56 protein-coding genes and 1 rRNA gene (1 of these 57 cut by a window edge) are annotated in these 57,385 nt (G+C 65.8%); 9 read left to right on the top strand and 48 right to left on the bottom strand.

Annotation, left to right across the window (positions count from 1 at the left end; translation table 11 throughout):
- From IWX81_RS00280 to IWX81_RS00270, 3 genes are all read left to right on the top strand, one after another.
- Positions 1-1,112 carry the 3' portion of a sensor histidine kinase gene (locus IWX81_RS00280; protein ID WP_199279306.1) on the top strand. Its footprint begins 238 nt before the window's first position, so only the last 1,112 of its 1,350 coding nucleotides appear in the window; its start codon lies beyond the left edge, outside the window; its stop codon occupies positions 1,110-1,112.
- Positions 1,113-1,121: 9 nt separating this feature from the next.
- A complete protein-coding gene (locus IWX81_RS00275; protein WP_199279305.1) occupies positions 1,122-1,610 on the top strand; it encodes a DUF4279 domain-containing protein in 489 nt (162 codons plus the stop codon).
- 140 nt (positions 1,611-1,750) lie between these two features.
- Positions 1,751-2,479, top strand: coding sequence for a hypothetical protein (locus IWX81_RS00270; protein ID WP_199279304.1), 729 nt, complete (start codon positions 1,751-1,753; stop codon positions 2,477-2,479).
- Between the two features lie 35 nt (positions 2,480-2,514).
- Here IWX81_RS00270 and mutM read toward each other — a convergent pair whose 3' ends face one another.
- The 20 genes from mutM to IWX81_RS00175 form a co-directional block, all read right to left on the bottom strand.
- Positions 2,515-3,381 carry a bifunctional DNA-formamidopyrimidine glycosylase/DNA-(apurinic or apyrimidinic site) lyase gene (gene mutM / locus IWX81_RS00265; RefSeq protein ID WP_199280350.1) on the bottom strand — a complete coding sequence of 289 codons (867 nt, stop codon included), beginning with the start codon at positions 3,379-3,381 and terminating at the stop codon, positions 2,515-2,517.
- Between the two features lie 2 nt (positions 3,382-3,383).
- A complete protein-coding gene (gene rnc, locus IWX81_RS00260; protein WP_199279303.1) occupies positions 3,384-4,073 on the bottom strand; it encodes a ribonuclease III in 690 nt (229 codons plus the stop codon).
- Between the two features lie 42 nt (positions 4,074-4,115).
- Entirely contained in the window at positions 4,116-4,319 is a 204-nt protein-coding gene (gene rpmF / locus IWX81_RS00255; protein ID WP_097061410.1) for a 50S ribosomal protein L32, read from the bottom strand.
- A gap of 2 nt (positions 4,320-4,321) precedes the next feature.
- Positions 4,322-4,891, bottom strand: a complete 570-nt coding sequence (locus IWX81_RS00250; protein ID WP_334592432.1) for a YceD family protein — start codon at positions 4,889-4,891, stop codon at positions 4,322-4,324.
- A gap of 67 nt (positions 4,892-4,958) precedes the next feature.
- Positions 4,959-6,326: an aspartate aminotransferase family protein gene (locus IWX81_RS00245; protein WP_199279302.1), complete on the bottom strand. Its 1,368-nt coding sequence runs from the start codon at positions 6,324-6,326 to the stop codon at positions 4,959-4,961.
- 27 nt (positions 6,327-6,353) lie between these two features.
- Positions 6,354-7,583 (bottom strand): FAD-binding domain-containing protein, encoded by a 1,230-nt coding sequence (locus IWX81_RS00240; protein WP_199279301.1) that lies wholly within the window; start codon positions 7,581-7,583, stop codon positions 6,354-6,356.
- A 122-nt stretch (positions 7,584-7,705) separates the two neighbouring features.
- Complete coding sequence (locus IWX81_RS00235; protein WP_199279300.1) at positions 7,706-8,872, bottom strand: ABC transporter substrate-binding protein; 1,167 nt, start codon at positions 8,870-8,872, stop codon at positions 7,706-7,708.
- Positions 8,873-8,925: 53 nt separating this feature from the next.
- Positions 8,926-9,711 (bottom strand): ABC transporter permease, encoded by a 786-nt coding sequence (locus tag IWX81_RS00230; protein WP_199279299.1) that lies wholly within the window; start codon positions 9,709-9,711, stop codon positions 8,926-8,928.
- Positions 9,708-10,499: an ABC transporter ATP-binding protein gene (locus IWX81_RS00225; RefSeq protein WP_199279298.1), complete on the bottom strand. Its 792-nt coding sequence runs from the start codon at positions 10,497-10,499 to the stop codon at positions 9,708-9,710. The genes IWX81_RS00230 and IWX81_RS00225 overlap by 4 nt, the downstream gene beginning before the upstream one ends.
- Positions 10,496-11,392 carry an ABC transporter permease gene (locus IWX81_RS00220; RefSeq protein ID WP_199279297.1) on the bottom strand — a complete coding sequence of 299 codons (897 nt, stop codon included), beginning with the start codon at positions 11,390-11,392 and terminating at the stop codon, positions 10,496-10,498. The genes IWX81_RS00225 and IWX81_RS00220 overlap by 4 nt, the downstream gene beginning before the upstream one ends.
- Positions 11,389-12,405: a TIGR03842 family LLM class F420-dependent oxidoreductase gene (locus IWX81_RS00215; protein WP_199279296.1), complete on the bottom strand. Its 1,017-nt coding sequence runs from the start codon at positions 12,403-12,405 to the stop codon at positions 11,389-11,391. Before IWX81_RS00215 ends, IWX81_RS00220 begins: the two co-directional genes overlap by 4 nt.
- Before the next feature lie 30 nt (positions 12,406-12,435).
- Positions 12,436-13,854: a dihydropyrimidinase gene (hydA, locus tag IWX81_RS00210; RefSeq protein ID WP_199279295.1), complete on the bottom strand. Its 1,419-nt coding sequence runs from the start codon at positions 13,852-13,854 to the stop codon at positions 12,436-12,438.
- 21 nt (positions 13,855-13,875) lie between these two features.
- On the bottom strand, positions 13,876-14,724 hold the full coding sequence (locus tag IWX81_RS00205; RefSeq protein WP_199279294.1) for a nitrilase-related carbon-nitrogen hydrolase: 849 nt from the start codon (positions 14,722-14,724) through the stop codon (positions 13,876-13,878).
- A 131-nt stretch (positions 14,725-14,855) separates the two neighbouring features.
- Positions 14,856-16,367, bottom strand: a complete 1,512-nt coding sequence (locus tag IWX81_RS00200) for a flavin-containing monooxygenase (RefSeq protein WP_334592424.1) — start codon at positions 16,365-16,367, stop codon at positions 14,856-14,858.
- The gene (locus IWX81_RS14935) at positions 16,364-17,077 is read right to left on the bottom strand and encodes an alpha/beta fold hydrolase (protein ID WP_334592422.1); all 714 of its coding nucleotides are present in this window, start codon (positions 17,075-17,077) and stop codon (positions 16,364-16,366) included. Before IWX81_RS14935 ends, IWX81_RS00200 begins: the two co-directional genes overlap by 4 nt.
- Complete coding sequence (gene cofG / locus IWX81_RS00195) at positions 17,074-19,431, bottom strand: 7,8-didemethyl-8-hydroxy-5-deazariboflavin synthase CofG (RefSeq protein WP_334592420.1); 2,358 nt, start codon at positions 19,429-19,431, stop codon at positions 17,074-17,076. Before cofG ends, IWX81_RS14935 begins: the two co-directional genes overlap by 4 nt.
- A gap of 141 nt (positions 19,432-19,572) precedes the next feature.
- Complete coding sequence (locus tag IWX81_RS00190) at positions 19,573-21,801, bottom strand: transglutaminase family protein (RefSeq protein ID WP_199279293.1); 2,229 nt, start codon at positions 21,799-21,801, stop codon at positions 19,573-19,575.
- Positions 21,788-23,152, bottom strand: coding sequence for a DUF58 domain-containing protein (locus tag IWX81_RS00185; protein WP_199279292.1), 1,365 nt, complete (start codon positions 23,150-23,152; stop codon positions 21,788-21,790). Before IWX81_RS00185 ends, IWX81_RS00190 begins: the two co-directional genes overlap by 14 nt.
- A 16-nt stretch (positions 23,153-23,168) precedes the next feature.
- Positions 23,169-24,143 carry an AAA family ATPase gene (locus IWX81_RS00180; protein WP_199280346.1) on the bottom strand — a complete coding sequence of 325 codons (975 nt, stop codon included), beginning with the start codon at positions 24,141-24,143 and terminating at the stop codon, positions 23,169-23,171.
- 113 nt (positions 24,144-24,256) lie between these two features.
- Entirely contained in the window at positions 24,257-24,610 is a 354-nt protein-coding gene (locus tag IWX81_RS00175; RefSeq protein ID WP_199279291.1) for a PLD nuclease N-terminal domain-containing protein, read from the bottom strand.
- Positions 24,611-24,794: 184 nt separating this feature from the next.
- On the opposite strand from IWX81_RS00175, the gene cofD reads away from it, so the two are divergent.
- Positions 24,795-25,745 (top strand): 2-phospho-L-lactate transferase, encoded by a 951-nt coding sequence (gene cofD / locus IWX81_RS00170; protein ID WP_199279290.1) that lies wholly within the window; start codon positions 24,795-24,797, stop codon positions 25,743-25,745.
- Here the strand turns inward: cofD and cofC are convergent.
- The 3 genes from cofC to IWX81_RS00155 are packed head-to-tail and all read right to left on the bottom strand — an operon-like array spanning position 25,725 to position 27,646.
- Positions 25,725-26,303 carry a 2-phospho-L-lactate guanylyltransferase gene (gene cofC / locus IWX81_RS00165; protein ID WP_199279289.1) on the bottom strand — a complete coding sequence of 193 codons (579 nt, stop codon included), beginning with the start codon at positions 26,301-26,303 and terminating at the stop codon, positions 25,725-25,727. The genes cofD and cofC overlap by 21 nt on opposite strands.
- The gene (locus IWX81_RS00160) at positions 26,293-27,051 is read right to left on the bottom strand and encodes a coenzyme F420-0:L-glutamate ligase (protein WP_442977614.1); all 759 of its coding nucleotides are present in this window, start codon (positions 27,049-27,051) and stop codon (positions 26,293-26,295) included. The genes cofC and IWX81_RS00160 overlap by 11 nt, the downstream gene beginning before the upstream one ends.
- A 49-nt stretch (positions 27,052-27,100) precedes the next feature.
- Positions 27,101-27,646, bottom strand: coding sequence for a dihydrofolate reductase family protein (locus IWX81_RS00155; RefSeq protein WP_199279288.1), 546 nt, complete (start codon positions 27,644-27,646; stop codon positions 27,101-27,103).
- 22 nt (positions 27,647-27,668) lie between these two features.
- On the opposite strand from IWX81_RS00155, the gene IWX81_RS00150 reads away from it, so the two are divergent.
- Entirely contained in the window at positions 27,669-28,064 is a 396-nt protein-coding gene (locus IWX81_RS00150; protein WP_199279287.1) for a VOC family protein, read from the top strand.
- Between the two features lie 7 nt (positions 28,065-28,071).
- On the opposite strand, the gene IWX81_RS00145 is transcribed toward IWX81_RS00150, so the two are convergent.
- Positions 28,072-28,653, bottom strand: coding sequence for a DinB family protein (locus IWX81_RS00145; RefSeq protein WP_334592410.1), 582 nt, complete (start codon positions 28,651-28,653; stop codon positions 28,072-28,074).
- Positions 28,650-29,660, bottom strand: coding sequence for a glucose-6-phosphate dehydrogenase (coenzyme-F420) (fgd, locus tag IWX81_RS00140; RefSeq protein WP_199279286.1), 1,011 nt, complete (start codon positions 29,658-29,660; stop codon positions 28,650-28,652). Before fgd ends, IWX81_RS00145 begins: the two co-directional genes overlap by 4 nt.
- Positions 29,661-29,792: 132 nt before the next feature.
- Here fgd and IWX81_RS00135 point away from each other — a divergent pair, with 132 nt between their 5' ends.
- Positions 29,793-31,046: an HNH endonuclease signature motif containing protein gene (locus IWX81_RS00135; RefSeq protein WP_199279285.1), complete on the top strand. Its 1,254-nt coding sequence runs from the start codon at positions 29,793-29,795 to the stop codon at positions 31,044-31,046.
- Positions 31,047-32,249: 1,203 nt separating this feature from the next.
- Here IWX81_RS00135 and IWX81_RS00130 read toward each other — a convergent pair.
- The 3 genes from IWX81_RS00130 to IWX81_RS00120 form a co-directional block, all read right to left on the bottom strand.
- Positions 32,250-33,158: a toll/interleukin-1 receptor domain-containing protein gene (locus tag IWX81_RS00130; protein WP_199279284.1), complete on the bottom strand. Its 909-nt coding sequence runs from the start codon at positions 33,156-33,158 to the stop codon at positions 32,250-32,252.
- 656 nt (positions 33,159-33,814) lie between these two features.
- Entirely contained in the window at positions 33,815-34,297 is a 483-nt protein-coding gene (gene coaD / locus IWX81_RS00125; RefSeq protein WP_199279283.1) for a pantetheine-phosphate adenylyltransferase, read from the bottom strand.
- A 75-nt stretch (positions 34,298-34,372) separates the two neighbouring features.
- Positions 34,373-36,547, bottom strand: coding sequence for an ATP-dependent DNA helicase RecG (locus IWX81_RS00120; protein ID WP_199280343.1), 2,175 nt, complete (start codon positions 36,545-36,547; stop codon positions 34,373-34,375).
- Positions 36,548-36,666: 119 nt separating this feature from the next.
- Between IWX81_RS00120 and IWX81_RS00115 the strand changes: the two genes are divergently transcribed.
- Both IWX81_RS00115 and rsmD read left to right on the top strand, forming a co-directional pair.
- Positions 36,667-37,464: a site-2 protease family protein gene (locus IWX81_RS00115; protein WP_199279282.1), complete on the top strand. Its 798-nt coding sequence runs from the start codon at positions 36,667-36,669 to the stop codon at positions 37,462-37,464.
- 7 nt (positions 37,465-37,471) lie between these two features.
- Entirely contained in the window at positions 37,472-38,029 is a 558-nt protein-coding gene (rsmD, locus tag IWX81_RS00110) for a 16S rRNA (guanine(966)-N(2))-methyltransferase RsmD (RefSeq protein ID WP_199279281.1), read from the top strand.
- 50 nt (positions 38,030-38,079) lie between these two features.
- On the opposite strand, the gene thiL is transcribed toward rsmD, so the two are convergent.
- Positions 38,080-39,069 carry a thiamine-phosphate kinase gene (thiL, locus tag IWX81_RS00105; protein WP_199279280.1) on the bottom strand — a complete coding sequence of 330 codons (990 nt, stop codon included), beginning with the start codon at positions 39,067-39,069 and terminating at the stop codon, positions 38,080-38,082.
- Positions 39,070-39,094: 25 nt separating this feature from the next.
- On the opposite strand from thiL, the gene IWX81_RS00100 reads away from it, so the two are divergent.
- Positions 39,095-39,595: a DUF3515 family protein gene (locus IWX81_RS00100; protein WP_199279279.1), complete on the top strand. Its 501-nt coding sequence runs from the start codon at positions 39,095-39,097 to the stop codon at positions 39,593-39,595.
- 21 nt (positions 39,596-39,616) lie between these two features.
- On the opposite strand, the gene IWX81_RS00095 is transcribed toward IWX81_RS00100, so the two are convergent.
- The 19 genes from IWX81_RS00095 to rrf form a co-directional block, all read right to left on the bottom strand.
- Complete coding sequence (locus IWX81_RS00095; protein ID WP_199279278.1) at positions 39,617-40,099, bottom strand: NUDIX domain-containing protein; 483 nt, start codon at positions 40,097-40,099, stop codon at positions 39,617-39,619.
- 10 nt (positions 40,100-40,109) lie between these two features.
- Entirely contained in the window at positions 40,110-41,237 is a 1,128-nt protein-coding gene (locus IWX81_RS00090; RefSeq protein ID WP_199279277.1) for an acyltransferase family protein, read from the bottom strand.
- The gene (der, locus tag IWX81_RS00085) at positions 41,234-42,760 is read right to left on the bottom strand and encodes a ribosome biogenesis GTPase Der (RefSeq protein ID WP_199279276.1); all 1,527 of its coding nucleotides are present in this window, start codon (positions 42,758-42,760) and stop codon (positions 41,234-41,236) included. The genes IWX81_RS00090 and der overlap by 4 nt, the downstream gene beginning before the upstream one ends.
- 9 nt (positions 42,761-42,769) lie before the next feature.
- A complete protein-coding gene (gene cmk / locus IWX81_RS00080) occupies positions 42,770-43,459 on the bottom strand; it encodes a (d)CMP kinase (protein WP_199279275.1) in 690 nt (229 codons plus the stop codon).
- On the bottom strand, positions 43,456-44,547 hold the full coding sequence (locus IWX81_RS00075; protein ID WP_199279274.1) for a prephenate dehydrogenase: 1,092 nt from the start codon (positions 44,545-44,547) through the stop codon (positions 43,456-43,458). The genes cmk and IWX81_RS00075 overlap by 4 nt, the downstream gene beginning before the upstream one ends.
- Entirely contained in the window at positions 44,540-45,382 is an 843-nt protein-coding gene (locus IWX81_RS00070) for a pseudouridine synthase (RefSeq protein ID WP_199279273.1), read from the bottom strand. Before IWX81_RS00070 ends, IWX81_RS00075 begins: the two co-directional genes overlap by 8 nt.
- A complete protein-coding gene (scpB, locus tag IWX81_RS00065) occupies positions 45,382-45,978 on the bottom strand; it encodes an SMC-Scp complex subunit ScpB (protein WP_199279272.1) in 597 nt (198 codons plus the stop codon). Before scpB ends, IWX81_RS00070 begins: the two co-directional genes overlap by 1 nt.
- The gene (locus tag IWX81_RS00060; protein WP_199279271.1) at positions 45,968-46,813 is read right to left on the bottom strand and encodes a segregation/condensation protein A; all 846 of its coding nucleotides are present in this window, start codon (positions 46,811-46,813) and stop codon (positions 45,968-45,970) included. The genes scpB and IWX81_RS00060 overlap by 11 nt, the downstream gene beginning before the upstream one ends.
- On the bottom strand, positions 46,797-47,684 hold the full coding sequence (locus IWX81_RS00055; RefSeq protein WP_199279270.1) for a ParA family protein: 888 nt from the start codon (positions 47,682-47,684) through the stop codon (positions 46,797-46,799). Before IWX81_RS00055 ends, IWX81_RS00060 begins: the two co-directional genes overlap by 17 nt.
- Positions 47,685-47,778: 94 nt before the next feature.
- Positions 47,779-48,699, bottom strand: a complete 921-nt coding sequence (locus tag IWX81_RS00050) for a site-specific tyrosine recombinase XerD (RefSeq protein WP_199279269.1) — start codon at positions 48,697-48,699, stop codon at positions 47,779-47,781.
- Positions 48,696-49,346 carry an NUDIX domain-containing protein gene (locus IWX81_RS00045; protein ID WP_199280342.1) on the bottom strand — a complete coding sequence of 217 codons (651 nt, stop codon included), beginning with the start codon at positions 49,344-49,346 and terminating at the stop codon, positions 48,696-48,698. Before IWX81_RS00045 ends, IWX81_RS00050 begins: the two co-directional genes overlap by 4 nt.
- Positions 49,339-51,060, bottom strand: coding sequence for a CTP synthase (locus IWX81_RS00040; protein ID WP_199279268.1), 1,722 nt, complete (start codon positions 51,058-51,060; stop codon positions 49,339-49,341). Before IWX81_RS00040 ends, IWX81_RS00045 begins: the two co-directional genes overlap by 8 nt.
- Positions 51,061-51,150: 90 nt before the next feature.
- Complete coding sequence (recN, locus tag IWX81_RS00035; protein WP_199279267.1) at positions 51,151-52,848, bottom strand: DNA repair protein RecN; 1,698 nt, start codon at positions 52,846-52,848, stop codon at positions 51,151-51,153.
- Positions 52,845-53,771 carry an NAD kinase gene (locus IWX81_RS00030; protein WP_334593288.1) on the bottom strand — a complete coding sequence of 309 codons (927 nt, stop codon included), beginning with the start codon at positions 53,769-53,771 and terminating at the stop codon, positions 52,845-52,847. The genes recN and IWX81_RS00030 overlap by 4 nt, the downstream gene beginning before the upstream one ends.
- Positions 53,772-53,833: 62 nt before the next feature.
- The gene (locus tag IWX81_RS00025) at positions 53,834-54,643 is read right to left on the bottom strand and encodes a TlyA family RNA methyltransferase (protein ID WP_199279265.1); all 810 of its coding nucleotides are present in this window, start codon (positions 54,641-54,643) and stop codon (positions 53,834-53,836) included.
- Positions 54,636-54,827 (bottom strand): hypothetical protein, encoded by a 192-nt coding sequence (locus IWX81_RS00020; RefSeq protein WP_199280494.1) that lies wholly within the window; start codon positions 54,825-54,827, stop codon positions 54,636-54,638. The genes IWX81_RS00025 and IWX81_RS00020 overlap by 8 nt, the downstream gene beginning before the upstream one ends.
- Positions 54,828-54,829: 2 nt before the next feature.
- A complete protein-coding gene (locus IWX81_RS00015; protein WP_199279264.1) occupies positions 54,830-55,834 on the bottom strand; it encodes an HAD-IIA family hydrolase in 1,005 nt (334 codons plus the stop codon).
- Positions 55,827-56,924 (bottom strand): hypothetical protein, encoded by a 1,098-nt coding sequence (locus IWX81_RS14930; RefSeq protein ID WP_334592380.1) that lies wholly within the window; start codon positions 56,922-56,924, stop codon positions 55,827-55,829. The genes IWX81_RS00015 and IWX81_RS14930 overlap by 8 nt, the downstream gene beginning before the upstream one ends.
- Positions 56,925-57,065: 141 nt before the next feature.
- Positions 57,066-57,182: ribosomal RNA gene (gene rrf / locus IWX81_RS00005) — 5S ribosomal RNA — on the bottom strand.
- Positions 57,183-57,385 lie beyond the last annotated feature (203 nt).

Genomic DNA, 57,385 nt, shown 5'->3' with positions numbered 1-57,385 from the left:
CCGACGGCAGCGTGAGCGGAACCGCGGCCGGCCTCGTCGACGCCAGGATCCTGCGTGCCCTCGACCGGGGAGAAGCTGTGTCAACCTCGCGCGGCGACGCGCAGGGCCGCGCGATCGTCGAGGCGAGATCCGCGAGGGACCGAACCTCCGTGGTGCTTGCACTGCCCCTCAGCTCGATCGACAGGGCGCTGGGACAGGTCACGGCGAGGATCGTCGTGGCTCTCGGCATCGGACTCGCCGTCGCCGTGCTCGGTGGAGCCCTTCTCGGGCGCCAGCTGTCGAGGCCACTCAGCCAGACTGCCGCCGCCGCCAGGAGACTGGCGGCCGGTGAGCGCGGGGTGACAGTCCCCAGCCCGAACACCAGTGAGCTGATGGATGTCGCCACCGCCCTCACCACGCTCGACACCGCTCTGACCACCTCCGAAGCCCGGCAGCGCGAGTTCCTGCTGTCGATCTCCCACGAGCTGAGGACCCCGCTCACGGCCGTGCGCGGATACGCCGAAGCCATGGCTGACGGCCTCGTCGATGACGTCGCTGCGACCGGACGAACCCTCGTCGCCGAGACCGAGCGGCTTGACACCTTCGTCGCCGACCTGCTCGAGCTGGCCCGGCTCGAGGCCGATGACTTCAGCATCTCCGCGGCACCCGTGGACCTTCAGGCCGTGCTCGCAGAGGTCGTCGAGGCGTGGAGCGGGAGAGCTTCGCTGCTCGGCGCCACGGTGTCCGCGGCGGAGGGCGAGGCATCCACCGCGAGTTCCCCTGTCGCGACCGACGCGCACCGACTGCGCCAGGTGCTCGACGGGCTGGTCGAGAACGCCCTTCGAGCGGGGAGCTCGAGTGTCGTGCTCGTTCTCGGTGCAACGACCGTGGATGTCGTCGACAATGGTCCGGGGATCGACGATGCCGACCTGGCTCACGCGTTCGATCGCGGCGCTCTCAGAGCCCGCTATCGCGACGTTCGATCCGTGGGAACCGGGCTCGGCCTGTCCATCGCGGCGCGGCTCGTCGAAAGGCTCGGAGGGTCTATCGCCGTATCGAATCCTCCCGGCGGTGGCGCGAAATTCTCGGTGACGCTGGCCCGCGGTGCGGCGGGGACACCGAAGGGTCGTTAGGGTTGTCGAGTGGTCATTGACGGAAAAGCGAGCCTCTCGATCAAGAGCCTCACGCATACAGCAGCAGCGGTGACGAAAGTGCTCGGGCTCGAGCCCACGGCGACAGCGGAACTGGGTGACCCCATCGGTCGTGTTCGCCCCGGATCCGACGGCAAACCGTCCATGCGCGAACGCACCCACTCGATCTGGGTGCTCGATTCGCCGGAAACCCTGTCGTCGGAGGAGTCGGACTTTTCGAGTGTGCACGGCCTCATCGAAACGCTGCAGCCGAAGCGCAAAGCCCTCGACAAGCTGCGCGAGCACTACTTTATCGAGATCGCCTGGAACGGATACTCCGACCGCATGCAGGCCGGATTCCTGATCCCCTCGGACCTGCTCGCCGCGATGGGCGCCCTCGGAATCGACTTCCATGGTCAGGTCTTCTTCAAGCAGGCCGGGAGCGGCTCGACTGGGCCTGAGGCCGAATCGGACCAAGTCGAGGCCGCACTCGAGGCGTAACGACCGGGTCGGGCGCTGGTATCAATGGGGATGCGACCCACATGCACTCGCGCTCAGTGAGCACAGACATCAGGTTCACGGTCGAGTAACTATTCGAGCATGATCCACTCTCGGCTGGCACGCTGAGATACGATCGGGCTATGAGGAAGCCTCGCTGTCTACCCGCTCTGATTGGACTCCTCGGGCTCATGACGCTCGCCGGATGCGCGGCGTCTCCGGCTGGCACCTCGCCGACCCGTGCACCAGTTGCGAGTTCTTCGCCTACGCCCACACCCACACCCACCCCGTATCTCGCAACCATCACACTCAACGCCGACTCGGCGGTCGCGGCTGACCAGAACGGCAAGCAGCTCGCGACGCTGGACTACTACGGTCGCGGTGCCGACGTTGCCGCGAAGCTGAGTGAGCTCTTCGGCTTTGCTCCCGTGGTCGAGATAATCGAGCCCGTTGCATCCGATTTCACATTCTCGGGCACGAAATACGATTGGGACGGGTTCCATGTGGCTTGGAGGTACGGCTACGAGAGTGATCCTACGTCGGGCACAGGGAGCTACCCGTATTCGCCGAGTGTCATTATCTCCACCTCTGTGCCCACAGTTCGTGGAGTGACCATTCAGGGCCCGGACGGGGTTCGCGTCGGCGATGGCCAGGGCGATCTCTCTACGCGTTACCCAGGTCAGACCGAAAGCTATTCGGACGAGAGCGGAGTGCTCACCGAATTCACGAAGATCGGCTGCATCGAGCTTCCTGAGTTCCCGGATTCGAGCGACTCAGCCATTCCGAGCAACTGCGTCGGCGTCGCAGCGTACCCATCAGATGGTCCCATCACCACCATCGGGGCCCCCGCCGCAGTCAACTACGGGCTATAACACGCAGCGCTGACTGTCGACGACCTTCCCGAGGCCTAACGCGCCCGCTGGCAAAAAGAGCAGAAGTGCGATCCGCGGTTCATGAACGACTCGCGGATGATCGGCCGACCGCATCGCGGGCACGGCTTACCCTGCTGCCCGTAGGCGTTGAGCGAGTGGGCGAAGTAACCTGACTGCCCGTTCACATTGAGGTACTGCGCATCGAAACTGGTGCCGCCCTCGGCAAGGGCCTTGCGCAGCACGAGTCGCACCTCGGCCAGCAGCAGCTTTGCCCGGGCCCGGCTGAGGGTGGCGGTCGGCTGCTCGTAGTGCACTTTCGCGGCCCACAACGACTCATCGGCATAGATGTTGCCGATACCACTGATGAGCGTCTGGTCGAGAAGCGCCCGCTTTATGGTGGTGTTCTTGCGGGCCAGTCGCGAGAGGAAAAGCGCGTCATCGAAGCGCTCGTCCAGTGGATCCCTGGCGATGTGCACGACCTTCGAGGGCACGACGTCACCGCCATCCACGGAGGGCACGAGCGAATCGATCGCCATCGAGCCGAAGAGGCGCTGGTCCACGAAGTTGAGCCGCAACGGCCCGTGCTCGGGATGCTGCAGGTCAACGCGGATTCTCGTGCGCGCGTCATCCGTCTCCGTGTCACGCAGCAGCACCTGGCCGCTCATGCCGAGATGGGTGACGACCGCTTCCACTCCCCCGTCGAGCGGGATCCACATGAACTTGCCGCGGCGCAGCGGAGTGAGCATCGTGCGGCCCACGAGGCGGTCGATGAAATCCTCAGCGGGACCGTCATGCCGACGCAGCGAACGCTCGTCGAAGATGGTGACGGATGCCACGCTGGCACCGGTCACGGCCGGCTCGAGCCCGGCGCGCACCACCTCGACTTCTGGCAGCTCCGGCACGGTCAGGCGACGGGAGTCTGCAGCAGCGTCCACGCCTGCAGCGCCGCCGCCATCTCGGCGTGCTTCTTGCTGGAGCCGTGTCCCTCCGCGATCGGGTCGGTGCCGAGCAGCACGGTGGCGTGGAAGCGCTTCGAGTGGTCCGGTCCGCTGTCCCCGACCCGGTAGTTCGGCAGGCCGCGGCCGAGCCGGGCCGCCAGCTCCTGGAGACTGGTCTTCGGGTCCATGGACGCACCGAAACGGTCGGGATTGTCGAGCAGGGGGCGGATCAGCCTTAGTACGAGCGCGGTGGCGACGTCGCCACCGAGGTCGAGGTAGGTGGCGCCGATCAACGCCTCGACGGTGTCGGCGAGGATCGACGACTTGTCGCGGCCACCGGTCAGCTCTTCGCCCCTACCGAGCCGGATGTAGGCACCAAGGCCGATCGAGCGGGCGACTTCGGCCAGCGCGACGCTCGATACCAGGCTGGCCCGCCGCTTGGCCAGCTCTCCCTCATCGAGAGTCGGGTTCTCTGTGTAGAGCATGACCGTCACGGACTGGCCGAGAATCGAGTCGCCGAGAAACTCGAGCCGCTCGTTGTGGGCGATCCCACCGTTCTCGTATGCGAACGACCTGTGGGTCAGCGCCAGCTCGAAGAGTGCGGGCGCGACAATGACGCCGAGTACGGACGATAGTTCGTCAGTGTTTGGCGTCATGGTCGGCTAGGCGATGCGTCGCCCGAAGGGCGAGCCATCAACTCAGACGTCGGCGACCTTGCGGCCCTTGTACTCCATGTAAAGGGGCGTGCCGGTCGAGTCCTCGACGACCTTCGCGCGGTGCGGGAGGCTGTAAACGGTCTTGCCGTTTTCGATGGTCTTGACGAGCGTGGGGGCGGTGGCCTTCCACTGGGCGCGGCGCATGCGGGTCGATGCCCGCGACATTTTGCGCTTCGGTACAGCCATGGCTAACTCTTTTCTTCTGTGTCGAAATCGACAGGGTCTGTGGTCGTGGTGTCGTTCAGGTTGTCGAGCCCGGCAAGCGCTGCCCATCGTGGATCGACGGGAGCGTCATGCTCGTGACCCGGGTTGTCCAGAAGCCGCACCCCACACTCTGGGCACAGGCCGAGGCAATCTTCCTGACAGACCGGTTGGAACGGTAGTGACAGCACCACCGCATCCCTGACTACAGGTTCCAGGTCGACGTGGTCGTCGTGAACCGTATAGTCAAAAGCTTCGTCAAAAGAATACGCGAAAAGCTCCTGGAATTCGACCCGGACCGGAAGCTGCACCTCGGTGAGGCACCTGACGCACTCCCCGTCGGCCGTCGTTCGAATCTTTCCCGACACCAGGATGCCGTCGTGAAGCGACTCCAGGCGCACGTCGATATGCATCGCCGAACCTGTTTTCACCCCGATGACGGCGTTGCCGAAGTCTTCAGGCACGACGACGTCGAGATCCTTCTCGCGCATCTCGCCTGGACGGTGCATGAGGTCGTAGACCGCAACCGTGTACGGGGTCTGAATGAGATGTGACACGAGAGACGATCCTACGCTTCTGGGCCGGATAGCGCTGCGCAGCGCCGAAAGCAGGTGAACGGGCGCGCTACAGGCCCGCCTCGACCTCCGTGAAGGCTTCGTCGTAGATGGCCAGCGCCTGGGCCACCTGGTCCGGCGTGACGATGCACGGCGGCACGACGTGGATGCGGTTATCCGCCGAGAACGGCAGGAGCCCGCGCGCGAGCATCGCCTTCTTGAGCTGCAGGATGACGCCGCCGGAGACGGCCTGGCGGGATTCCCGGTCATCGACGAGGTCGAGTGCCCAGAACACGCCCAAACCCCGCACGTTGCCGATGAGCTCGTGCTTCTCAGCGAGCTCGGCGAGGCCGGGGGCCAGGTGATCCGTGCCGATGGTGCGGGCATTCTCGACGACGCCTTCGGCATCCATCGCATCGATCGATCCGACGATGGAGGCCATGGCGAGCGGGTGACCGGAGTAGGTGAGCCCACCGGGGAATACCTGCGTCTCGAATTCGTTGGCAATCGATTCTGAGATGAGCACGCCTCCGGCCGGTACATAGCCCGAGTTGACGCCCTTGGCGAAGGTCACGAGGTCAGGCACGACGTCGAATCCCTGCCAGGCGAACCACTGGCCGGTGCGACCGAAGCCGCACATGACCTCATCGAGGATGAGCAGGATGCCGTACCTGTCGCACAGCGCACGCACACCGGGGAGGTAGCCGGGCGGCGGCACGAGCACTCCAGCGGTGCCGGGCACGGTCTCCAGCAGGATGGCGGCGATCGTGGATGCCCCTTCCGAGACGATCACGCGCTCGAGGTGCTGCAGCGCACGCTCGCACTCCTGCTCCTCGGAGTTCGACCAGAACTCTGAGCGATAGGCGAATGGTCCGAAGAAGTGCGCGTGACCGCGGGAGTATTCGTTGGGCATGCGGCGCCAGTCGCCGGTGGCGACGATGGCGGCTCCGGTGTTGCCGTGGTACGAGCGGTACGTGGAGAGGATCTTGTCGCGACCGGTGGTGAGCCTCGCCATCCTGATGGCGTTCTCGTTCGCATCGGCCCCGCCGTTGGTGAAGAAGACTTTGCCGAAGTGCGAGTCGGCTTTCGCGATGATGCGCTTGGCTGCTTCGCCGCGAGCCAGGTTGGCCGCGGCAGGGGCGACGGTCGTCAGTATGTCGGCCTGCGCCTTGATCGCGTCGACGATCGCCGGATGCTGGTGGCCCATGTTGGTGTTGACCAGCTGGCTGGAGAAGTCGAGGTAGGTGTTTCCATCGAAGTCCCAGACCTCGGATCCCTTGCCGCCGGCGATCACCATCGGGTTGAGGGCGCCCTGCGCAGACCAGGAGTGGAAGACGTGCGCGCGATCGAGATCGTACGCCCGCGTGCCTTCCGCTGAGGGCGTCGGCGCGGCCGGAGCGGAGCCGGAGGTGTTATGGGTATTGACTGTCGTGGTCACCCCTACAGAGTATTACGCAGGAGCCCCTTAAGCACGGTTCCCAGGCCCGCCGATCCCCTGGTCAGCAAGCAGCGCCGGGATCCTATCGCGGAACGGGAAGAAGCCGCGGCCGGCATGCGGCCAGGCCTGTGCATCCCACTCCCGTCGCACCGTGGTGAGGGTGACACCAGCCCCCTCGAGGACGGTGGCCAGCGCGCCGAACCGCTCCTGCACGGGGCCGATCGGCGCAAACGGGGCGACGACCGTGGTCACGCCGTTCTCCCGCGCCCAGTCGAGCACGGCGGCGGCATCGCTGCCGGGCAGTTCCGTGGCATCCACCCCGAAGTGTGCTGACGCCCGGGTGAGGCCGTCACCGACGGCGGCGGTCGTGAAAGCGGCGACGGAATCCGAGCAGCCCAGCGGCGAGCGATCCTCTGCCCGGTGCCACCCCGCGATCGAACGCACGGTGGCCCCGCCCAGTGCCAGGCTCTCGGAGTGCAGGTCGTCTTCGTGGATCAGCAGACCGACGTCGCCACTCGGAGCAGCCGATGACAGTTCGAGCGAGAGTGCCGCGGGCAGCGGTGGCTCCTCCAGCGCCGGTGCGACGCTCGCGAGCCCGGTCGGCGAAAACCTGCCGTCAGTGGCGCGCTCGATGTTGTCTGGCCGTGCGAGGTAGGTCTTGCCCACAGTCTGGAGACCGGCGACCCATCGCCACGAGAGGGTATTGGATGCCGCGTCCCCATCCAGCAACCGGCGGTAGAACAGGTCGGCGCCGAGCTGCCACGGCAGGCCGAGCGTGAAGATCCAGATGCTCGCGAACCACATGCGCGTGTGATTGTGCAGGTAGCCGAATTCGGCGAGCTCTGTGACCCAGGCGTCGAAACACTCGATTCCGGTTCGTGCCTCACAGGCGCGAGCGTATCCGGCCGACCACTCGGCGTTGCCTATGCCAGGAAGCAGGGCCTCGACGTCGCTCCGATACCGCCGCCAGGCCTCAGGCCGCAGCTCCAGCCAGCCCTTCCAGTAGGTGCGCCAGAACACCTCCTGCACGAATTTTTCGGACGCCGCGAGGCTGTGGCGTTCGAGCACCGCTTCCACCACGTCACGCTCGGTCAGGAGCCGGTGCCGCAGGTATGGCGAGAGCGCCGAGACGTTGCTGCGATCCGCAGGGCCGCGGTCGTGGTTGCGATCCATCGCATAGTGGCGACCGGCGCGCGGCAGGAACTCTGCCAGAGCCGCGAGCGCGGCCTGCCTGCTGGGTTCGAACGGCTGTGTCATCTTCCGATGCTACGGGGGCACGCCGACAGTGCAGCCGCGGGCACACAGAAGGGCGAGCGACCCGATGGCCGCCCGCCCCGATGCTGCGTGAGTGTTACTGGCCGCCTGTTGCTGGCCGCCTGTTACTGGCCACCCTCAGTGAGCACGACGTCGATCGGCGTGTAGTCGCCTCCGACCGTTACCCCTTCAGCGGCGAGTTCATCGAGTGCCTTCTGGATGTACTCGTTCGAGTATGCCGATTCGGCAGGCTCAGCCGTGATGAGGTTGATGCCGTCCTGGTTGACTGCCGCGAGCGCACCCGCAACGGTCTTGTCCCAGGCCGCCTGGTCGATGAGACCGAAGTCGCCGCCGGCCCAGATGAGCTTGTTGACCTCGTTCATCTGCCAGGTCTGGTGTACAGGTCCGACGGGGAAGGCAGCCTCGGCGTTGACCGCGGCGTCGTAGGTGATCGATGCGGCCTCCTCGGGGTTGTCCCTCGCGAAGATCCAGCCCTTGGTGACGGCCTTGAGGAACCTGACCGCCGCGTCGGCGTAGGCAGGGTCATCGAGCCTGGCGGTGTCTGCCCAGATCGCATCCTGAAGCATCGCGCCCTCGGTGTCTTCGTAGGAGACGACGTCGAAGTCTTCGGGCTGGTACAGCTCGCCCGTCGCCGGGTTCACCACCTCCAGGATCTGCGCCCACTCGTTGTAGGTCATCGCCTGGGCGGCGTCGACGTCACCATCGAGCAGCGCGTTCATCGAGAAGTCCTGCGTGGTGATCGAAACCGACGATGCGTCGAGGTCGTCGGCAGCCATGGCCGCGAAGATCTCCCACTCATTGCCGAAGCCCCAGGAACCGATGCGCTTCCCCTCGAAGTCGGCGACGTCGGCGACGCCATCGCCCTTGAATGAGACCTGCAGGGTTCCGGACTTCTGGTAGACCTGCGCGATGTCGGTGAGCTCGGCTCCGGTTGCCTCGAGGGTGCCGAGCACCTTCGGAACCCACGCCACCGCGAAGTCGACGTCGCCAGCCACGAGGGCATCCTGCGGAACTATGTCTCCGCCCGAGGGGATGATGTCGACGTTATCGAAACCCTCCTCCTCGAAATAACCCTGGTCGAGTGCCACGTAGTAGCCCGCGAACTGCGCCTGCGGCAGCCACTGCAGCTGGAGGCTGATGTCGGTGATCGGCTCGAAATCGCCCGAACCCGATCCTGTATCTTCCGCCGGAGCGGTGCATGCGCTGAGTGCGAGTGCGGAGATAGCGGCTACTGAAGCCACCGTGAGCAGTCGCCTGGTGCTGTGTCTCATGCTGTTCCCTTTCGTGATGGATTTGCGTAACTGTGCTGTGATGCAGGTGCCGGTCAGACCGGCTTTCGCCTCGACACGAGCCACTCGAGCAGCGACGTGACGAGGAAGAACGCGAGACCGATGGCGATGCCACCGGCGACGTAGGCGAACGCGAGAGAGGCCCTGCCGGATTTCGCGTAGGTCGCGATCGCCGTGCCGATGCCGTCGGCCGGTCCACCGAAGTATTCGGCGACGAGTGCCGCAATAACGGCGATCGAACTCGCGATGCGCAGGCCGCTCATCAGGTACGGCAGGGCGGTCGGCAGGGTCAGCACCCTGAACGTCTGCAACCCTGTCGCCGCGGACGATCGCATCACGTCCCGATGCACGGGCCGAGTCTGTCGAAGCCCTCGCAGCACGTTCACGAACACGGGAACGAAGGCGGCGATCGCCGCGACGGACTGGCGCCCGAATTGACTCGACGCTCCGAACATCGTGTTGAGGATCGGCGTGAGAGCGACGATCGGCACGACGGCGATCGCCGCGACGAGCGGAGCGAGCATCCCATCGATCGGGCGGGATGTCGCAGCCAAAGCCGCGAGCACTATCGCCACTATCGCACCGGCCGCCAGCCCGATGAGCGCGTTGGAGGCCGTGATGCCCATGTCTTCGACGATGATCCCCGAGCGCAACACCAGTTCGTTGACGATCGCGATCGGGCTCGGCAACGCGCGGGGCGCCGCCTTCAGCACGTCGACGGCGACGATCCAGACGACCAGGATGACCACGCCGACGATGATCGGCGCGGCGACCCGCACCCACCCCGGCGGAGTGCTCGCGGCGGAACCCGTGGTCGTCATCGCTCGTTCGCCCGCTCGACGGGAGCGCCGTGCAGTGCCTCGCGCACCGCGGTCACCCGCTCGAAGTACGCCGGGGACTCCCTGAGCGCTTCGTCCCTCGAGTCATCGAGCCCGGTGGTCAGGATGTCGGTGATGCGGCCGGGCCGCGGGCTCATCACGACCACACGGTCGGAAAGGAATACCGCCTCGGGAATCGAGTGCGTCACGAAGACGACGGCGGCTCCTGTCTCGGCGGCGATGCGGGTGAGCTCGCCCTGCAGGTATTCCCGGGTCATCTCGTCGAGTGCCCCGAACGGCTCATCCATGAGCAGCAGCCTCGGCTGTTCGGCGAGCGCCCGCGCGATGGCGACGCGCTGCTGCATTCCCCCGGAGAGCTGGTCGGGATAGCGGTCGACGAATTCGGTGAGCCCGACGAGCTCGGCGAGCTCGGCGACCCTCGCCGCCCTGGCCGCCTTTGCCATGCCGTGCAGCTCGAGCGGCAGAGCGATGTTTCCCGCCACAGTGCGCCACGGCAACAGCCCGGCCTGCTGGAAAGCGATGCCGTAATCCTGGTCGACGCGGGCCTGGCTTGCGGGCTTGCCGAAGATCTCGAGAGTTCCCGTGGTCGCCGGATCGAGGTCGGCAATGAGCCTGAGCAGCGTCGACTTTCCGCACCCCGATGGCCCGATAAGCGAGACGAACTCGCCGGCCTCGACGGTGAGCTCCACCCCGGTGAGAGCGACGACGTCGCCATCCTTCGTGGGAAAGGTCTTCCCCACGCCCCGTGCATCCACTGCGAGTTCGGTCATGAGGTTGCTTCTCCCCTGCGATAGTTCTTCAGGCCGAGGCCGATGAGTGCGACGGTTCCGGCCGCGACGAGTCCGAGCGCGATGGACCCGAACGTGGGCCCCCAGGGTGCGGCAGGGTCACTCGAGCCCTGCCCGGCGAGCTGGATGAGCATCCTGCCGATCCCTCCCCGCATTCCGATCGAGACTTCGGCGACGACGGCTCCGACGACGGCGCTGGCCGCACCGAGCCGCAACGCCGGCAGCAGGTGTGGCACGGCTGCCGGAAGACGCAGTCGCCACAGCGTCTGCCAGTAGCCGGCCGCGTAGGTGTGCATGAGGTCGAGGTGGATGCGGTCGGGCGCCTCGAGCCCACGGAGCACACCGACCGCGACGGGGAAGAACGCGAGATACGACGCGATGATCGCCACCGAGAGCCATTGCGGCCACGGAATGGGGCCGGCGCGATCGACCTGGCTGCCGATGCTCGCGATGATGGGCGCGAAGGCGATGAGCGGCACGGTCTGGCTCACCACGATCCAGGGCAGCAGTCCCCACTCCGCGAGTCGCCAGCGTTGCATCACGAGGCCGAGCAGCAACCCGACCGTCACACCGATGAGCCAGCCGACCGCCGCGATCCCGAGGGTAGTGAGACCGGCGGTGAGCACGGGGACGATGAGCGGAGGAGTATCCCCGCCACTCGTGGACTGGAAGAGTCTCGCCACCATGTCCCAGATGTGGGGCATGGCCCGGTCGTTGGTGCGCGGAAGCAGCATGGCACCCGAACCGGTCTGGCCGGCGATCGCGCCGACCACGAATCCTTCGGCCGGCCCGAACGCCTTGTAGAGCTCCCACAGCGCCATGACGGCGACGACGCCGAGCGCTCCCCACGCTATGGCCGCCCGCTGTCGAGTCATGCTTTGGCGACGATGTGCTCGCGCAGGGCCGGCATCACGATCTCGCCGTATTGGCGCATCGTCTCTTCCTTGTTGTCGTGCTGCAGGTAGCCGGCGAACTGGTCGACCCCGAGCTCCTTGAGTGCCCTGAGCTTCTCGATGTGCTGCTCGGCGGTGCCCAGCACACAGAACCTGTCGATGATCTCGTCAGGCACGAAGTCGGCGTGGGTGTTGCCCGCGAGCCCGTGCTGGTTGTAGTCGTAGCCCTCGCGCGACCTGATGTAGTCGGTCAGCGCCTTGGGCACGCTCGAGCCTTCGCCGTACTTCGCCACGATGTCGGCGACGTGGTTTCCGACCATTCCACCGAACCACCGCGTCTGGTTGCGCATGTGCTCGAGGTCGGTGCCGATGTACATGGGCGCCGCCACACAGAACTTGACCGACATCGGGTCGCGGCCGGCTTTCTCCGCGGCGTCCCGCACCGTCCTGATCATCCACTCAGCGATGTCCAGGTCGGCCAGTTGCAGGATGAACCCATCCCCGACCTCGCCCGTGAGCTTCAGCGCCAGCGGCCCGTACGCGGCCACCCACACTTCGACCTCGGAGCCGCGCGACCACGGGAACTGCAGCTCGGCGCCGTTGTATTCGACGGAGCGGCTGTTCGCGAGCTCACGGATCACGTGGATCGATTCGCGCAGGGTCTTCAGCGTCGTCGGCGCCCCGTTCGTGACGCGCACCGCCGAGTCGCCGCGGCCGATGCCGATGACCGTGCGGTTGCCGTACATCTCGTTGAGAGTCGCGAACACCGACGCCGTGACGGTCCAGTCGCGGGTCGCCGGATTCGTCACCATGGGGCCGACGATCACCCGGTTGGTCTCGGCGAGGATGGCGCTGTATATGACGTATGGCTCCTGCCACAGCAGGTGGGAGTCGAACGTCCACACGTATTCGAAGCCGTGCTGCTCGGCGAGTTTCGCGAGGTGCACGGTGCGTGATGCCGGTGGATTGGTTTGGAGAACTGCTCCGAATTCCATGGTGCCGCTTTCCCTAAATGACGTACTGCACTAGATGAGGTACTGCGAGAGTGAACGCTTGACGAACCGGCCGTCGCCTTTGGCGCCGAGGTACTGGTTGTCATCCACGATGACCTTGCCCCGCGAGAGCACGGTGTCGACGTGACCGTCGATCTCGAAACCCTCCCAGGCCGAATGGTCCATGTTCATGTGGTGGGTCTTCTCGTACCCGATGGACGTGTGCCCGTTCGGGTCGTAGATGACGATGTCCGCATCGGCACCGGGCTGGATGACGCCCTTTTTTCCGTACAGGCCGAACATGCGGGCCGGGGTGGTCGCGGTGATCTCGACCCAGCGCTCGAGCGAGATCTGGCCGTCGACGACGCCCTGGTAGAGCAGGTCCATCCTGTGCTCCACGGAACCTATGCCGTTCGGGATCTTGCGGAAGTCGCCGAGCCCGAGCTCTTTCTGGTCCTTCATGCAGAACGGGCAGTGGTCGGTGGAGACCATCTGGATGTCGTTGGTGCGCAGCGACTGCCACATCGCGTGCTGGTGGCCTTGCTCCTTCGACCGCAGCGGGGTCGAGCACACCCACTTCGCGCCCTCGAACCCCGGGGCACCGAGCTGCTCCTCGAGCGAGAGGTACAGGTATTGCGGGCAGGTCTCCCCGAACACGTTCTGGCCGTTGTCGCGTGCCCAGGCAAGCTGCTCGACGGCCTGCTTCGCGCTCACGTGAACAACGTAGAGCGGCGCTCCCGTCAGGTGGGAGAGCATGATCGCCCTGTGGGTCGCCTCCTCTTCCATCTGCCAGGCACGGGCGACGCCGTGGTAGTACGGCGAGGTGTTGCCCTTGTCGATGAGCTGCTGGGCGAGCACGTCGATGACCGGTCCGTTCTCGGCGTGCATCATCGTCATCAGGCCCGTGTCGGCAGACACCTGCATGGCTTTGAGGATCTGCGCGTCATCCGACATGAACACGCCCGGATAGGCCATGAACAGCTTGAAGCTCGAGATGCCCTCATCCGGAAGCTGGCGCATCGCGGCGAGGGAGTCGTCGTTGACGTCTCCGATGATCTGGTGGAACGCGTAGTCGATGGCACAGTTTCCCGCGGCTTTCTGGTGCCAGGTCGCGAGGCCGTCCATCACCCGCTGGCCGTAGGTCTGCACCGCGAAGTCGATGATGGTCGTCGTGCCACCCCAGGCCGCGGCCCTCGTGCCGGTCTCGAACGTGTCAGAGGCGGCCGTGCCACCGAACGGCAGCTCCATATGGGTGTGCGCGTCGACGCCACCGGGGATCACGTACTTGCCCTGGGCATCGATCACGAGATCCACGCTGCCTGCGACGTCGAAGCCGAGCAGGCTCGATCCCGGCGCGAGCACGGCGGCGATGGTCTCGCCGTCGACGAGCACGTCGGCGAGCGACCGCCCCGTGGAGGTGACGACAGTTCCGTTTTTGATGAGCGTCTTCATGGGTTGCTCCTTCGATCCCGGTTACGGCTTCGGGATGCTCGAGTAGGAGTCGGGGCGACGGTCACGGTAGAACTGCCAGTCGTCGCGCATCTGCTGCACCATGTCCATGTCGAGGTCGCGGATGATGAGCTCCTCATCGGAGCCGGAGCCACGCTCCCCCACGAAGTTGCCGCGCGGGTCGATGACCTGGCTGGTTCCGTAGAAGTCCACGGCGAGGTCGCCGTACTCGTTGTCCTCGCGGCCGACGCGGTTGGGCTGCAGCACGAAATAGCCGTTCGCGACGGCCGCACAGGGGCCCTCCACCTCCCAGAGTCGGTTCGAGAGACCCGGCTTGGTGGCGTTCGGGTTGAACACCATGTGCGCGCCATTGAGCCCCAGCTCGCGCCATCCTTCGGGAAAATGGCGGTCGTAGCAGATGTAGAGACCGATCTTGCCGACCGACGTGTCGAACACCGGGTAGCCCATGTTGCCGGGGCGGAAGTAGAACTTCTCCCAGAACCTGTCGAGGTGCGGGATGTGGTGCTTGCGGTATTTGCCGAGGATCGTGCCGTCGGCCTCGACGATGACCGCGGTGTTGTAGTACACCCCGGTGATGTCTTCCTCGTAGATCGGCAGGATCATCACGATGCCGAGCTCTTTGGCGAGCGCGGCGAAGCGCTGCACGATCGGACCATCGGCCTGCTCCGCATAGCGGTAGTACTTCTTGTCTTCGGTGATTCCGAAGTACGGACCGTAGAACAGCTCCTGGAAGCAGATCACCTGTGCGCCGTCGGCAGCCGCGTCCCTGGCGAACTGCTCGTGCTTGTCGAGCATCGATTCTTTATCGCCCGTCCAGGTGGTCTGAGTGATGGCGGCGCGTACAACGGTCATGGATGGAACCTCCGAGGTCTGACCCTCATCATCGAGGGCGAACGTTTCCCCATTGTTTCTGTTTGTGACCGGCACGTAAATAGACTGGGCCAATACCGGTGAGGGAGCCGAGTGCTGCTCGTTGTGCTGCCCTAAGGCGAGGGGATTCCGCGCGAAACACCCTCGTAGGCGTGTGCGCTGAAGCGCCCGTTGAGCTCACGGAACGCGAAAGCGAAATCCGGCCAGATGAGCGTGAGCCGACCACTGCGGGGGTCGAGATACCAGCTGTCGCAGCGACCCGTCATCCAGACCGTGGTCGCACTCAGCCCATCGACGAGGTCGACGTAGTCGCGCTCGGCCTCTGCTGTGACGGCCAGCACGGGGACGCCCTCGGCCCGTTGGTACTGCAGGGCGCCGAGGATGTAGTCGATCTGCGCCTCGATCATGTAGATCGCCGAGTTGTGGCCGACAGCGGCATTGGGCCCGTTGATCACGAACATGTTCGGGAAGCCACTCACGGCGGTCGAGGCGAACGCGGTCATCCCGTGTGCCCAGTGTTCGGCGAGGGTGACGCCGTCCCTGCCGACGATCGTCGCGGCGTACGGCTGCTCAGCTGCGTGGAATCCGGTAGCAAAGATCACGACATCGGCCTCGTGTCGCGCACCATTCGCCATCACCAGGGTGTCGCCCTCGACCGCGGCGAGCGCAGAGGCCTCGAGACTCACGTGCGGCTGGCCCATCGCCGGGTAGTAGTCGCTCGAGATCAGCACCCGTTTGCAGCCGATCTCGTAATTCGGCGTGAGCCGCTCGCGCAGCGCGGGGTCGGCGACCTGCGCGTGCAGGTGGTCGAGTGCCCTGGTGCGGGCAGCATCCAGCGCCCGGGGCTCGGCCGCGCGCTGGGCATAGGCTTCCTCGGCCCGCCAGAACAGGGACGCACGCAGCCTCGCGAGCTCCGCCGGATCGCGCTCGAGCAGGGAGCGCTCGGCGGCCGTGTACTCCGGATTCTCCCTCGGGATCACCCAGGGAGCGCTGCGTTGCAGCACGCTCACGTGCGATGCGACCCTGGCGACCTCGGGAACGATCTGGATCGAGGATGCCCCTGAACCGACGATCGCGACTCTCTTGCCTGCCAGGTCGACGTCGTGGTCCCATCGCGACGAGTGGAACGCGGGACCGGGGAACGATTCGATCCCCGGCACAGCGGGATACCGCGGAGAGCTCAACCGCCCGGCCGCCAGCACGAGCACCCTCGCGGTGACGGTGCCGGCGCTCGACTCGAGCACCCAGAGGGAGCGCCCCGCGTCCCACCGGGCTCCCGTGACATCCGTATTCAGCCTGATGTTCGCGTCGAGCCCCTCCTCGGCGGCGCTCGCCAGCAGATAGCTCTGGATCTCGGCTCCCGGCGCGAAGAATCTCGACCAGCCGGGGTTCGGCCTGAACGAGTACGAGTACAGGTGGGAGGGCACGTCGCAGGCGACCCCGGGATAGGTGTTGTCGCGCCACGTTCCCCCGGGCTGGCTGGCCCGTTCGAAGATGACGAACGAACTGTCACCCCGTCGTCGCAGTCGGATGCCGAGACCGATTCCGGCAATTCCTGCGCCGATGATCGCGACATCGACATTGGGTTCGACATCCGGCTCGGTATCCGGCTCGATGGCGCTCACGGCGACTGCTCGCTGATGATCGACCCCGCGGGGAACTCGGTCGGATTCGCGGCGAAAGCCGTCACGAGTTCGAGCAGTTCGGCGGGGCGCTCGTGGGTGACGGCGTGCCCGCTGCGCAGCTCCGCATATCGCGCGTCGCGGATCGCACCGAACAGCAATTGCGTTTGCCGGGTGGTCGCGACCTCGTCGTGGGAACCACCGATCACAAGCGTCGGCGCTGTGGCCGACAGGTCGACATCGGAGAGATCCGCCCGTGCAGCGAGCGCGACGATAGCGTCTGTCACGGAGTCGGCGGGAAGCGCCCGTGCGGCATCCCAGCCCTCTGCGCTGTACAGCGCGACAGTCGAGACACCGTCGAGCGCGGCCGATCCCTCAGCGCGCAGGGTCGCCCAGGTCGCGGCGAACGCGTCGAGCTTCGGCGATGGACGCCACCATCCTGCGACCAGCACGAGGGCGGAGAGGGGTCGCGTCACCCGCGCAGCCAGGACGGCTCCGAGGGAAGAGCCGAGGAGCACAGGCGGCGTCGCGCAGGCCTCGACGGCCGAATCGACGACGGCGAGCAGGGAATTCAGGTCGAGAATCGGTTGATTGTCGAAGCTCACCTCGGTCACATCGAACCGGCGGCGCAGCATGGGAGCGATGAAGGGGAAATCTGTCGTCGAACGTCCGCTCAGCCCGGGCACGAGCACCAGCGTGGGCGTCGTGCTCACTCTGGCATCGGCTTCGGCTCGAGGGCCTGCTTACGCTCCTCCGGGGGCTCTCCGTAGGTGGTGGTGCGCTGCCGCAAGGGCCGGGAGATCGCCTTCGTGAGCGCCCTCGCCCGCGCGACGCCCAGCTCGCGACCGAACTCGGCACCGTGCTGCGGCAGCACCCGCCCGTCGAGCAGTATGCCCCCGAGGTCGTCGGCTCCACCCTGCAACAGGGGCGTGAGCAGTTCGGGGTCGAGTCGTGTCCACGGCACCTGGATGTGGTCGATGCTGCCCTGCAGGATGAGTCGCGCGACGGCGTGCACCGCGCGATGCTCCCCCGCGGGCATCCTGTGGCCGATGGCCGGCATGGGCACGAGTTCGGTGAAGCCGCCGGTGTCGACCTGGATCGCCCTGAGCGCGAGCAGGTGCGTGACGCGGTCGACCGCGGACTCCCCCAGCCCGTAGACCATCACGGCCGTCGACCTGAGGCCGACGCTGTGGGCGGCACGCACGATCTCGATCCAGCGATCGACAGGCAGATCCTCGGGGGCGACCGCCCGTCGCCGTCGCTCGTCGAGCAGCTTGATCCCGGTGCCGGGAATGGTGTCGACGCCCGCCGCGCGCAGCTCCGTGAGGAACTGCAGGTCGGTCAGCCCGGTGCGCAGGATGCCGTCGGCCAGGTCGGCCGGTCGGAACGCGTGAAGGTGCAGCCCCGGCTCGGCCGCGGTGACCCGAGCCGCGAGGTCGAAGTAACTGCTCGCCGGCAGCTCGCCCGGAATCGTTCCCTGCACACACAGCTCGGTGGCGCCGAGCGCCCAGGCGTCGCTCGCGATCGCCGCGACCTCGTCGAGCGAGGTTCCCGCACCGAGAGTCGTGGAGTCGAGGTTGCGGTTGGCGACGATACTCACGGCTTCCCCCACCGTGTATCGCCGCACGTCACTCGCGAGGGTCGCGAGGGCGTCGAGATCGTCTCCCGTCGCCGCGAGGAGCGCGGCGTAGTCCTCGACTCCGAGACTCGACGGCTCCTGCTCGGCCCGGGCGATGAGGTCGCGCAGCGCGGGCGCGGTGGCCGCCTTCGCGGTCAGCCCGATGAGCGTGGGAGCCGTCGGGGCGCTGCCGGTGGCCCTGGCATCCTCGTCGGCAAGAAGCGTCACGGGGTCGAGCAGCGCGGTCACCCGGGGCATGACCGCGGGGTCGATCCAGGTGGCGGAATCGCGGATGTACCCGGCATGCACGGTCAGTCGCTCGCGGAGCTCGAATCCCGTCGCCAGGGTCATCTCGGCGAGTCGGTCCAGCTCCGGCCAGGGTCGCTCCGGGTTGACGTGGTCGGCGGTGAGCGGGCTGACTCCGCCCCAGTCGTCGATCCCCGCCCGCACGAGCATCGCGAGCGCAGAGTCGTCCGAGAGGTTGGGTGGGGTCTGGATGCGCGCATCCGCGCCCATCACGAGTCGCGCGACGGCGACAGTGACGGCGTACTCGATCACGTCGAGATCCTCGTCGTTCTGGGACGCCGTCGCAGGCTTGGCCCGGAAGTTCTGCACGATGATCTCCTGCAGGTGGCCGTGCCTCGCGTGGGATTCGCGCATCGCGACGAGCGATTCTGCCCTGTCGCGCACGGTCTCTCCGATGCCGACGAGAATGCCCGTGGTCAGCGGGATGCGCGCGAGACCGGCATCCTCCAGTACCTTCAGCCTGACTCGCGGATCCTTGTCCGGCGAGCCGAAGTGCACCTGGCCGGGCTCCGACCAGAGACGGTCCGACGTGGTTTCGAGCATCATGCCCATCGAGGGCGCGAACGGCCTGAGCGCGAGCATCTCGTCGTAGCTCATCACGCCGGGGTTCATGTGGGGCAGCAGCCCGGTTTCTCTCAGCACGAGCGCCGCCATCTCCTGCACGTAATGCAGGGTGGAGGTGTAGCCGTGCTCGTCGAGCCACGCCCTCGCGTCGTCCCAGCGCTCCTCCGGCCGGTCGCCGAGGGTGAACAGCGCTTCCTTGCAGCCCATCGCGGCCCCCTGCCGAGCGACGGCGACGATCTGTTCGGGCGACATGTAGAGCGACTTGCCCTTCTTCGCGAGCTTGCCGGGGGTGTCGACGAAGATGCAGTAGTGGCAGCGGTCACGACAGAGGTTCGTGATCGGCAGGAACACCTTCTTCGAGAACGTGATGACACCGGGTCGACCGAGTCGCTGCAGCCCATCGTCGCGAAGCCTGCTCGCCACGTCGAACAGCCGCTCCAGGTCGTCGCCGCGGCTCTGCATGAGCAGTTCGGCGTCATCCACCGACACAGGCGCACCGCTGGCAGCGCGTTCGAGGGCGCTGGCCAGGGCGGGCTGCGCAATTGTCCCAGCCGGGGCTGTTATGCCAGAAATGGCCACGTCCTGCTTTCGATCGGGAGGGGAACGTTAAGGATAGCTTTCCCCCGGCGGCTGCCGTCCCGGGCCGAGCGCCGCGCGCTTCCGCGGGCGCCGCGCGAATTCCCGCGGCGCTCGAGATTGTGAGCGGCGCGCGGCATCCGGCTAGGCGCGCACGGACTCCGGTCGCCAGCGCGCGGCGAGTGACCGCGGCACGACGGTCGCGAGCAGGGTGGCCCGCACGCCGGCCGAGCGCCTGAGTGACCGGATGACCGTGCGCACGTCCGCGGCATCCGGAGCCCCAGCATGCTCGGCGAACGCCTCGGACTCGAGCGCGGCGCGCAACCGGTCGAGCGAGTCATTCCCCGAGCCGGAGAGATGCTGTCGGCGATCGTCACGCCACTGCCGTGGTGTGTGCCCCCGGTCCGTCCTGAGGCCCAGATCGTCAGCGGTGTCGCGCAGCTCGTCCCAGGCAGCCTCGGCCGACCCCGCGGCCACCTCCGCGAGTCGCCGGGAGCGCCGCACCACCCTGACGATCGCGGGCACGAATAGCAGTCCGGCCAGCGCCGCGAGGGCGAAGCCCCACCACGGCAGGGTGCCGGTGGTCGCACCGGGTCCCACAGCCTGGGGATCGGTATCGACCGGCAGGTCGTCGGCCGGAAGGTCGGGAGCCGCGGTCGGGGTGCTCGTGGGTGCTGTAGCCGGCACAGACTCGTCGACGTCCGGCGTGGCAGGATCGTCGACGGCGAGCGGCGCGAACTCCGGCACCGTTCCGCGGCCGGGCGTCGGCTCGAAGCGCACCCAGCCGATGTTCGCGAAATACAGTTCGGGCCAGGCGTGCAGGTTGAACGTCGTCACCGTGAATTGGGTGGTGCCGTCATCCTGGAGCGTCCCCTGCCCCGGCGTGAACCCGACGGCGATGCGGGCCGGCATTCCGAGGGTGCGCGCCATCGACGCCATGGCTGAGGAGAAGTGCACGCAGTAGCCGGACTTCGCCGCAAGGAAGGCATCGAGCACGCTGGCACCGGAGCCGTCGTAACCGTTGTCGACCGGCGCGTCCTCCGAGTAGGTGAACTCGCCCCCGCGGAAGTAGTCCTGCAGGGCCACGGCCTTCTCGTAGTTCGTGGTGGCTCCAGCTGTGACCTCGATGGCGGTGCTGCCGACCACGGGAGGCAGGTCACCCGGCACCTGCAGGTAGCGCTCGAATCCGGCCTCCACAGTGCTGCCAGCAGCCTGCAGCTGGTCGATGGATGGCGCGATCCGCTGGCTCTCGACCGTGTACTGCTGCCCCCGGGCACTCGACCGCTCTGTGCGGATGGTGAGTGCATCCGGATCCCAGGCCCACGAACCGACGAGCCCCGTGACGCTCGTGGGCGCATACGGCGCCGGCAACCAGCGGCTGAGGATGTTCGACACACTGATGTCTGTCGTGACCTCCGTCACGGGCACGTCCGGACCGAGGCCGGGCGCGGCGCCGATCGCATCCACGCTGTTCTCGGATGAGACCTCGGGATCGCCGTCTCCCCAGGAGCGACCGCTGAAGTCGTCGAGGGCGGTCAGCCTGAGGTACTGCCCGTCATCATCCGTCGAGGTGTATCGCAGCGCGAGGGACGGTGTGCCTCGCCGGAGGTCGTCACCGAGAGTGATGATCGGGTTGATGCCGGTCGAGAAGCCGGCCGGGCTCTCCCCGCCGGCCTGGCTCGAGTCGAGGGGCGGAAGTGCGAGCGGGATCACGAGACCGGCCGTGACGGCTGCCGCCGCGATGCCGACCGCCACCCGCCGACCCGGTCGCCGCGAGCGCACCAGCAGGATCGCGATCCACGCCGCCGCGGTGAGCGCGAAGAAGAAACCGTTGTCGAGCTCAGAGCGCACGAAGCTCGGCACGAGCAGCAACACCAGCAGCGGCACACCCGACGCCGCAGGCACCCGCAGGGCGAACGCGAGCGCATCCATTGCGACGGCGATGAGCGCCACCCCGATGCAGAGCAGGAACAGGATGCCCTCATCGGCGTCCGCGGGAATGGCCTGCCTCGAGATGGATGCCGCCCCCAGCGACTGCAGCTCACCGAACCTCTCGAACGTGGCGGGGGTCGGGATCAGGGCGAGGAGGGACTCGGAGGGCGCGAACATCAAAATGATGACGCCAAAGGCGGTGGCCGCCGCGGCGAGTATCGGCCAGATCCGGCGCCGGGTGAAGGACCGCACCGTGGCTCCGGCGGTGAAGACAAGCAGCGCGACGGTCATGATGACGAACCACCACGCGACATCGGCGATGATCGAGTTGAGACCAGCGGCCGCGGCTCCGAGCCCGACCAGCATGAGAGCGCTCAGAAGCCAGTGGGATGCGACGTCCGGCCTCGCGACGGGGCGTGCCGCGACTCTAGTTGCCGACACGTGAGCGGCCTGTCTCGAACACGACGGCGTCCCAGGCCGCGGCGTGATCGTCGTCGGAACGAACCGGAACGACGAGCCAGCCGGCGTTGGCCAGTCGCGTTGTGGTGGCCGCCAGCGAGTGCGACTCGCGAACGCCGAGTCGCCGGTCGAGGGAATCGATCGCCGAGACCGACTGCACCAGGAACGCGACGGCGACGTCTCCGGGTCGACGCTGGCTGAGCATCCATTCCAGGGTCTGCCCGTCCGGCGCGCCCACGATGGCGATGATCGGACCGTTGCTGCCCCGCCCCTTCTCCGTCGAGCCCGAGAAGTCGAGAGAGTTTTGGGAGGAGAGCGTGAGCCGGAGTTCGGCGAGCTCGGCGAGGAACTCCTCGTCGAGCCTGTGATGCCGTCGGGAGATGTCGATTTCGAGTTGGGGAGACCCGGACTCCTCCACCGTGACGAGGAACCCGAACCGCCGCAGGTGCACGGCGACGGAGGCGAGCATGCGCACCGCCCATTCGAAGGAATCGCTGTCGAGATCGCCGGTCCGCTCGTCGCCGGACAGGTCCTCGTAGCCGATACCGCGGGTGTCGAGGATCACACGGGCCTCCGGGAACGACCGCTGCTCCTCCTGCCTCACCATCAGGTCGCCGTGCCGGGCCGACGCCCGCCAATGCACCCGTCGCATCGCATCCCCTGTGCGGTACTCCCTCGTCATCGAATCGTCGTCATCACCCGATGACCGTCGCTGCACGAGCCGCGACTCCCCGTCGCCGGCCGACACCGACAATCCGGTTTCCGCGAGCGCGACAACCTCGGGCGTGACTATCACGTCCTGGGTGGTGCCAACCCTGTACGTCGTCGTCGCGAAACCGAAAGCATCACCGAGCTGCACGACAAACGGACCGATCGGGAAGATTCCGCGCCGCGGCGGGCGCAGCTCGTACTCAATCCGCGCGGTGTTCCCTCGCGCCCTGAACCTCGGCCCGCGGGGCTGCATCATCGGCAGCTCGTGGGTGCTCGACCCGTTCTCGACCCACGGCACCTCGTCCCAGCAGTCGGCGCGCATGGTGCGTGAGGCGCCGAGATTGTGCACGAGAAGGGAGACGGTGGCGCTGCTCCCTGCTTCGACGACGTGGGGCGAGAAACTCCGCGTCACCGAGAGTTTCGGCCTGCGCACCCGCACGAGGGCGAGCGCGATCAATGGCAGGGCCGCGAGCACGACCGCCACATAAAGCAGTTGCCGGAATCCGAGAGCATACGCCGCGACGAATGCGATTCCGGATGCCACGAGCATCACGATTCCGCGCAGGGTCAGCCGCACGCCACCGGCGCGCGCACCTTTCCCCGCCCTGCCTGCTCGACTCACGATCGGATGCCCGCCGCTAGGCCGGGCCGGCCGCACTGATCGGTACCGGAGTGGATGCGACGATGGCGGAGATGATATCGGCGATGCTGCCGCCACCGAACCCCGCGGGACCGCCGCCGGAGCGACGAGCGGCGATGAGGCGGTGGCCGAAGACGGGGATGGCGAGAGCGTCGATGTCATCCGGAAGCACGAATTCGCGACCGTCCAGGGCGGCACGAGCCTTCGCGGCACGCATCAGTTGAAGAGTCGCCCTGGGGCTCGCACCGAGTCTCAGGTCCCTGTCGTCGCGGGTGGCCTGGGCGATCGCGACCGCGTACTGCTCCACCGCGCGGCTCGCGAAGACGTTCCGTGCTGTCGCGATCATGGCGGCGAGCTGGGCGGTGCTGACGACGGGCTGCACCGCGTCGAGCGGGCTGGAGGTGGCTCGCTGCCTCAGCATGGCGAGCTCTGCCGCGGCATCCGGGTACCCCATCGAGATGCGGGCCATGAACCTGTCGCGCTGGGCTTCGGGGAGAGGGTATGTGCCCTCCATCTCGATCGGGTTCTGGGTGGCGATCACGATGAACGGCGTGCCGAGCGAGTAGCTGCGGCCATCGACGGTGACCTGGCCTTCTTCCATGCTCTCGAGCAGGGCGGACTGGGTCTTCGGGCTCGCGCGGTTGATCTCGTCGCCGATGACGATGTTGGCAAAGATGGGGCCCGGCTTGAACTCGAACTCGCGGTCGACCTGGTTGTAGACGGAGACGCCGGTGATGTCGGCGGGGAGCAGGTCCGGGGTGAACTGGATGCGCGTGACCGAACAGTCCATCGTGCGGGCCAGGGTGCGGGCGAGCATCGTTTTGCCGACGCCGGGCACGTCTTCGATGAGCAGGTGCCCCTCGGCGAGCAGCACGGTGAGGGCCATCTCGACGGCATTGCGCTTGCCATCGATGACGGTCTCGATCGTTCGCAGGATCTCGCGTGTCTTCGCATAAAACTCGTCGTGAGGCATCGCCTCGACGGCGCCGTCGGGGTGACCTAGATCGATGTTCACGGCTGCACTGTCCACCTTCAGAGTCTGCCAGATATAACGAATAGATAACCCTGCCAGTTAGCTGGCAAGGTTCAGGGCGTGATCCGCTTCGACTTCAGCTCTGCCTCGAGACGGCGGATGCGCGCCTCCCGCTCGTGGAACTCGATCTCGCGTTCGACGGAGGCCGCGTCATCCTGCGGCGACTGCTGACTCACGGCGCTCTCGTACCCGCGGGGATCACCGAAGGTGCCCCGATCCTGGGACTCCGTCGGCTGCTTTCCCACGATGAGCCAGAGGATGGAGCCGATCAGGGGCAGCAGGATCACGATGAACACCCACGACACCTTGTCGAGATAGCGGAACTTCCACGAATCAGAGGTGATCACGTCCACGAGGGCGAAGATCATCAGGGCAAGCGACCCCACCGTGAGCAAAAGCTGAATCATGCTTAGCATTGTAGGAGTTGCGGGGAACCGGCGGAAGGTCTCGAGCCTCCCGTGTTCATAACTCCTGCAGAACGGCTGCCTCCGTTCGCGGCACCCCCGCGATAGCGCGGCTGCCGCCGGGATGCCGCTCGAATTGCAGGAGTTATGAACACCGGGCGGGGCGGGAGGCCATAGCGTGGAGCAGATGAAGACCACAGTTCTCTCCGGCGGCGTCGGCGGCGCCCGCTTCCTGCGCGGATTACGCGACGCCATCTCCCCCGCCGACGAGATCACCGCGATCGTCAATGTCGGCGACGACATGTGGCTCACCGGGCTGCGGATCGCGCCAGACCTCGACTCGATCATGTACACGCTGGCCGGCGAGAACGACGAGCAACGGGGCTGGGGTCGGGTCGGCGAGAGCGAACGGGTGAGCGCCGAGCTTCGCGCCTATGGAGTCGGTTGGCCGTGGTTCACGCTCGGCGACCTCGACATCGGCACCCACCTCACGCGCACGCACCTGTTGCGCGAAGGGCTGCCGTTGAGCGAGGTGACGGCACGGATCACGTCGAGGTGGCCGCTCGGTGTGCGCCTGATTCCTGCCACCGACGACGAGGTCGAGACTCACGTGGTGACGGCGGACGCCACCATGCACTTCCAGGAATGGTGGACCCGGCACCGGGCATCCATCCCCGCCGTGTCGTTCGACTACCGCGACGTCGCGGAGTCGACCCCGGCTCCCGGAGTGCTCGAGGCGATCGCGGACGCGGATGTCGTGCTGCTCGCGCCATCGAACCCCGTCGTCTCCATCGGGCCGATCCTCGCAATCCCCGGAATCCGGGAGGCGCTCGCCGCGACGTCGGCTCGCGTTGTCGGCGTCTCGCCGATCATCTCCGGTGCCGTCGTGCGCGGCATGGCTGATGCGTGCCTGACGGCCATCGGCGTGTCCACGGCGGCCGACGCGGTCGCGCTGCACTACGGCGCCCGATCGAACGGCGGGGTGCTGGATGCCTGGCTCGTCGACGAGTCCGATGCACAGCTCGCCCCCGCGATCGAGGCTGCGGGCATCCGGGCACATGTCGTGCCGCTGTGGATGCGCGACCCGGAGTCGAGCGCGGCGCTCGGCCGGGGTGCGTTAGCGGCTGCTGCCGGCTGACCAGGCCGACGTGCGCGGGCCGGTTCGCTCGAGCCGCGCGAGGTCTGCTGCGGTATCGACGTCGGCGCGGAGTCCCGGCCAGTCGCCCACAAGCGGCCGGTAGCCCGCCGACTCGTGAGCCGCTTTCGAGCCGCCGCCGAACACGGGATGATGCGACACCCCGGGAAGAGCCAGAGTCATCGCCGTCCCGGTTTCCGCGGAATCGGCGACCATGCTCAGGGGATGGATCGCAGCGGCGAGTGATTCGGCGAGTTCCTCCGGGGTGAGCGCCGGATGATCCCCCAGCAGCACCGCCCGACCGGGGTCGATTCCCGCCTGTGCGAGGCCGGCCTCGATGGCGGCGTTAAGGCCCGTGCCTGGGTCAGGATGCACGGCGGCACCGAGCGCGAGGAAGGGCTGCGGGGCATCCGTCACCACGATCACCTGCGCGACGGTCAGCGCCACCTCCACCGTGTCGAGCGCCATCGCGAGGGCGAGCGCACTGTTGTCGTGCGGGCCGAACCGGGATTTTGCGGACGCCATCCTGAACGGCACGACCACGATCCACTCAGTGGGCACTCGCGCGCCCGGCCTCGAATCCTTCGGCCCAGGCCTCAGCTGTGCCGAGCCTGAACATGTCGTCGGGACCGGTGCGCACGATCGACCTGGCGCCCGGCGCGTCCAGTCCGGCCACCAGATGGCCGAGCCCCCTGACCACCGCGACCGGCAGCCCGAGGGACTTGCCCTTGACGAGGTCCGCCGCGGCGGCGATCTCATCCGCGACGGCCGGCACGGTGACATCCAGTCGCCTGCCGTTGGAGTCGGTCTGCCCGCGAAGATCGTCGAGCACGCGGATGCCCGCAGCGCCGATCGCGACGTCGGTCTGGCCCTGCCGCCACGGCCGACCGAGGGTGTCGGTGATGAGGATGCCGATTCTCAGGCCGAACCTGTCGCGCAGTGCGCGGCACAGCAGTTGCGCCGTGGCATCGGGATCGACGGGAAGAAGCAGCACGATGCCATCCGGCACGTTGCTGGAGTCGACACCGGCTGCGGCCGCCACCATCCCGAGATGATTCTCGACGATGCGGGTCACTCCACTGGGGTGCTCGCGGGTCGCGACGACGCGTACGGTCTCGGCAGTGATGGCGGCCTCGCGGTCGTCGGCACGAACCTGCCGGCCCTCGGCCTTGCTCACGATCTTGGAGGTGATGACCAGAATGTCGCCGTCGTCCAGGATGCCATCGACCGCATTCCCGAGGATCGCTTCGAGGTCGTCACCGGCCACGAACTCGGGCAGCCCACCGACGGCGAAAACGGAGAGCATCATCCATCCAGTTTAGGCGCGGGTCGTGCGCCGACGGGATGCTGCGCAACACCTAACGCGGTCGGTACCGCAGGTACACCACGCCGTTCGCGAACGACCGTTGCTCCTGGAGGTCGAGTTCGAGAGCGACGCCCAGAGGGAAGTAGGGGGTACCGCCGCCGACGATCACGGGATTGACGAGCATCCTGTACTCGTCGACGATGCCGGCCCGGATCGCCTCGGCCGCGAGCGTGGCGCCTCCGACGGAGACTGTGCCGGGGATGGCCCGCACGGCTTCAGGGTCGAAGTTTCGCTCCAGCCTGGTGCGCGGAGAGGTCACCTCAGTCAAGGTCGTCGAGTACACGATTTTGTCTGCAGCACGCCAGATTTCGGCGTAATCATCGATGACGGGATGCTCGGGGTCGATCGGCATCGTGTCCCACACGTTCATCACCTCGAACATCCGCCGGCCCAGCAGGTAGGTGCCGACGTTGCGCTCCAGATCGTTGATGAACCCGTGGACTTCCTCGTCCGGAGCGCTCCAGTCGAAATGTCCATCCGCGTCGTTGGTGTAACCGTCGAGGGAGATGATTCCTGTGTAGATGACGGCCCCGGACATGCCAGAAGTATATGCTGTGAACATGACCAACTGGCCGGGAAACATCACCGCAATCACGCTCTTCGCAGACGACCTCACCGAGGCGAGACAGTTCTACATCGACGTCTTCGAACTGCCCGTGCACTTCGAAGACGACTCATCGGCGGTGTTCACCTTCGGCAACACCCTCATCAATCTTCTGGCGACGAGGGAAGCGCATGACCTGATAGCTCCAGCCAGGGTCGCCGCGGCTGACGACGGCGCGCGAGCACAGTTCACCCTCGATGTCGACGACGTGGATGCCTCGGCCGCCGAACTCGTCGGTAGGGGCGTGACCCTCCTCAACGGCCCCCTCGACCGCCCGTGGGGCATCCGAACCGCAGCCTTCGCGGACCCCACCGGCACGATCTGGGAGATCGCCGGGCCGCTCGCGAGCTAGGCGGGAGTCAGGAGAACGACCTCGCCACGGCCTCGAGTCGTTCGACGTGCGCGGCGTAGGCGGCGGCATCCCCTTCGCCCATATTGCTGTAGTTGGCCCGGTGGCCCACGCTGCCGTCGATGAGTTCCCGCAGGATGTCGGCATGACCGCAGTGCCGGTGCGACTCGGCGAGCATGTGCACGAGCATCGAGTGCAGGGTGACGTTCATGCGCTCCTCTGACCACCACGGTACGAGCCCCGGCGCATCGAGGTCCAGCGCTGTGATGGTGGCATCCGAGTGCGCCCAGACGCGCTCATAGAAGTGGATGACCCACTCACGCGACTCGTCGGCCGACGCCCACATATCCGCGTTCGGTTCGGCGTCATCGTCGAACCATGGCATCGGTTCGGGGAACGGCCGCCCGAAGATCTCGCCGAAGTAGCCGGCCTCGACACTCGCCACGTGCTTCACGATGCCCAGGAGGTTGGAGCCGCTCGGCACCAGCGGTCGGCGGATGTCGTACTCGCTAGCGCCATCCAGCTTCCAGAGCAACGCCTCGCGCGCCTGCTGGAGGTAGCGGTGCAGAGTCTCTTTCGGATCGTCCATCATGCGTCTAGGGCGCGCAGCCTCGGGGCCAGATCCTTCTCGAAGAGTTCGAGGAACCGACGCTGGTCGTGCCCTGGCGCGTGGAAGACGAGGTGGTTCATGCCGGCATCGGTGTACTGCCTGACCTGGGCGACCACGTCGTCAGGATCGGTGGCCACGATGAAGCGACTCGCGATCTTCTCGATTGGCAGCTCGTCTGCGGCCTTCTCCATCTCGATCGGATCGGTGATGTCGTGCTTCTGTTCTTTCGAGAGGGCCAGTGGTGCCCAGAACCTGGTGTTCTCGAGGGCGAGCTCGCGGCTGGTCTCGTAGGAGATCTTGATCTCGATCATCCTGTCGATGTCGTCGAATTCGCGGCCGACCTTCTCCGCGCCCTCTTTCACCGCAGGGATGAGCTGCTCGGTGTAGAGCTCCATCCCCTTGCCGGAGGTGCAGATGAAGCCGTCACCAGCACGGCCGGCGTAGCGCGCCACGACGGGGCCGCCTGCTGCGATGTATACCGGCACCGGGACATCCGGCCGGTCATAGATGGACGCGTCGACGGTGGAGTAGTACTCGCCCTCGAAGTTCACTCGGTCTTCCGTCCAGAGCTGGCGCATGAGATCGACGGATTCCCGCAGCCGGGCGAAGCGTTCCTTGAACTCGGGCCACTCCCCCGTGAAGCCGGTCGCGATCTCGTTGAGTGCCTCGCCGGTTCCGACGCCGAGCATGATCCGGCCGGGGTAGAGGCAGCCCATCGTCGCGAACGCCTGGGCGAGCACGGCTGGGTTGTAGCGGAAGGTCGGCGTCATCACCGAGGTGCCGATCTGGATGGTCGAGGTGCGCTCCCCTACGGCAGCCATCCAGCTGAGCGAGAACGGGGAGTGTCCGCCCTCGTGACGCCACGGCTGGAAATGGTCGCTGACAGCAACGCTCTCCATGCCGTGCGCTTCGGCGGCGACCGCGATCTCCACCAGCTCTCGCGGGTCGAACTGCTCTGCTGATGCCTTATATCCGAGTTTGAGGGTCACGGTTCCATTCTGCGCTGCGAACCACTACCGGCGGTAGTCGCCGGGCCTCGCCGCTCTACTCCCTGAGAAATCTGTGGAGAGAGGTTATTCACCTTTTCGAATATGTGTTCTAATGTCTGGGATAATCGAACCATGGCCGACCTCGATTCGCTGCTCACTGAACTCGATTCCGTGCTGTCAGGGTTCGCGAGTACCACCAGACCGAGTGCGACCGCGGCCACCGATGACGCACTGCTGGAATTCCAGCGACGGGTCACTGTGTCGTCTCGACTGCTTGATGTGGCCGGGGCTACCATCGCCGCAGAAATCGCCCATCGGTCACGCCGTGAGCTCGGATACCGCGGGCTGGCGCAAAGACAGGGTTCACGCACGCCCGAAGCACTGGTGCAGTCGATCACCGGCACCGGTTCGACCACGGCGCGACGACTCATCGAGGTCGGCACGCTGCTCACGTCCGAAGCGGCAGCTCGAGACGGCGATCTGCCGCTGCCAGGGGCCGAGCCATGGCTTCACGTCGCGATCGCTGCCGCGGCGACCGGAGGCATCTCCGGTGAGGCCCTCGAGATCATCCGGCGTGAACTGGGTCGACCCACCGAAGCGGTGAGCGCCGAATCTCTCGCACTAGCCGTAGCGGAACTCACAGCGATGGCCGGTCTCGTCCGCGTCGGTCGACTGGCCACGCACGCCCGAGAGCTTCGCGACCAGCTGGATGCCGCTGGCGTGGGTGACCGGGAAGCGGAACGTCGCGATCGACGGTACCTGCGGCTGTTTCCCCAGACCGACGGGATGACGAAGCTCATCGGACTGCTCGATCCCGAGTCCGCCGCCATCATCGGCGCCGCGATCGACGTCGCCACCTCGCCACGGCGGGGCGGTCCGCGCTTCGTGGATCCGGCGGAGTGCGAGCGCGCCGAACTGATCGTCAACGACCCCAGAAGCACAGAGCAGCTCGCGCTCGACGCAGTGGTGGAACTGGTCGACGTTGCCGTCAGGTCTGGATCCGGCAACCGGCTCGCCGCTCGCCGCGCAGTGGTGCGCGTGCTCGTCACGCAGAGTGATCTCGCCGCGGACACCGGTGTCGGATACATCGAGGGGCAGACCGCAGCGATCTCTGTCGCCAGCGTTCGTCGACTCGCGTGCGACGGAGGCCTGCAACCGATCCTGTTCGACGACGATGGTCAGGCCCTCAATCTGGGACGCACCCAACGACTGCACAGTGCACGGCAACGAGCCGTCATCTCCGCGAGGGATGGTGGATGCATCGAGCCCGGTTGCGACCGACCACCGTCCTGGACTGAGGTGCATCACATCGTCGAGTTCAGTCGAGGCGGCAGGACCGATGTCGCCGACGGAACAAATTATCAATACGACCCTACTGATCGGTAATCCGAGTCGTGGGGATCTCCCAGCGCGCCACGTCAATGTTCGAGGCGCCAGTGTTATCTACGAATGTCCGGTTCCGCGGCAACCCCTCGTCTATCTGTACCGATCTGGACGCTCCGGTGACACCGAACTTCATCCGAACGGTCCAGTTCTCTATGCCCTCAAGGAATTCCCGCTCTTCCGAGTCTAATTTCCTCGAGTTGAAGCGAATCTGAAACTGTCCGGGGCCCGTGGCAACCACCCCGTCCCTCCTAGAGTGAACGCCAAAATTGGGCGGGGTATCCTGCGGCCGGTTAGTAGCCAATGTGATCGAGAGCGGGATCGAACGGTGTTTAGTTTCCAGACTTGCTTCCATATCGTGGAAAGGAAGCATGACCCCTGACCTGGCAGTATGTTCCAGAAAGACATTCGCCACGCCGTAGAGGGAGCACCAAGCTGGCCGAGCACTCTCTTGGGGATAACTTTCCCTGACTAGACGTTCCGGATTCCATTGGGCAGTGAACCTGCACGCAAGTAACAATGCGGGCGGGACCGAGGCCTGAGGTACCAACAATCGGAGCAGTTCGTCCCTCCGCGCACTTCTTGTTCGAGTTCCATCTCTCATCGGAACCTCGCGTTCAGCAGAGCCTCCGCCGTCGACTGTGACGACATATGGCGCACGATCGGTACCGAATAGCAGAGCGACAACTGACTCTCTAGATCCAATCGGGACATTTATGTGGTGCATAAGGTCGGGTGGCACACCGTCGAATTTGGACGAAAGCGATGCCCACCAATCTGCTGTGTCAGTTCCGTCTAGTGCAAAGATTTCTCCGCTCTCGCTGGCGCCTACGAGGTAGATGACATAGTTTCCGTTGGCGCGATTCGCAAATCCAGCGAGCTGCCGCGCCTTCGTCGGTTCTGGCCACTCGCGCTTGAACTCGATCCTGTCGTCCTCGATCGGATTACCGGTCCGCGCGCGGTCAATCGTCGCAATAACCAGTGCTTCGAGTTGCTGTTGTTTCATGGACTCATCGTGGCAGGGTACGCGCGCAGCGTGTGCCCTTACTTGAGCAACATATCTCGGAACCCTCCACAAGACGGTCGGTCAGGTTTCGGCACCCTGCGGACGCTGAAACCTTGCCGACCGCTCTCGAACTGCTTACGGGTTATGTTGTATTTTCAGATGAAGAGCACGGCTACGACGCGCGGAGTGTGCACCGCTGGCTAGAAGGGTGTCTCCGAAAGTGCACCCGATGGATCGAATTCTATGAATCGACCAGGACTGGCGAAACGAACCGTGATCCTCTCTTGGATTGACACCAATTCACCTACGCTAAGAATGTCTGCTGGGATCGGATCAGCAATGGTCTCTATCAGCTCGACCTCAATGGTGGACACTCCTACGCGTACTCGCCTAATTGCGATTCCTGCTCGTTCGAGCACATCTTTGATGTGGTCTCGCGCAGCGGAGGGCCTCTGCATGGGGCGCGATTCGTTTAATTGTTGGCTAGTGCCCACGCCATCATTACGACTCGAAATCTTCCGCATGCGCTCGTCTAGTGAACGAACCCGGTGCAGCAACTCCTCCATCATCTCGCTAACGTCGACTACGGGTTTGGCTGGCTCAGGAGGCGACAATTCAGACTTCACTGGTCCATTCGGGATCGAAATCTTCGCAAGTTCTTTCTCAAGCTGCGGCCACCAAACGTCTACGGCCTCTCGGAGGGAGTCGTGTCGGAGGGATCCTCCGGCCACTTTGTTGATCGACGACATCATCAAGAGCATCTCGTCTTTCTCGAGAACTGTGAGTTGAAGTTGCGACATCGGTGGCTTGATCTCATCCTTCCGAACGCCGAAGAGCACCGGGCAAACCCGAGAGTCCACTGATCGAGTAATTGCGCCAGTCTCGTAATTGAGCCACGGTGACAGTAGGTTGTCGGGTGCGAGGCAAATGACACCGAATTGCGCGTTTTCGAGTTCGCGGGAAAGCTCAACTGTCCAATTCGCACCCTTGTCGATGTCTTTCGCGGATACGAAGGGTTCTACACCCTGGATCACCTTCGGCATCCAATCACTCAGCGCTTCGGCAATCAAGCGACTCGTAGTACCAGACCAACTAACAAAGACCTTCAAGAGCACTCCCTCGACGCGTGAAGCAAGGCTAGCGGGTCATTGGAATCTTCATCTCGAGGCAGTCCGGGGTTGGAGTGCGCAGGCAAGTTTTCAAGGGCTGTGAAGCTAGTGGTGTCGTCTCCGGTCTCGGAGCACCGCCGCGTTTGGGGCGCGCAGAATGAGGCGCACTGAGAGAATCCTCATATGGATATATCTCAAGTCTTCGAGGCGTACGCCGTCATCGTGTAGCTCATCGTGCAATGCACTGCGCTTTTGATTCTTCACTCCTTTCTGAGGACAGCGGTGGCGCGAAGCTTCGGGACCATCAGAAATGGATGGAAAAGAATCGACCGTTGGTAGGACGGGCTGCAGCTACGACTGAATCAATCGGGGGTATTTGGGTTTTTCTGGCGGCCAACCCGAGCAGCCCACCACGGGCAAGTAGTGCATCGCGGCAATAGAAATTCTAGGCCGTATTCACAATTTGTCCTGGACGGGGTCTCACTCTGTCGACATCACCACATGCTCGTGCACAACAATGGCTGGCGGATCACTCGAGACACGGGGCGGTACTGGCTGGAGCCACCGCCGGAGTTGGACCCGACGCAACACCCGCGTCTGCCTGGTTCTGGCAGCCCCGCGCTGCGGAGGCTGCGATACCGAGACCGCGATGCGGGCTAGGCCTGGTGCAGGAACCGTGACACCGCAGGCGGGACGTACGGCGAGACGTCTCCACCGAGGGCATCCACCTGGCGCACAAGGGAACTGGAGACATGGGCATGAGCGGGATCCGGAAGCATGAAAATCGTCTCCACCGCGGCAAGGTCATGGTTCACGATCGCCATAGGAGTCTCGTACGCGACATCCACCTGCGAACGGATCCCCTTGACGATCACGGTCGCGCCAACCTCGGTGCAGTAGTCGACGAGCAGACCGACACTCCAGCTGGTCACACGGATGTTGCCCTCGAAACCGGCCTCACGAATCGCCTGTTCGATCAGGGTGACCCGCTGCGCGATGGGCAACAGCGCCGTTTTGCCCGGGTTGTGGACCACCAACACGTGGATCTCATCGAACAGACCCGCCGCCCGTTCAATGACATCCAGGTGTCCAAGGGTGACAGGGTCAAAAGACCCAGGAACAACGGCGATCCTGTGCATGACTTCACCATACCCGGCGTATGTTGCAGGTTCGTTACCAGAGAGTCATCGCAGCGTTTCCGTGAGTGGCATCCGTCAGTTCTTCGCCAGGAACGATTCCGATGTCTCATCGAGTCGACGATCGAGAGCCTCACGCAGCGCGGGATGAGTCGACAGAGTCGGGTCTGCGGCAAGAATCTCCGCGGCGCGCTCGCGTGCTTCAGCAATGAGCTTGCCATCCTTGGCCACCCTCACCAGGCGCAGGCTCGACCGCCCGCCGGACTGCATCCGACCGAGCACGTCCCCTTCCTGGCGCAGCTCCAGATCCTTATTGGCCAGTTCGAATCCATCGAGAGTGGATGCCACGGCCTCCACCCGCTCGCGGGCGAGCGACTCCTCCTCGGCGCCGGTCACGAAGAGCGCAAGCCCCTGCACCCCGCCGCGCCCCACACGCCCGCGGAGTTGATGCAGTTGCGACACCCCGAAACGATCAGCGTCGAGCACCACCATCGTCGAGGCATTGGGGACGTCGACACCCACCTCGATCACGGTCGTCGCGACCAGGACGTCGATTCGCCCCTCGGCGAAGGAGCGCATGAGCTCATCCTTCTCGTCACCAGACATGCGACCGTGCAATCCCTCGATGCGTCGTCCCGCGAGCACGGGATTGGCCCGGAGCGAGGCGAGCACCTCGGTCACGTTGGCAGCGGGCCTCGGCGCCGGGGCACCGGTGGCGACGGCATCCTGTGCCGGAAGATCGTTGTCGTCCACTGGGGTGGCGTCGATGGCCGGGCACACCACGAACGCCTGGTGCCCCTTCGCGAGCTCCTCGGCCACCCTCGCCCACACGCGGGCGACCCAGCCCGGATGCTCGGCCAGGGGAACCACGAAACTCTCGATCGGCGAACGCCCGGCGGGCAGTTCGGAGATGGTCGAGATATCGAGGTCACCGAAGACCGTCATCGCCACGGTGCGAGGGATCGGCGTCGCGGTCAGCACGAGCACGTGCGGAGGCTGCCTCCCCTTCAGCCGCAGGGCTTCGCGCTGCTCGACCCCGAACCTGTGCTGCTCATCGACGACTACGAGGCCGAGATCGAAGAACTCCACCCGGTCGGCCAGCAGGGCATGGGTCCCGATGACGATGTGCGCCGACCCCGAAACCGCCGCGAGCATGGCCTTGCGCCGTTCCGCCACGGGCAACTGGCCGGTGAGCAGGGTCGGCCGGAGTCGCGCGGCGAGATCCGGGCCCAGGGTCTTCACGATCGATCGCAGGTGCTGGTGGGCGAGAACCTCGGTCGGGGCAAGGAGCGCAGACTGCCCCCCGGATTCCGCTACGGCCAGCATCGCCCGCAATGCGACCAGCGTCTTGCCCGATCCGACCTCACCCTGCACGAGCCTGTTCATGGGTACAGGGGCGGCCAGGTCGTCGGCGACCTGCAACCCCACGAGAGCCTGGTCGCTCGTCAGCGTGAACGGGAGCGCCGCATCGAAACCGTCGAGGATGGCTCCGGCCACCCGCTCCGTCGCCGCCGTCTCCCGCAGCCGCTGCTGCTGCTGCAACAATGCCGCCTGCAGCACGAAGGCTTCCTGGAAGCGCAGGCTCTTGCGCGCGGCACCCCACTCGGCATCGACAGTCGGCCGGTGCACGAGCTGCAGTGCGCGCGAGAAATCCATCAGCTTCAATGCCGTTCGAAGTTCCATCGGCACGGGATCGTCGATGGGTTCGAGGGTGTCGAGAACCACCCCGATCGCCTTCTGGATCTGCCAACTCGCGACAGTCGAGGTGGCACCGTAGATCGGGATCGGCAGCTCCGCCCAGGCCTTCGCCCTGTCGGGATCGGCCCCACCTTCGTCGTCGGCTTCGAAGAGCTCGTAGTCCGGATGCGCGAGTTGCAGGCTGCCGCGATAGTCGCCGACCTTGCCGGTGAAGATGCCCCTCGCCCCCGCCTTCAGCTCTGTGGCGCGCCAGGCCTGGTTGAAGAAGGTGAGAGTCAGGATGCCCTTGCCATCGCCGATCGTCACCTCGAGAATGGAGCCGCGCTTGGCCCGCATCGGCCTGTTCATGACGCGGAGCACCTCGGCCACGATGGTGACGTTCTCGTCGACGGGAAGGTGGGTGAGGGCCGTGAGCTCTCCTCGCCGCGCATACCGCCGTGGGTAGTGGCTGAGCAGGTCACCCACGGTCTCGAGACCCAGACCCTTGGCGAACGCCGCCGCCGTGCGCCCACCGAGCACGTCGGCGAGTTTCTGGTCGAGGGGGGATGCCACGATGCAACGCTACCCGCCAGCGCCCGGTGTCAGGGCTGCCGGAGCAAGTGGACTGTCTCTGCGCGAGGGCCGCCTGTGACAGGGCCGACTGTGACAGGGCCGCCTGTGACAGGATTGCCACCGTGACGATGAGCGGAACCGGCAGCGACGACCGCGCGGGGTCTGGCGCGACATCCACTCCCCATGCTCGTCATCGCCCGTCTCCCCTCTTTCTCGCGCTCGTCGCCGGGGCGATCGTGTCGGGTTGGGCGCTGTGGTCGGGGATCGGACCTCCCGCCATCATGTCGTTCGTCGTCGTGCTGCTCGTCTGGATCGTCTCGCTCTCGCTCCACGAATTTGCTCACGCTCTCGTGGCGTATCGCAACGGTGACGTCTCGGTCGTGTACCGCGGATACCTGACGCTTGACCCGCTGCGCTACACCCATGTCGTCTACAGCCTCGTGCTGCCCCTCGTCTTCCTCATCGCCGGAGGAATCGGTCTTCCCGGCGGTGCCGTCTTCGTCAATCGCGCCGCGATCCGCACCCGGTTCGCCAACTCGGCGGTCTCGGCCGCTGGCCCGCTCACGAACCTCGCGATCGCGCTTGTGCTGGCCGTGGCGATCAGCTTCCGGCAGGGTTCGAGCCCGTTCTGGTTCACGCTGTCGTTCCTGCTGTTCCTCCAGGTCACCGCGGCCGTTCTGAACCTGCTCCCCGTGCCGGGTCTCGATGGGTTCGGCATCATCGAGCCCTACCTCTCCGACCGCGCCCTCGCCGCCGTGGCACCGATCGCGCCCTTCGCGATCTTCGGCCTGTTCGCCCTGCTCTGGGTGCCCGCAATCAACGCCGCGTTTTTCACCGCCATCATCGGGATCACCTCGTTCCTCGGTGTCCCTTCCGTCTTCGTCGGCAGCGGGTTCGCCCTCTTCCGTTTCTGGAGTTGAGCACGCCATGACCCGGATAATCGCAGGATGGGCGGGGTCGCTCTCCATCGCCGTGCCAGGATCCGGCACCAGGCCCACGAGCGACCGGGTTCGCGAGGCGATCTTCTCCGCGCTGGAGGCCAGGGACGCCATCGCGGGCCTGCGCGTGCTCGACCTCTACGCAGGATCCGGCGCTCTGGGGCTCGAGGCGGCCTCCCGCGGTGCAACTCACGTCACCCTCGTGGACCGTAACATCCAGACCGCCACACTGAACGCCGCGCGCATCCTGAAACAGGCTCCGAAGGGCAGCAAGCCGACACTGGAATCGTCAGGGCAGGCCGTGCAACCGTTTCTGGTCTCGGCTCGCGCCTTCTGGGATCTCGTGTTCATGGATCCGCCCTACGACCTCGGCCTGCCCGAACTCGCGCAGAACCTCGACGCGCTCATGCCGCGACTCTCGCCCGGCGCCATCGTGGTGCTCGAGCGGAGTTCGCGCACCCCCGAGCCCGAGTGGCCCGACGGGCTCGAACTGGAACGCCGCAAGGACTACGGCGACACCGCCCTGTACTGGCTCAGCACGCCCTGATAATCACGGCGCCGTGATGATCACGGCGCCGTGATGACAGTCGCCGGCGGTCAGCCCGCTTCGCCGTCCCAGCCGCGATAGGGATCCCAGCCGCTGGACTCGTCGTAAGGCTCACCGTCGACCAGCACCCCGGAACCGGAGATGACCTGCCCGATCGCCCTGAACCCGCCCGGCAGGATCGTCGAAGCCGGGAATGTGGCGAGCAGACTGTGATCCTCTCCCCCGTCGAGCTGGAGCTTTCCGCCCACGGCCCCACTCGACAGGTCGAGCGCCACACCACTGGCCCTCGCGAGCCTGCGGGCATCGATCGCGAGTCCGTCGCTGAGGTCGAGCATGGCGGTCGCTCCAGCGATCGCGGCGGCGGGACCGTCGGCGATCGGGGGCGTCGGCGCGAGTTGGGCGGCGATGGCCGTCGCATGGTCGCGCCGGAGATCGGCGGCGGCTGCGGCATCCGGAACCGAATCGACGGTTCCGTGCTCGAACAGCAGTCTCAGCCCCTCGGCTGCGACCCCCAGCACTCCGGAGACGGCCACGACGTCGCCCACCGAGGCGCCTGACCTCAGCACCGGGTCGCGACCCTGGAGGTCACCGATGGCCGTCACGGCGATCGTGAACACCGGGGAGACCGAGAGATCCCCGCCCACCACTCCGCAGCCGGGGGCAAGTGAATCGCAGCCGTCGCGAAGTCCATCGCTGAACTGCTCGAGCACCGCCACGGGGGTGTCCCGGGGCACGGCGAGCGCCACCACGAGTGCGGTCGGCACCGCTCCCATCGCGGCGACATCGGCGAGGTTGGATGCCGCGGCCTTCCATCCCAGTTCGTAGGGGGTCGACCACGCGAGCCTGAAATCCGGACCGTGGATCATCATGTCGGTCGTGATCACGACCCTGCCATCGGGCGTGGAGACCACCGCAGCGTCGTCGCCGGGGCCGAGCAGCTCTCCGGCCGCCGCAGGAAGCCGCGGAAAGATCCGCGCGAGTACAGCCTGCTCGCCAATGCTGCCGAGGGTCTCGGGTGCGGGCGTCTCAGCGGTCGTCATACTTCACACGGTAACCTGAATCCCGATGAGATCGACCCGCGCAACCCTGGCCATGGCGCTCGTCGCGCCCCTGCTGCTCGTGCTGGTGGGGTGCTCGCCCGCTGTGGTACTTGACGCCGCGGACGATGCGGCAGACCCCGCCTGTGCGCCCGCGATGGTACGGCTGCCCGACACGGTCGGCGGGCTCCCGTCCCGCGAGACAGACGCGCAGTCCACTGCGGCCTGGGGCACGCCAGCGGCGGTGTTGCTGCGCTGTGGGGTTCCGTCCCCCGCACCTACTGCGACTCTGCCGTGTATCACCGTCGAGGGGATCGACTGGCTGCGCGACGACAGCGATGACCCGAACTTCGTCTTCACGACCTACGGTCGCACCCCCGCCGTCGAGGTCATCATCGACAGCGACGGCGACCCTGACGTGACCGACGACGGCGTCTCAGGTTTCGATGTGCTGAGCGAACTGGCGGCCGCTATCAACGAGGTTCCCGCCGGTCGGGCGTGTGTATCTCCCGAGGTCGCCGGAGGCTGAGCCACGCCCCATCGCCGAGGGTCAGACCAGCCGCGGCCTGAGATCCACCCAGCTGGCTTCGAATCCCGGATGCAGCGGCAGCCGGGCCACGTCATCCAGCGCCACCCACGCGAGCGCGACGCTCTCTGCGTCACCGATGACCGGCTCGAAGTCCGTCTCCGCCTCGACCACGACCGTCGTGTACGTCCAGACGCCCCTGTCCAGCACTGTGGAAAACATCACGCGCAGGAGTTCAGGGTCGACCCCTGCTTCCTCGTTCGCCTCGCGCATGGCGCCGGCGACTGCGCTCTCACCGGGCTTGAGTGCGCCACCCGGAAGGCCCCAGGTTCCTCCGAAATGGCTCCATAGGGAGCGATGCTGTAAGAGCACTCCGAGCGTGCGATGCCACACGAGCAGCCCGGCTGCCCCGAAGCTGCCCCAGAACTTTTCGCCGTTCTCGCCGTACACCCATTCGTCGCCCGGCCCGTGAGGTCGTCGCGGGAGACTGTTGAGAGGCGCGTCCATGCACTCGACGTTAGCCGATCACCAGAGCCGGTTGCCGATCCTCACGGAAAACGCGCGACCTCCAGCGCTTCGACAATCCGGCGACGGGTTTCTCCACCACCCTGTAGCTGAGATATCCGAAAATCAGCACCGCCGCAATGGTCAGAATCCACCACCCCGCCATTGCGAGCACGTTTCCGTCGAGGGGACCCGAGATCGACTGCCAGATCCTGCCCATCGCAGAGAGCACGAGGATGTGACCCAGGTAGACCGAGTACGACATGTCCCCGAGGATGGCGAGCCGCTTCACGACGCCGATGGTGCCCCTGTTCTCGAACGCGGTGAAGCCGGCCAGGATGAGGGCGAATCCGACCCCCATGACGAGGGGGCGTTGCACTCCAGCTCCCGCGGTGATGCTCTGTGGCGGGGTGACGCCCAGGAAGACGATGACGGCGAGACCCGCAAGCGACACGACCATCGCGAGCGATCGAGTGATTCTGCGGAACAGCAGAGCCGTGATGCCACCGAGGATGAATTCGATCGCCATCGCGTTGGACGGGACCTCGACGAAGGGATGTGAGTCGATCGGGCCATTCCAGTTGACCGCCACGAGAACCACGAACCACAGGCCAAGGGCCGCAACGAGAAAGCGCTCAGGCAGAAGCAGGATGACCGTGAAAACGACGTAGAACCACAGCTCGAGCGTGAGTGTCCACGCCACGAGCAGAAGGGGGAGAGTGTCTGAGGGCAAGAGGAAAAACGACGTGAACAGGTTCACCTGATTGCCCTGGGAGGCGTTGATCATCGTCGGGAACAAAAAGAAAACCGGCAGCAGGATCAGAAAATATGCCCAGTATGTGGGGTAGATGCGAAACAACCGGTTCCAGGCGAATCCACCCACGGCGCGCACAGTGCCGTGCTTCCTGCGCGTTGTCAGCACCATGACAAACCCGCTGATCACGAAGAAGAGGTCTACGCCTGCCTGGCCACCGTCGAAGAACCCAGGAAGGATGCTGGGGCCGGAGAAATATCGGCTTTCGATGTCGAGGGCGTGGAACGCGACAACGGAAAGGGCTGCAAACCCTCGAGCGACCTGAATCGAATCGAGCTGTTTCGACCCAGGGCGCACCGTCACCTGCTCAGACGTGCCATCGGTCATGTGCGCTTGCGCTTCTCACGCACTCGCATATTCACGTTGATGGGGCTGCCGTCGAAGCCGAAGATCTCGCGCAGTCGACGCGTGATGAAGCGGCGATACTGCGGGTCGAGGAATCCGGTGGTGAACAGCACGAAGGTCGGCGGGCGCGATGCCGCCTGCGTGCCGAACAGGATGCGCGGCTGCTTGCCTCCGCGCACGGGGTGCGGGTGCTCCTGCGTGAGTTCGGCGAGCAGGGCGTTGAACTTACCCGTCGGGATGCGGGTGTCCCAGGATTCGAGCGCGAGTTCGAGGGCGGGAACCAGCTTCTCGAGGTGACGCCCGGTCTTGGCTGAGATATTGACCCTCGGCGCCCACGATACGTGCGATAGATCCTGTTCGATCTCCCGCTCGAGGTAGATGCGGCGCTCGTCGTCGAGCAGGTCCCACTTGTTGTAGGCCAGCACCAGCGCCCGGCCGGATTCGAGCACGAGGTCGACGATCTTCAGGTCCTGCACGCTGATCGGCGCAGAGACGTCGATGACGACGATGGCCACTTCGGCCTTCTCGAGCGCGGCCGATGTGCGGAGGGTGGCGTAGAAATCGGCGCCCTGGGAGAGGTTGACGCGGCGGCGGATTCCGGCGGTGTCGACGAAGCGCCAGAACTTGCCACCCAGCTCGATCTGCTCGTCGACGGGGTCACGCGTGGTGCCGGCCATCTCGTTGACGACGACCCGCTCCTCCCCCGCTGTCTTGTTGAGCAGGCTGGACTTTCCGACGTTCGGCTTGCCGAGGATGGCCACGCGACGCGGTCCACCCACTTCTTCCTTGGCGACCGCCGAGATCTCCGGGAGGATCGTCAGCACGTGGTCGAGCAGGTCTGCCACACCTCGGCCGTGGACGGCGGAGACGGGCCAGGGCTCCCCGAGCCCGAGCGACCACAGCGCTGCGGCATCCGATTCCTGATGCACGTCGTCGACCTTATTGCCGACGAGGATGACCGGCTTTTTGGTGGCACGGAGCATGCGCACCACGTGCTCATCGGTGGATGTCGCTCCCACCGTGGCGTCGACGACGAACAGCACGGCATCCGCCAGGTCGATCGCGATCTCGGCCTGCGCCGCTACCGAGGCGTTGATGCCCTTGGCGTCGGGCTCCCAGCCGCCGGTGTCGACGATCGTGAACGAGCGATTCGCCCATTCCGCTTTGTAGTTGACGCGGTCGCGGGTGACGCCGGGGGTGTCCTGGACGACGGCCTCGCGGCGGCCGATGATGCGGTTGACGAGCGCGGACTTGCCGACGTTGGGGCGGCCGACGATCGCCAGCACGGGAAGCGCCGGCAGGTAGACGATCGCATCGGGGTCGTCGTTGGCTACGTCAAGGAGACGCACGTCCTCGTCGTCGAGGTCATAGTCGGCGAGGCCCTGGCGCAGCGCGTTGGCGCGCTGCGTCGCCTCGTCATCGTCGATGCCCCTGATGCGCTCGGCCAGCGCTTCGTCGATCTGGGGGAAGTCGTCTTTGTCTGTGGAGGCGGCGTCGTCAGCCATGGCTTTTCCTTAGGGGTTACGCATACGGTGCTTGTCAACTGCACTGTGCACGAGACTCACGACAGCCTGCACGGTCTGGTCGAAGTCGAGATCGGTGGAATCGATGGTGGTCACACCATCTGCGGCGTTCATGAAGTCCACGACACGCGAATCCTGCGCGTCCCGAGAACTGAGCTCTCGTGCTGTGGTCGAGGCGTCGACCCCGGTGAGTTCAGCAGAACGCCTGCCCATTCTAGCTTCTTCGGTTGCCGTGAGCAGAATCCGTACCGGCGCATCGGGCGCGACGACCGTGGTGATGTCGCGGCCCTCCACGATGATCCCGTCGTTCGGTACCCCCGCGATGATGCTCCTGAACAGCTCGACCAGGTAGCTGCGCACCTCCGGAACCCGTGCGACGCTGCTCACGACCGTCGTGACGCGCGGCTCCCGGATGTCGTCGGTCACATCACCGTCACCGACGCGCACGAAGTACCCGTCGGGGTCGGTGCCGATCGCATAGTCGAACTCCTGCAGGGCATCCGTGATCTCGTTGCTGCCGAGCGTGTCGATACCACGCTCGAGGCAGAACCAGGCGAGAGCCCGATAGGCGGCTCCCGTGTCGAGGTAGGCGAACCCGAGGTCCGCCGCCGCGGCCCTGGACACGCTCGACTTGCCGCTGCCCGCTGGGCCATCGATCGCGACGACGGTGGTGGTGCTCATGCGAATGCTCCTGCAATCTTCCAGCCCCGAGCCGAGAGCTCCCAGACGAGTCGTTCTTCTACTGCGGGCAACACCGAGATCTCGGCGAGACCGATTTGCGCACCGGGTGAGTGTTCGAGTCTGAGGTCTTCCATGTTGACTCCGGCCGCGCCGATCTCGGTGAGCAGTCTCGCAAGCTCACCGGGGGTGTCATCCACCTTGACGACGATCTGGCTGAAATGACTCGCCTGCCCGTGTTTGCCGGGAATCCGGGCAACGCCAGAGTTGCCCCCGGCCAGCGAGTCCGCGATGGTGCGGCGTGCTCCCGGCGCTGTGGGCTGCTCGAGGGCGGTGATCATCGCGTCGAGATCGTCGCGGAATGCCGACAGGATCTCCGCGACCGGGGAAGCGTTGGCGCCGAGGATCTGCACCCAGAGCTCGGGCTCACTCGACGCGATCCGCGTGGTGTCGCGAAGGCCCTGGCCTGCGAGCGCGACGGCGGAATCTGTCGCCCCGGACAGCCTGCGCGCCAGCAGCGATGCCACCACCTGCGGGGTGTGGGAGACGAGGGCGACATTGCGGTCGTGCTCGGCCGCTGTCATCTCGATCGGAATCGCACCGAGATCGAGAGCGAGCTGTTCCACCTGGGCCGCGCTGCGGTAGCTGATGTCGTCGTGGCCCGCGATCACCCAGGGTCGGCCGATAAAGAGATCGGCCCTCGCAGAGATCGCCCCGCTTCGCTCGCGCCCGGCCATGGGATGCGAGCCGATGTAGCGAGAGAGGTCCACTCCGAGTGCACGCAATTCTTCGAGTGGCGCGACCTTCACGCTCGCGACATCCGTCACCAGGGCGGCCGGATGCGCGGCGAGCTCGGCCGCCACGACTCGCGCCACCACATCCGGCGGCACACACACCACGATGAGGGCTGGCCGGTCTCCGTCAGCAGCGGGTCGGCCTGCGCCGTAGTCGACAGCAAGATCGAGCGCGGACGGCGAGACGTCGTCGAGGATGACGTCGACGCCGCGCTCGTTCAGCGCCAGCCCGATGCTCGCCCCGAGAAGCCCAGCGCCCACGATCCGCACAGGGCCCTCGAGCCGGCGATCACTCACGGGCGTCGGTCCCGGGCTCGACGACGAGATCAGCTTCAGCCTCAGTCGCTGCAGCGTCCTCCCCGCCACGGGAAATGGTCAGCAGTTCGCCCAACTCGGCCTTCGTGAGGTCACGGGTGCGGCCCACGCCGAGTGACCCGAGGTGGAGGGGTCCGAACTGGCGCCGCACCAGGTCGAGCACAGGATGACCGACGGCGTCGAGCATCCTGCGCACGATGCGATTGCGGCCGGAATGGAGGGTCACCTCCACCATGGATGCTCCCCCGGAGGCCGCACCCAGCATGCGCGCCCTGTCTGCGTGGATGGGGCCGTCGTCGAGCTCGATGCCCTTCGTCAGCATGCTGATGGTCTGGGCGCTCACCGATCCGGAGACTTTCGCGATGTATGTCTTGGACACCCCGAATGATGGATGGGCCAGTACGTGAGCGAGCTCTCCATCGTTGGTGAGCACCAGCAGGCCCGACGTGCCCGCATCGAGCCGGCCGACGTTGAAGAGCCGCTCGTCGTAGTCCCTGGTGAATTCGCGGAGGTCGGGCCGGCCTGCCTCATCCTGCATCGAGCTGACCACGCCGATGGGCTTGTTGAGCATGACGTAGCGCTTGGTGGTGTCGAGCTGGATGGCTCTGTCGTCGACCGTCACCCTGTCCGTCGACAGCACGCGGCGGCCGGGCTCTGTGACGATCTCGCCGTTGACTGTGACGCGCCCCTGCGCGATCAGGTCTTCGGATACTCGGCGCGAAGCGACGCCGGCCGCTGCCATGACCTTCTGCAGCCGCTCGCCCTCGGGGTTCGGTGCATCGCTGCCTCTGGTGTCGCTGCCAGTGGTGTTGCTCATCAGGCTCCCGCCGTTGAAAATCCGTCTGCTCCATCTTCGAGCAGCGGAGAGATGTGGGGAAGCTCGTCGATCGAGTTGATCCCGAGCTGGGTGAGAAGAATATCGGTGGTCTCGTAGTGGATCGCGCCGGTCTCGCTGTCGGTGAACGCTTCGGTGATCAGTCCGCGACCCAGCAGTGTGCGCACGACGGAGTCGACGTTGACGGCGCGAATGGATGCCACGGCGCCGCGGCTGATCGGCTGCTTATAGGCGATCACGGCCAGGGTTTCCAGCGCGGCCTGGCTGAGTCTGGTCGGATTCTGGGTCAGCACGAAGTCGCGCACGACGGCGTCGTGCTCTGGACGCACATAGATGCGCCAGCCCCCACCGACCTCGCGGAGTTCGAACCCCCGACGGGCACCTCCCGTCACACCGTCAAAGTCGGCGACGAGGCGTTCGATCGATTGCCGCACGGCCGCGACCGGTGCCGCGAGCGCCGTCGCGAGAGAGACGAGGGATTGCGGTTCGTCTGCAACCATCATGATTGCCTCGATGCTGCGTTCGAGGTCGACGGCTGTGGCGGTAGCAGTGGCAGTGGTGGCGGACTCAGTGTCCATAGTCGCTCCCGAGGTTGGCGAGACTGTCGTCGGTCCAGTGCTCCGCCGACCAGTGGATGTGCAGTTCTCCCAGCGGTTCGAGCTGGTCGAAACCGATGAACGCCCCACGGTACAGCTCGAGCACGGCCAGGAAGCGCGCGATGATGACGCCCTTCTGGTCTGCCCCGGAGATCAGCTGGCGAAAGGTCAGGGTCTCGCCGCGCCTGAGCATGGCCACCACGTACGCTGCCTGTTCCCTGATCGAGATGAGGGGTGCGTGCAGGTGGTCGAGCCCGACCGACGGGATCTCCCGCGGGGCGAACGCGAGCGAAGCGATGGCCGCGAAGTCGTCGGCGGTGAGGGTCCAGACCAGCTCGGGCGTCTGTTTGCGGTATTTTTCCTCGAGGCGCACCGCCCTGACCTGCCTGGTGGATTCGACGTCCCACCGGGCCGAGAACCACTGCGCGGCCTCCTTGAAGGCGCGGTACTGCAACAGCCTCGCGAAAAGCAGGTCCCGTGCTTCGAGAAGCGCGACATCCTCTGCATCGACGAGTTCGCCCTGGGGAAGCAGCCCGGCCACCTTCAGGTCGAGAAGGGTCGCAGCCACCACGAGGAACTCACTCGCCTGGTCGAGTTCCTGCACCGAGTCGAGCCCGCGCAGGTAGGAGATGAACTCGTCGGTGATCCGGGACAGCGACACCTCGGTGATATCGAGCTCGTGTTTGGTGATCAGGGAGAGCAGCAGGTCGAACGGACCGTTGAAGTTGTTCAGGCTGACGGAGAACCTGGCGGCCGGCTCCACCGATTCGGCGGCGATGGCGTGTCCGATCGCGACGCCGTCAGGCGACAGCGCCACGGGAGATCAGTTCTCTGGCCAGCTGGCGATAGGCCTGCGACGCCGCGTGCTCAGGAGCGAAGCTCGTGATCGGCGCACCGGCGACACTGGCATCCGGGAATTTCACGGTGCGGCCGATGACCGTCTCGAGCACGCTGTCGCCGAAGGTCTCCACCACCCGGTCGAGCACCTCACGCGAGTGCAGGGTTCTCGAGTCGTACATCGTGGCGAGGATTCCGTCGAGCTCGATGGCCGGGTTCAACCGATCCTTCACCTTTTCGATCGTTTCGACGAGGAGTGCGACCCCCCTCAGCGCAAAGAATTCGCACTCGAGAGGGATGAGCACGCCGTGCGCTGCAGTGAGGGCGTTGACGGTCAGCAGACCGAGCGAGGGCTGGCAGTCGATCAGGATGACGTCGTACTGGTCGCTGACCTTGCGCAGCACCCTGGCGAGGATGGTCTCGCGGGCGACCTCGTTGACGAGATGCACTTCTGCCGCAGAGAGGTCGATGTTCGCGGGGATGATGTCCAGGTTCGGATAATTCGTGTGGACGATCGCCTCGATCGGATTCTTCACGGTGCCGAGGAGCAGGTCATAGATCGTCGGGACGTCGTGAGTCTGCACACCGAGGCCGGCAGAGAGTGCACCCTGGGGATCGAAGTCGATCACGAGTACGCGTCGGTCGAGTTCTGCGAGCGCCGCGCCCAGGTTGATGGTGGTCGTCGTCTTGCCGACTCCACCCTTCTGGTTGCAGAGCGAGATGATGCGCGCGGGTCCGTGACTCTTCAATACGGGCGGTTCCGCGAAGGTTCGCAACTCCCTGCCCGTGGGCCCCTTGACCGGTGCTTCCATGCCAGACAGCACTGTCGAATCGTCCCTGCGTACCGTCATGGCTCCACTGTACGGCGCGGAATTTGGCCGCCAGTGCTGCCACGCGAGCGGCGCGCGCGGTTCGCCTCTACCAGAGGTTGAAGGTTAATGCGGGTCAACGCGCCCGTGGATGGGCAGTCGTGTACATATCGCGCAGCGTATCGGCGGTGACCATCGTGTAGATCTGGGTCGTGGCGACCGACGAGTGCCCCAGAAGCTCCTGCACCACCCGCACATCCGCTCCACCAGCGAGCAGGTGTGTGGCGAACGAGTGCCGGAATGTGTGTGGCGAGATCTCCAGGCCGAGCTTCGCCCTGTCTGCGGCAGCCCTGATGATGAGCCACGCGTTCTGCCTCGACACCCGATTCCCCCGGGAACCCAGGAAGAGCGCCGGAGTGGCCGCGCCCCGCGTCGAGAACGACGGCCGGGCACGCACGAGATACGCATCGATCGCCGCCCTGGCGAAACTTCCCACCGGCACTATCCGCTGCTTGCTGCCCTTACCGAACAGCCTCACGATGTCACCGTCGACGAGATCGTCCACGTTCAGTGCCACAGCCTCAGAGATCCGGGCCCCCGTCGCGTACAGCAGTTCCAGGAGTGCTTTATCGCGCAGCGACTGCAGGTCATCACCATCGGTAGCCGAGAGCACAGATTCCATCTGTTCGATCGAGATCGCTTTCGGTAGCCGCATGGACTGCTTCGGAGGCTTCACCTCGGCTGCGACGTCCACCTCGACGATCGATTCCTCGAGCAGGAACCGATGCCAGCTGCGCACCGACGACAGCATTCTCGCGGTGGATGACGCACTCAGCGGTCGCTCCGACCGGGTGCGCAGCTCGTGGGCGAAGGCCGCAACATCCCGCGCGGTGATCGCGGTCGGGGTCAGGATGCCACGATCCCCGAGCAACTCGGAGTACACGCCGAGATCGCGGCGATAGGCCTGCACGGTATGCGGCGACAGCCCACGCTCGATCGAGACGTGGCGCAGGTAGCGGTCGACGGCGACCGCGATGTCGACCGCCTCCAGATTCATCGCGCCGAGCGCTCCAGCGGATGCCTCGTCATGGGGGCGTCGGCGTCACCGAGTGTCGACCAGTCCCTCGCTCGGCCCGCAGCCGCGGCCAGCGCGGCGATCACGAGGATCGAGTTCTGCACGTCGCGCGCGAGCACGGCATCGACCACCTCGTCGAGGGGAACCCACCGCACCTCGATCCCGGCTTCCTCCTCGGTGCGGTCGAATACCTCGACCGTGTCGCTGATTCCCCGGGCGAGGTACACGCGGAGCACCTCGTTGCTGCCGCCGGGCGACGTCATGAAGTCCGCCAGCAGATCCCAGCGGGCCGCAACCTTATCGACCTCTTCGGCGAGCTCTCGCTGGGCCGCGAGCAGGGGCGGCTCTCCCGCGATGTCGAGCAGCCCTGCCGGCAGTTCCCATTCGCGCAATCGCACGGGATGGCGGTACTGCTTGATCAGAAGGACGCGGTCGTGATCGTCGAGGGCGAGCACGGCGACGGCTCCGGGGTGATCCGTGAATTCACGAGTGATCCGATGGCCATCGAGTTCGAAGGATTCGCGCCGGATGTCCCACACTTTGCCACCGAACACGACGTCGCTGGTGACGACGGTGGGTTCGATTGCGTCATCGACGAGCGGGCCCGCGACGGCCCGGCCCTCAGGCATCGACGGTGTCGACGACGGCATCGTCCGAACCCTCGGCGACCTCGAACAGCCTGCTGGCCTGCTGGCGCTCGAGCGCCGCCGTGATCAGGCCACGGAACAGCGGATGCGCGTGGTTGGGCCGTGAGCGCAGCTCGGGGTGGGCCTGCGTACCGACGTAGAACGGATGCACGTCTCGCGGCAGCTCGACGAACTCGACGAGGGTGCGGTCCGGGGAGATCCCGCTGAACTGCAGTCCGGCAGCGCCGATCTGCTCGCGATACGCGTTGTTGACCTCGTAGCGGTGGCGGTGACGTTCGGCGATGGTGGTGGAGCCGTAGAGCTCCGAGACTATGGATCCCGGCGCCAGCGCGGCCTCGTAGAGCCCCAGGCGCATCGTGCCGCCCATGTCTCCGCTCGAAATGATGTCGACCTGCTCAGCCATGGTGGCGATCACCGGGAACTCGGTGTCGGGATCGAACTCCGACGACGAGGCACCGGAGAGCCCTGCCACGTCCCGTGCATACTCGACGACCATGCACTGCATACCGAGGCACAGGCCGAGCGCGGGCAGGCCGTTCTCACGTGCGAACTTCAGCGCACCGAGTTTGCCCTCGATGCCCCTGACGCCGAATCCGCCGGGGATCACGATGCCTTCGAGGTCGCCCAGCATGCGCGCGGCGCCCTCGTGCGTTTCACACTCGTCTGAGGGCACCCAACGGATGTTCACCTTGGTCTGCTGAGCGAAGCCACCGGCCTTGAGGGCTTCGGTGACCGAGAGATACGCGTCGGGCAGGTCGATGTACTTGCCGACCAGGCCGATGGTGACCTCGTGTCGAGGCTCGTGCACGGCGGTGAGAAGTTCGCTCCAGCCGTCCCAGTTGACGTCGGATGCCGTGAGCCCGAGCTGCTCGATGATGTAGGCGTCGAGGCCCTGGTCGTGCAGCATCGTCGGGATGTCGTAGATCGATGGCACGTCGACGGCATTCACTACGGCATCTTCATCGACGTCGCACATGAGCGCGATCTTGCGCTTATTGCTGTCGGACACCGGTCGGTCCGAGCGCAACACCAGGGCATCCGGCTGGATACCGATCGACCTGAGCGCCGCCACCGAGTGCTGGGTCGGCTTGGTCTTCTGCTCACCCGACGCGTTCATGAACGGAACGAGTGAGACGTGCACGAAGAACACGTTCTTGCGGCCGAGCTCATGGCGCACCTGGCGCGCAGACTCGATGAACGGCTGGCTCTCGATGTCGCCGACGGTTCCGCCGATCTCCGTGATGATCACGTCGGGAGCCTGCTCGCCACCGGGTCCAGACTGCGCCTGCAGTCGCATCCTGCGCTTGATCTCGTCCGTGATGTGCGGGATGACCTGCACGGTGTCTCCGAGGTACTCGCCGCGGCGCTCCCTCGCGATCACCTGCGAATAGATCTGGCCCGTCGTCACGTTGGCCGCCTGGTCGAGGTTGATGTCGAGGAATCGCTCGTAGTGCCCGATGTCGAGGTCGGTCTCGGCGCCATCGTCTGTGACGAACACCTCGCCGTGCTGGAACGGGTTCATCGTGCCGGGATCGACGTTGAGATACGGGTCGAGCTTCTGCATGACCACGCGCAGGCCCCTGGCCGTGAGCAGGTTGCCGAGACTGGCAGCCGTAAGCCCCTTGCCGAGGGAAGAGACGACTCCACCGGTGACGAAAATGTGCTTAGTTACGAACCGTTCAGAGTTATCCACCACGGGATTTCATCTTATCCCCGATCCGTGCCGCTCGCTGTGACTCGCAGAGATTGGTGCGGCATTCAGGCTGCGGTGGTGAGAGATTCGAGGTTACTGCTGGAGCTCGCGGGCGATGTCCAGCAGCTCCCTGGCATGGGCAAGCCCGCTCTGGGAATCCGGGAGTCCGGAGAGCAGCCGCGCCATCTCCGAGATCCTGTCGTCGCCCACGAGCTGCGTGACGCTGGAGGCAGTGACAGCGCCGTCACCGTCTTTGCTCACCTGGAGGTGATTCGTGGCGAAGGCTGCGACCTGGGCGAGATGGGTGACGACGATGACCTGGGCTGTGCGGCTCAATTGCGCGAGCCTCCGGCCCACCTCGATTGCCGACGCGCCGCCAACCCCGGCATCGATCTCATCGAAGATGAACGTGGGCACGGGATCGTTCCCTGCAATGACCACTTCGATGGCGAGCATCACTCGCGAGAGTTCTCCACCGCTGGCGCCCTTGCCGAGCGGCCGGGGTTCCGCACCGGAATGAGGCTGGAGCAGGATGGAGACCTGGTCCTTTCCACTGAATGAATAGTCTGGTCGGTCTTCGACCACAACGGAGACCCGCGAGTTGGGCATCGCGAGCTCCGCGAGCTCCGCGGTCACGCGTTGGGACAGGGCCGCGCCGAACTCTCCCCGGATCGAACTCAGCTGCTCGGCGAGTTCGATGACGCTGTTGCGGTCGGCATCGACCTCGACTCCGAGCGATTCGATCCGCGTCGAGTCGTTGTCGAGCTCGAGCAGCCGGCTGCTGCCGGTGTCGAGATAGTCCAGAGTGTCGTCCAGCGTCGGGCCGTACTTCCGCACGAGGGCGTTGAGCTGGCCGAGGCGATCGTTGACGACGTCGAGTTCCCTGGCACCGTCAGCGTCGAGAGTGGCGAGATAGCGTGAGAGCTCCCCCGAGATCTCGGTGACAGCGATGGATGCCTCGGCCACCGTCGCAGCGATGGCCGCGAGTGCCGTGTCGTGGTCGGCCACGCGCTCGAGTTGCCGCCGGGCGGCAGTGAGGAGGCCGACGACGTCGGTGGACTCATCCGGCACGTCGGACGACAGCAGAGAGCGCGCTTCTCCGGCCGCACGCCGGAGTTCTTCGAGATTGCCGAGCCTGTCGGCGCGCTCCACCAGCAACCGGTCTTCACCGCGAGTCGCACCAGCTGCTTCGATCTCGGCCATGGCCTCGCGGAGGTCGTCGGCCTCTCGGGCTCTCCTGTCGCCCTCGGCCACGAGCAGGTCGAGTTCGCCCTGCCTCGATTGCCAGCGGCCGAAGACGTCCTGATAATCGCCGAGCACGCGCGCCACGGCAGCCCCAGCGAACCGGTCGAGCGCTTCGCGCTGGGCCGTGGACGACCTCAGTCGAACCTGGTCGGACTGGCCGTGCACGACAACCAGCTGATGGCCGATCTCGTTGAGCACGCTGACCGGAGCGCTTCGGCCTCCGACGACGGTGCGGCCACGGCCTTCCTGCGAGATAGACCTGCTCAGGATCAGTTCGCCATCGTCGAGGTCTCCCCCGGCATCCCTCACACGCTCCGCGACAGAGCCGGAGTCGTCGATCTGCCAGCGACCTTCGACGACGGCGTGCGCGCTCCCGGACCGGATGGCCGTGCTGTCGGCACGATCTCCCAGAAGCAGCCCGAGGGCCGTCACGATCATGGTCTTGCCCGCGCCGGTCTCACCGGTCAGGGCGGTGAACCCGGGCCCGAGCGGAAGCCGCGCCTCCCCGATGACACCGAGGTTATGAATCGAGATCTCTTCGATCACGGGCGCTGGTCCTCGTCCTCGAGCGGTCCGCGCCATCCATTGACCGGCAGGTTGAACTTATTGACGAGTCGATCTGTGAACGGTCCCTGCGAGAGCCGGGCGAGCCTGACCGGCACGGGAGAGCGACGCACGACGACCCTGGCACCACGGGGAAGCTCGTGGGTACGCCTGCCGTCGCACCACAGCACGCCGGTGCCCTGCGTGCGATCGAGAACCTCCACGGCGAGGGCCGAATCCGGGCCGACCACGAGGGGTCGCGCGAAGAGTGCATGCGGGCTCAGGGGCACGAGCAGCATCGCGTTCAGGCTGGGCCAGACGACCGGCCCGCCGGCCGAGAACGCGTAGGCCGTCGAACCCGTGGGAGTCGACATCACGACGCCGTCGCAGCCGAACGACGACAACGGCCGCCCGTCGACTTCGATGACGACCTCGAGCATGCGCTCCCTGCTCGCCTTCTCCACGGTCGCCTCGTTGAGTGCCCAGGTCTCGAAGACCACTTCCGCGTCGACCTTGACCCGCACCGACAGGGTCATGCGTTCCTCGACGAGATAGTCCCGTGCGAGAGCCCTGGCCACGGTCTCGGTGAGGTCTTCTTTCTCGCTCTCGGCGAGGAATCCCACGTGACCGAGGTTGACGCCCAGCAGCGGAGCCGAGCATCCACGAGCCAGTTCAGCGGCCCTGAGGATCGTTCCATCGCCGCCCAGCACTATGACCAGTTCGAGCTCACCGATCTGCACGGTGTCACCGAGCAGGGCGATGGGAGCGAGGTCGTGGGCAACGGCGAGCACGTCGGTGAATTCGTCCTGGGACAGCACAGGGGTGAGCCCGCCCGCGATCAACTGGCGGCAGACGCTGATGGCGGCATCGCGCGATTCCGCGCGGCCCATGTGCGCCACGATGAGAATGTGGCGGTCGGATGTCACGGTGAATGCCCCTTCATCGTCGAACACTGCTGATGGTCCAGTACCGTCGACGCCTCGCGTTGCTAGCGATTGGCGGTGATCGCAGAAACCTGCGCAGTCCATTCTGTCGGATTGCTGCCTGACCTCGCGCTCAGCCAGACGAGATACTCGTGATTACCGGAGTTTCCCGCGATCGGGGAGGGGATGATGCCCGCTGTGGGCAGGAGCAGATCCCACGCCGCCCAGAGCACTCCCATAACCGCATCATCACGAAGCCCGGCGTCACGCACGATCCCTTCGCGGATGCCCGTGCGCCCCACCTCGAACTGTGGCTTCACCAGCAGCACATAGTCGGCCTCGAGCCCGACGGTTGCGACCAGTGCGGGCAGCACGGTCGTCAGCGAGATGAACGAGATGTCGCCGACCACGATGGTCGGTGCCTCAGAGGTGCCGGCATCGGCCGCGAGCGACCCTGCGGTCATGTACCTGGCGTTCGAGCCTTCGACGACCGTGACCCTCGCATCGGAACGGATGGATGCCGCGAGCTGGCCATGTCCGACATCGAGCGCGATCACGTGCCTCGCTCCTCGCTCCAGCAGCACCTGCGTGAATCCCCCGGTCGACGCCCCGACGTCGAGGGCAAGGCGGCCCGTCGGATCCACGTCGAAACTCTCCAGCGCCGCGATGAGCTTGTGCGCGGCCCTGCTCACGTAGTGATCGCTACCGGCCACCGTGATCGACTGGGCGTCGGCGACCTGCACCGATGCCTTGACGACGGGTGCGCCATCCACGCTGACCAGTCCATCGGCGATCAGCCTGGCGGCATGCGTCCGTGATCGGGCGAGTCCTCGTGCGGCGAGTGCTGCATCGAGCCGGTGCACGCCGTCAGCCATGCGACGCCGTCGAGTCCCCACCCTCGAGCCTGCGCTGCAGTTGGTCGTGCACTTGCGCGAAAGCGGCTGCGCGGGACTCGAGTGGCTGGTCCTCGATAACGCGCAAGCGGGACAGGAGGGAGTTCGAATCGAGTTCGTTGGCGCCCGCGGACGGTTCGGGGGCATTCGAGCCAGAGTCAGTCATGGTCACGAATATAGCTCGGGGGGAACCTCGAGAGCGTAGATGGCGAGCCCGGAATTCCAGATCGCGGCGGCACCAGCCCTCAGCAGGTCGATGCCATCACCGGAATCGACGCTCAGGACGTTTCCCACCCGTCGGACAGCGGCCCCCCCGACGACAGTGACGGTTCCGCCCGGGATCTCCCGTGTCTCGGTGGCGGGGTACGGCTCGAGCAGTCCGCGGAGATCGTCGACGATGAAAGTTGGCCGCTCGGTCTCGGCAGCAGCCAGCACCTGCTTCGGCCCGTCGATTCCGGTCAGCACGAGCGCCGACGGGATTCCTGCGCGAGTTGCGCCCAGGATGTCGGTGTCCAGTCGGTCACCGATCATCAGGGCCGCACGTGATCCGAACCTGGCGAGCGCCTCGGTGAAGATCGCGACTTCGGGCTTTCCTGCGACGATGGGGAGGCGACCCACCGCGGTGTGCACAGCCGACACGAGCGTGCCGTTGCCTGGCGCCGTGCCACGCGCCTGCGGAATCGTCCAGTCCGTGTTGGTGGCTATCCACGGTAGATCCCCCGAGGTGCCATCCCCGTTGAGCGCGAAGGCCGCTTCGGCGAGGTGCACCCAACCCACCTCCGGCGCGAAGCCCTGGATGACGGCTGCCGGCGCATCGAGCGCCGATCGCGTGACGGTGAAACCGGCCTTGGTCACTTCATCGACCAGTCCATCGCCCCCGACGACGAGCACTACGGAACCCGCATCGACCGTCTGCTTCAGGATGGCGACAGCCGCCTGTGGCGACGTGACGACGTCCGACGGCAGTACGGTCAACCCGAGTTCCGTCAGGTGGGCAGCGACCGACGCGTCTGTCCGTGACGCGTTATTGGTGATGTACGCGACCTTCGAGGTCTCGGCGATCCGGTTGAGACTCTCCACCGCGTACGGCAACGCCGAAGGGCCGCGATAGACAACGCCATCCAGATCGGCCAGCACCAGATCGATTCCGGCCAGCGGGGAGGCATCAGTCATCGACGTGGTCGTCTTCTTCCGCCTGAACAGTGGGGGTATTCGTGGCGCCATGACGCTCGTCCTCGTTCTTGACAGCTGCTTCAGTCTCTTTGGTGCTCTTCTCCGCGGCCCCGTCGGACCCGACAACATCGGACCCGACGACATCTTCCTCGACGACCTCGATCATGTCATCGTCACCGTCCAGGTCATCGAGCGCTTCTTCCGCGCGCTCTGCCCGAGCGAACCACTGCTCGGCTTCGGCGCCACGACCCAGCTCTTCGAGAACTGTCGCGTAAGCATCGAACAATCCTGGGCTATAGGAAAAGGCTGTCTCCGGATCCAGTTGCGGGATCTCGAGTTCCACGAGAGCGGCCTGCGCGTCCTGCAGGTCGAGTCTCGCGCCGGACATCGCTATCGCGAGTTCCACCTGCACCGGAACGGGGAGGCTGGACCTCGGCACAGAACGCCCGAGCTCGAGAGCCTTCGCCGGCCGACCGAGCCCGCGCTCACTGTCCACCATCATGGGAAGCTGGTCGTCGCGACCGGTGATCCGGCGATAGGTACGCAGTTCTCTCAGCGCGAGTGCATAATCTTCGATCGCGTACGCGGTAATGGCGAGAGTCTCACGGACGACTCCGATACGCCCCGCTCGCCGTGCCGCTGAGATCGCGTGGCTGTGAGCGAGTTGCGGGTCGTCTTCGATGAGCCGGGCCGCCATCACGAGGTGCTTCGCGACGCCCTCCGCGTTCTCCTTGCTCAGAGTCTTGAGCTCGTTGAGCGCCACCCGGTCGAGCTGCTTCGGAGTGACGTCATCCGGAATTTCGGGCGCCTCATGATAGGCACGCACAGACCGGATGCCGAAGGGGTCACGGTCCTCGGGGACTTCACGTTCCCTGGCGTCGCGGTCGCCGCGCGCGGGGGCGCCACCCTTGGTCCACAACCGCTTTTCCGTCGACTGCGATCCGGAGCCGCCCTGGCGTCGGTCGCCGCGCCCACCAGCCGAGTCTCCCCTGCCTGCACCGCCGGCACTCCGTGCACCGCCTGCACCGCCACGACCGCCTGACGGTCGATCGTTCCTGGCTGGGCCATCACGTCTGGGGGTGTCACTCACAATGCTGCCTCTTTCTGGGATATCTGCGGCCTGCATGCCCTGCTTGAGCGTAGATCGGTCTGGCAGGGTTTTGGTGGGTTAACGCAAAGTGGCCACCCCGGGCTGTTTTTCAACAGGCGGGGTGGCCACTTATACAAAGGAGTCCGGCGGTGTCCTACTCTCCCACAAGGTCCCCCTTGCAGTACCATCGGCGCAGAGAGTCTTAGCTTCCGGGTTCGGAATGTAACCGGGCGTTTCCCTCTCGCTATGGCCGCCGAAACATTATGGATCTGTTTCGTTCGTTGCCCCCGATCGCGATGATCTGTCCGTGAGGACTGGGGGCAGTTCCCGTCCGTAGATCGGGAACCACAAAGTGGACGCGAGAATCGTTCTCATTCACCATCGGAGGAGTGTTTTTCAACACACGCTCCGGTGAGGTGGGGTGTTATCAATTTATCGGCTTATTAGTACCGGTCAGCTCC

This window comes from Salinibacterium sp. CAN_S4, from assembly GCF_015752305.1.
In the GTDB taxonomy this organism is placed as follows: domain Bacteria; phylum Actinomycetota; class Actinomycetes; order Actinomycetales; family Microbacteriaceae; genus Rhodoglobus.
Note: the sequence above shows the minus strand (reverse complement) of the source record. Positions and strands in the feature narration are given on the sequence as shown.

Coding starts and splice junctions, on each gene's coding strand:
- IWX81_RS00270 (WP_199279304.1), top strand. CDS start 1,751: ATGAGGAAGCCTCGCTGTCTACCCGCTCTGATTGGACTCCTCGGGCTC.
- rnc (WP_199279303.1), bottom strand. CDS start 4,073: ATGACGCCAAACACTGACGAACTATCGTCCGTACTCGGCGTCATTGTC.
- rpmF (WP_097061410.1), bottom strand. CDS start 4,319: ATGGCTGTACCGAAGCGCAAAATGTCGCGGGCATCGACCCGCATGCGC.
- IWX81_RS00240 (WP_199279301.1), bottom strand. CDS start 7,583: ATGACACAGCCGTTCGAACCCAGCAGGCAGGCCGCGCTCGCGGCTCTG.
- IWX81_RS00235 (WP_199279300.1), bottom strand. CDS start 8,872: ATGAGACACAGCACCAGGCGACTGCTCACGGTGGCTTCAGTAGCCGCT.
- IWX81_RS00230 (WP_199279299.1), bottom strand. CDS start 9,711: ATGACGACCACGGGTTCCGCCGCGAGCACTCCGCCGGGGTGGGTGCGG.
- IWX81_RS00225 (WP_199279298.1), bottom strand. CDS start 10,499: ATGACCGAACTCGCAGTGGATGCACGGGGCGTGGGGAAGACCTTTCCC.
- IWX81_RS00220 (WP_199279297.1), bottom strand. CDS start 11,392: ATGACTCGACAGCGGGCGGCCATAGCGTGGGGAGCGCTCGGCGTCGTC.
- IWX81_RS00215 (WP_199279296.1), bottom strand. CDS start 12,405: ATGGAATTCGGAGCAGTTCTCCAAACCAATCCACCGGCATCACGCACC.
- hydA (WP_199279295.1), bottom strand. CDS start 13,854: ATGAAGACGCTCATCAAAAACGGAACTGTCGTCACCTCCACGGGGCGG.
- IWX81_RS00205 (WP_199279294.1), bottom strand. CDS start 14,724: ATGACCGTTGTACGCGCCGCCATCACTCAGACCACCTGGACGGGCGAT.
- IWX81_RS00180 (WP_199280346.1), bottom strand. CDS start 24,143: ATGCCTCACGACGAGTTTTATGCGAAGACACGCGAGATCCTGCGAACG.
- IWX81_RS00175 (WP_199279291.1), bottom strand. CDS start 24,610: ATGATTCAGCTTTTGCTCACGGTGGGGTCGCTTGCCCTGATGATCTTC.
- cofD (WP_199279290.1), top strand. CDS start 24,795: ATGAAGACCACAGTTCTCTCCGGCGGCGTCGGCGGCGCCCGCTTCCTG.
- IWX81_RS00160 (WP_442977614.1), bottom strand. CDS start 27,051: ATGATGCTCTCCGTTTTCGCCGTCGGTGGGCTGCCCGAGTTCGTGGCC.
- IWX81_RS00155 (WP_199279288.1), bottom strand. CDS start 27,646: ATGTCCGGGGCCGTCATCTACACAGGAATCATCTCCCTCGACGGTTAC.
- IWX81_RS00150 (WP_199279287.1), top strand. CDS start 27,669: ATGACCAACTGGCCGGGAAACATCACCGCAATCACGCTCTTCGCAGAC.
- IWX81_RS00145 (WP_334592410.1), bottom strand. CDS start 28,653: ATGATGGACGATCCGAAAGAGACTCTGCACCGCTACCTCCAGCAGGCG.
- IWX81_RS00135 (WP_199279285.1), top strand. CDS start 29,793: ATGGCCGACCTCGATTCGCTGCTCACTGAACTCGATTCCGTGCTGTCA.
- coaD (WP_199279283.1), bottom strand. CDS start 34,297: ATGCACAGGATCGCCGTTGTTCCTGGGTCTTTTGACCCTGTCACCCTT.
- rsmD (WP_199279281.1), top strand. CDS start 37,472: ATGACCCGGATAATCGCAGGATGGGCGGGGTCGCTCTCCATCGCCGTG.
- thiL (WP_199279280.1), bottom strand. CDS start 39,069: ATGACGACCGCTGAGACGCCCGCACCCGAGACCCTCGGCAGCATTGGC.
- IWX81_RS00100 (WP_199279279.1), top strand. CDS start 39,095: ATGAGATCGACCCGCGCAACCCTGGCCATGGCGCTCGTCGCGCCCCTG.
- IWX81_RS00095 (WP_199279278.1), bottom strand. CDS start 40,099: ATGGACGCGCCTCTCAACAGTCTCCCGCGACGACCTCACGGGCCGGGC.
- IWX81_RS00090 (WP_199279277.1), bottom strand. CDS start 41,237: ATGACCGATGGCACGTCTGAGCAGGTGACGGTGCGCCCTGGGTCGAAA.
- der (WP_199279276.1), bottom strand. CDS start 42,760: ATGGCTGACGACGCCGCCTCCACAGACAAAGACGACTTCCCCCAGATC.
- cmk (WP_199279275.1), bottom strand. CDS start 43,459: ATGAGCACCACCACCGTCGTCGCGATCGATGGCCCAGCGGGCAGCGGC.
- IWX81_RS00070 (WP_199279273.1), bottom strand. CDS start 45,382: ATGAGCAACACCACTGGCAGCGACACCAGAGGCAGCGATGCACCGAAC.
- scpB (WP_199279272.1), bottom strand. CDS start 45,978: ATGGACACTGAGTCCGCCACCACTGCCACTGCTACCGCCACAGCCGTC.
- IWX81_RS00055 (WP_199279270.1), bottom strand. CDS start 47,684: ATGACGGTACGCAGGGACGATTCGACAGTGCTGTCTGGCATGGAAGCA.
- IWX81_RS00050 (WP_199279269.1), bottom strand. CDS start 48,699: ATGAATCTGGAGGCGGTCGACATCGCGGTCGCCGTCGACCGCTACCTG.
- IWX81_RS00045 (WP_199280342.1), bottom strand. CDS start 49,346: ATGCCTGAGGGCCGGGCCGTCGCGGGCCCGCTCGTCGATGACGCAATC.
- IWX81_RS00025 (WP_199279265.1), bottom strand. CDS start 54,643: ATGGCTGACGGCGTGCACCGGCTCGATGCAGCACTCGCCGCACGAGGA.
- IWX81_RS00020 (WP_199280494.1), bottom strand. CDS start 54,827: ATGACTGACTCTGGCTCGAATGCCCCCGAACCGTCCGCGGGCGCCAAC.
- IWX81_RS00015 (WP_199279264.1), bottom strand. CDS start 55,834: ATGACTGATGCCTCCCCGCTGGCCGGAATCGATCTGGTGCTGGCCGAT.